Below are 57,671 nucleotides of genomic sequence, written 5' to 3' on the forward strand. Positions count from 1 at the left end.
TTCAGGAAGTCCTTTTTCTTTCAAAATATCATGATTATAAGAAGAAAATGACTCTTTATACATTACAGCTGGATATCCTGCTCTAATAATTTTGTCATCATCTATACCGACTTGTTCTTTAAAGTGCTTCTCCATTAACGGAGAAGTTACCAAGAATAGTTGATTATTTTTAAAAATAGAATTATATTTAATATATTTTTTGTATATTCTTTCTTTTAATTGGACTGAATTAACTTTTCGCTCTATAGATTTACATCCAACACCATGCCATAAATTGAGAATGACAACTTCATCTTTAAATAATACGGGTATATGTTCTTTTACCTGATGTACAACAAAAACTCCAGCTTGTTGTTTAATTTTATCTGCTTTTTTAGAAGAGTATAATTCTGCATTGTATCCTAAACTTCTAATTCTATTAATTACTTCTTCGTCGTCACACATCCAATATGCTGTAATATCTGGACGATATTTATTCACATAAATAAATAACCATTTAGGATTTCCAACAAATGAATTAGTAGCATTAAAAATCCATATTTTTTTGTCCCTGATGTTGTTCAATTTAAAAAACTCCTTTGAATTATTTCTCACCTATATAAACTTCCTACAAAGTAATCTCACAAAATTTTAAAATTGAAAGACAAATATCATCATGAGGGACTAAATTCCCCCGACTGACATCCTAAACATTATAATTCAAAACCTCAAAAATGAATAGTTGTTATAAATTGTTTTCTAAGTATTTTCTTAGATCTTTTCATTCGTTTGATGGGTATTTTGTGAATCTTTATAAAAAGAAAACTTGTAGATGTATCATATCATCTACAAGTTTTCTTTTTATTTTATCAGGCTAGATTGTATCACAGCCGCGATATTCCGAGCTGTTCTTTCTACATGAAGATTCGCATCTTGTATCGCCTCAGAAAGAGAGGTAATACCTGGAACGATACTAAACAGTGCATCAATTCCATGATCGTGTACGACTGCACTATCTTTTGCTAGAGAGCCTGCGATGCCAATCACAGGCAAATGATACTTCTTCGCTGCTTTGGCTACGCCTATTGGCGTTTTTCCATAAATGGTCTGCCGGTCAATTCGGCCTTCTCCCGTAATGACAAGGTCTGCCTCCTTGATGACGTCATCAAAATGAACAGCCTTCAGCACAATATCGATTCCTCTTTGCAAATCGGCTTGTAAAAAGCCTAATAAACTCGCACCAAGTCCTCCTGCCGCTCCTGCCCCTGCTGCCTTTCCAAAGGATACATTGAATTGCTCTTCAGCTACTTGTGCAAAATGAGCCAGGTTCTTGTCTAACACTTGAACCATTTCTTCATCTGCTCCCTTTTGAGGGCCGAAAACAGCAGACGCTCCTCTCTCACCTGTTAAAGGATTATCCACATCACAAGCCACCTCCAGACGGACGGATTGTAGTCTTGGATCGAGTCCAGATAAATCAATTGAAGCTAATTGATGAAGTGCCCCGCCGCCTGGCGTCAGGGAATGTCCTGTTTTATCAAGGAAAGCTGCACCTAATCCTTGCATCATCCCAACACCGCCATCATTTGTTGCACTTCCGCCAAGCCCAATCATCACATGCTTCGCTCCTTTATCCAGCGCTGCAAGTATTAATTCTCCAGTTCCTCTTGATGTGGTCCATAACGGATTACGTTTTTCTGGCGGAACAAGATGTAACCCAGAGGCTGCGGCCATCTCTATGACAGCAGTCTGACCATCTCCTAAAATGCCAAAAAAGGCATTCACAGGCTCACCAAGCGGGCCCGTGACCACTTGATTAACAATATGCCCGCCCGTCGCATCAACCAACGATTGAACAGTGCCTTCTCCTCCATCTGCCATGGGCAGTTTGATATACTCCGCGTTTGGCAAAATAGAACGAAATCCTCGTTCAATGGCACATGCTGTCTCATAAGCAGACAAACTTTCTTTAAATGAATCTGGTGCGATCACAATTTTCATCCTAAAGCCCCTCTTTCTTATCATGTTCTTAGCCAAACAGCTGGAAAACGCCAAAAATAATGGTCGATACAACGGTTAACGTCAAACCGATTAACGATTCAAAAGGCATGAGCTTCAAACGCTCTTTGATATCCATTTGAACACTTCCTGCTGTTGCATGGAAAAAGCTCCCGTGCGGCATATGGTCAAGCACTGTTGCGCCAGCATGAATCATGGCTGCCCCTGAAAGAGCAGATACACCAAGCCCAATCAGCGTTCCGCTAAACACACCACTCGCGACCGCCGTTCCAGCTGTTGTCGAAGCGGTCGCAGCTGACATAAATATCCCTGAAGTTGGCGCAAGTAAATATGGAGGTAAACCCGATGCATCCAGTGCTTGAATAAACACATCTTTTAAGGAAGAATTCGATACGATTCCTGCTAATGTACCTGTCCCTAATAACATGATCGCTACACCTGACATTTTATGAAGCCCCGACATCGCATAATCATTGAGAAATTTCCCTTTTTTCATGAAAAGAGCACCTACAATCCCTCCAATCGGTAAAGCGATCATTGGGTCTATATTGATTTGAAAAAGCGGTCTTAAAGCCAACAATAAAATGGTAACCAGCGGACCAGCCAGTGCTTGAAAAAAAGAAGGTATTTGAACTTTACTTTGCCCAGTTTCTTCTTCAAGAACGGGCGTCCCTTTGTTTGCAAGCTTTTTAGCTAATACATATGTAACAGCCAACCCGAACACAGCTGGAATGATTCCTGCAGCCATCATTGAAGTCAGAGGTACACCAAAAGCGTCTGAAGCGGCAATAGCATTCGGATTCGGTGACATGATATTTCCTGCCTTCCCGCCTCCAATCATAGCAAGGAGAATCCCCGTTTTTGAGAGCTTTGCGCGTTTGGCAATGGCAAGTGCGATTGGCGCTACCGTAATAACCGCAACATCTACAAAAACGCCTACTGTTGTTAAAATCATCGTTGCAAGAGCGAGTGCTAATAGTGCCCTCGCCTCACCAAGCCTTCTCACAATGGCCTCAGCGATAGATAACGCTGCACCTGATTCAATGAGAACACCAGCCAGTACACCTGCGGCCATAATTCTAAGGACAGCCGGAATCATGTCCTTAGCACCTTCCATCATAACGTTGACGGTCTGAACAATGTCTACACCGCCAACCAATCCGCCTATAAATGCACCTGCCAGCATGCCATAAGCAGGTGATACTTTTTTTAGAATGAGAACAATCGCGATCACAAGCGCCGCCAAGGCTCCCAGAGTACTTACCGTTACATCTGCATCCATTCTCAATCCCCCTAAAAATATCTTTCTCCAATTGTAAGCGTTTACCCAAAGGGATTGTGTTGTGAATCTGGATGAACTTTTTTAACTGACCACTCTACCGAATTGTGCATTTGCACAATCAAGATAGTTGAGTCATTAGCTGCGCCATATAAAGCTCGATTAACTGTTTTACATGACGAGGGTCTTTTCCGGTCAATCCTTGAATTTTGTCTAAACGATAACGCAATGTATTTCGATGAATAAATAAACGATCAACAATTCTTTGCAAATCACCGCCCTCTTCAATGTAAACCCTTAATGTATGGGCGAGCTCTGCTTCTTGTGTCAAAGGCTTGTAAAAGTCAGTCCATCGACTGTTCTTTTCAGCAATTCCCGCCATCATGAATAAGCTTTCCAGTTGATAAGACTCAAAGAAATACATACTTTCCTCCGGATCAAGAGCCTTCCCTAACCTCAGGGCTTCTCTCGCATGCTGAAAAGAAATTGGCAGCTGGCTGATGTCTTCAGCGACAGTCCCTATCCCCACTAACACTTGGCTTCCTACTGCTCTTTGCATTGTTTTTTGCAGATGACCTGCCGCCTGCTTTACTTGATGTTCAGGTATGGGCTGACTTAAAAGAATCAATTCATGACAAAAGGTCATGCCAAGTAAATCATCTGCCTTCTTATCATATTGAATCGCATGCATCAATTTATGAACAGCATCCTCTGAGGAGGGAACTGGCTGAAAAACAATAGCCATTCGGCGCTTGTCTAAATCCATCCCCAGCCAAGCAGCTCGATTTTTCAGCTGATGATCCCCAGCATCAGAATATGAAATCAACTGATTGACAATTTCACTTTCTATTCGATGACGCCATTGAACCCGCTCAAGCAGAAAAGATTGCTCTAACACCAGTTCAGCTGCCATCTTCACCAGCTCGGCATGATGCCGAATGTCCTCTGGCTCACCAGTAATCCCAATCACACCAACTACTTGTTCATGGAAGCAAATAGGCAAGTTAATCCCGGGTCTCACTCCTTCTAAGCGCAAAGAGGTCTCCTGGTCAATTTCCACACTGTTCCCGCTTGTCAGCACAAGTCGTGCACCATCATGTTTCTGGCCAATCCTGTTTCGTTCACCAGAACCAATAATGACACCATCTGCATTCATCACATTGATGTTTTTATGTAAAATATGCATCGTACGTTCAACCATTTCTTGAGCCAATTCACTGGTCAAAAATTGCATTTTCCATCTCCCCTGAAGGTTTTTTCATTCAATGTATCATAGTGTCTTTGAACAATAAATGCAAAGTGTTTAAAAACCAGCCATTGACAAAGACACCCTGAAAAGTGTTTAATCAATTCAAGGACCGACCGACAGTCTAGTTAAAAGAAAGGATGGCTTTATGAGAACCGTTAAACATCCTGAGGAACGTAAAAATGACATAATAAACGCAGCAGAAGCGCTTTTTTCAACCAAAGGCTATCAGAAAACAACAATTATTGACATATTAAAAGCCGTTGGCATTGCAAAAGGCACCTTTTACTATTACTTTGCATCCAAAGAAGAAGTAATGGATGCCATTATTGACAGGATCATCAAAGAAGATATCATCGTGGCAAAGCGGATTGCAGCTGACCCAGACCTTCCAGTCGTTGACAAACTATTTCGTATCATCATGGCGCAATCACCTCAGCAAGGAAGCCATAAACAGGGCATGATCGATCAGTTCCATCAGCCTTCTAATGCAGAAATGCATCAAAAAAGCTTAATCAAAGCCATTAAAGAACTATCACCAGTGTTGGCAGATGTTATTCAGCAAGGTGTAGAGGAAGGGACATTCAAAACGAAGTATCCGCAAGAGACGGTTGAATTCCTTCTTGCTTCTGCGCAGGTCATATTTGATGAAGGCCTTTTTCAATGGACAGCCGAAGAAAGTCTACAACGCGCTTTAGCTTTTATCGAAATACTCGAATCCTCATTGCATGCAAAAAAGGGAAGTTTTTCCTTCCTGCTCAAGCGATTATCTGGAGAGCTGGATGAAAATAATCAGTGATTGGTCACTTCAATACCAATCCTGCATACATTATAGACTGACGGTCGGTCTAAAAGGAGAGTGATATTTATGTCTTTGTTATCCAAAAGAGGCTCATCCCACTTTATATACCTCGTTCTCGGACAGATTATTTCCGTTTTCGGATCTTCTCTCATTCGGTTTGTTCTATCTTTACACGTACTGGATATGACGCATCGAGTTGATTTATATGCCTTACTTTTCGCTTTATCCAATATCCCGCTCCTTCTCTCCCCGTTAGCTGGTGCAATCGCTGACCGGTTTAACAGAAGGAACTTAATGATTTTATTTGATGTCCTCACCGGCATGATGATTCTTGCCTTTTATTTTTGGTTATTTTCGGGAAATGATTCACTCTATATGATCGGAGCTGTCATGATACTGCTTGGCGTGATGAGTACGTTCTATGCTCCCGCTGTCATGTCCAGCATTCCACAGCTAGTGAAACAAGAGCAATTAGAACAAGCAAACGGCATTGTCAATGGCGTTCAGGCACTTTCAGGTGTTCTCGCACCTATTATCGGAGGAGTTCTATACGGAATGATTGGAAGCCAATCCATCATCGGTGCAAGTGCCATCGTATTTTTTCTATCAGCCTGCATGCTTTTAAGGTTAAACATTTCCTTCTCCCCTAGTCCGCTGACAGAGTCTATGGGCAAAGTGCTCATAAAAGATATGAAACAAGGATTTTCTTATATTGGCAGTCAGCCATTTTTAAAAAGGGCCATGCTGCTTGCCGCAATGTTAAATTTCATCCTTACACCATTTTTTATTGTTGGGGGACCAATCATTTTAAGGGTCACAATGAAGAGCAGTGACATCATGTATGGAATAGGCATGGGCTTGATTGAGTTCGCTGTCATCGCAGGGGCTCTGCTAGTTGGACTTGTAGCGAAGCGATGGCGCATTCCTACTTTATATCGCTGGCTTCTTGTCATCGCAGTCATCTTGCTGCCTGTGGCGTTCTCAACATCCAAAACAGCTCTTCAATTTGGCACTTATCCAGCTTATTTTCTCTTTTTAGCAGGATGCCTTCCAATTGCTATGCTGCTGACTATGATCTCAATCGTTGTGATTTCACATGTTCAAAAGAAAACACCAAATCATCAGTTGGGAAAAGTGATGGCCAATCTGACAATGGTTTCTCAATGTGCTGCTCCGCTTGGCCAAATGATGTATGGATTTTTGTTCAATACGTTTTCAGCCACCATGTATGTGACGGTGCTCATCGTCAGTTCTTTCATGTTTGCACTAGCCTGCTTAACAAAAAATATGCTTCAGCATGAAGGAGAATCAGCCTCATGAGATTAGCGTTTATAAAGAAAGACTTAACCCGTCACCGTCTTATTTCAATCGGCTTAACCATTTGCATCATGATGACTTCATTTCTCGCAGCAAGTGCAGCTCAAATGATCGTACAGCTGAATGGTTCCATTTCTAACCTGCTCCATTCTGCCAAAGCGCCAGACTTTGTCCAAATGCATGACGGCGGCATAAATGAAAAAGACATTGAAGCATTTTCAAGCAAACAGTCCATGGTAAAAGCCCATCAAATCGTCCCAATGATACCAATTGAACATGCAAACATCAGGTTCGGACATGAGCCTGCCAAAGCAGGTGTGATGGATCATTTATTTGTGAAGCAAAATCGTGATTTCGATTTCCTGTTAAACGAACAAAATGAAAAGCTCACGGTCAATAAAGGCGAAGTGGCTGTCCCAATTTATTTTCAACAAAAGTATCAGCTCAACATAGGTGAAACGTTACTGATTGAGAAAGGAGCTAATCAATTCACCTTTCGCATCAAAGCGTTCTTGCGAGATGCACAAATGAACCCCAGTCTTGTCAGTTCAAAAAGATTTCTTCTTCATAACGAGGATTGGGATGCAATAAATCAAGTGTTTCATCACAAAGAGTACTTAATCGAATTTTTACTACATGATGCCGCTCAGACAGATACCTTTCAAGCCATCTATCAATCATCACAACTGCCACAACAAGGCCCATCTGTCACACTACCTTTACTGCGTATGCTGAATGCATTGACAGATGGAATGGTCATTGCCATTCTCCTGCTTGTTTGCCTGCTGCTCATCAGTATAGCCCTTCTCTCACTCCATCTTGCTATGACGGCTTCAATAGAAGAGGATGAACGTGAAATTGGCATACTGAAGGTGCTTGGGATCCCTTTAACAAGAATCAAGCAATTATACGTTGGTAAGTATGCCGCGCTTGCTTGTGCAGGGTGTATAGCAGGATATGTGTTAACGCTTATATTTGGTGATATGTTTACAACCAATATCCACCGTTACATGGGGAATCAGCCTTCTTTTGCTCATTGGTTAATCCCGCTTTTTGTTTCTATTGCGACGGCAATGATCATCATCTCTTGCAGCTATGCTGTCTTAAGAAAGTTTGGTCAAATATCAGCTGCTCAAGCACTTCAAGGCGTTATCAACCCACTGGGTCAAAAGAAAAGAATACCTATGCACCTCAAGAAAAGCAGGTTCTTACCCGTCAATATTTGGCTTGGTTTAAAAGATCTGATATCACGAAAGAAGCTGTACACAACGATTTCTTGTATTATTGCACTCTGTACATTTTTAATGCTCATGCCTATTCAGCTATGGCATACCTTACAATCACCGGATTTCATCACATACCTTGGCTCTGGTAAAAGTGACCTTCGAATGGATATACGCCAAGGGAATCATCTAGCGAAAAATACAAACGAAATAGAATCAATGATTCGTGAAGATCAGAGCATACAAACAGCAGCCATCTATAAAACTACTTCTCTTCAGGTGAAATCAAAGGAGAACACATTAGAAACGCTCTACTTAGAAACAGGTGAGCTCTCAGCATTTCCCCTCAACTATTTACAAGGACGACAGCCTTTAAAGAATGAAGAAATTGCCTTATCCGTATTAAATGCAGATTCACTTCAGAAAAAGATAGGAGAAAGAATCACTCTCGTAACTAATGGGCATGAAATCCAAAGAACGGTAACAGGTATTTATCAGGACGTGACCAATGGAGGCAAAACAGCAAAAGCAATATCACAGCCATTTCCTCAAACAGCTCTTTGGCAAACCGTTCAAATTCAACTAAAACCAGGAGTAAATATCGCAGAGAAAAAGACAGTATTTGAAAAGAAGGTATCTCCTGCAAAAGTGACAGATATGAAAGAATACGTTCATCAAACGATCGGCAGCACAGCAGCTATTGTAAAAGTCATTGCATTTTTTGCTGCATTAGCTGCCTTTGGAACCGCCAGCTTAATGCTATTCATGTTTCTGCACATGTTAAAGGCGAAAGATTCAAGCCGAAACCACATGCTAAGAACAATTGGATTTTCTATAACAGATATAACAGTACAATATATAACGAGTTTTATCGCTGTTCTCTCTTTTGGCGCCTTTATTGGAACAATCGCGGTCAATACCATTGGTCCTGCTTTGATGAGTATAGGAGGAGCAACATTAGGGGCGTCGAGCCTCCAGTGGCTGTCACCACAATGGGTGTCAGTTGTGTACCCGTTTACACTATTTATTGTCAATTTAGCTTTGACCACCTGGTTATTGAAGACGTTTTTTTCTAGTCAAACGGCAAGGCAAACACTTTTATAAGGAGATGTTTCACATGGAACACTTGATTGAAACGAAGCGATTGTCTTTGCATATCAATTCATTAAAAGGACAAAAACAAACCATTCTTAAGGATATTCATTTATCGATAAAGCATGGGGAATTCGTGACCATTATGGGACCTTCTGGATGCGGGAAAACATCATTACTTTATCAGCTTAGCGGCATAGAAACAGCTTCAACAGGAGAGATCGAATATAAAGGCCGATCACTATCAGAAATGACAGACAAACAGTTAACTGCTCTGCGCTTAACAGAGATGGGGTTTGTCTTTCAGCACAGCCACTTATTAAAAAATCTTAATTTATTTGACAACATCATAGCTGCAGCTTATTTAGCAAAGAAAAAGCCAAGACAAGAATTGAATGAACGAGCTCAATATTTAATGAAAAAACTCGATATTGATCATTTGGCAAATAGATATTTGACAGAAGTATCGGGAGGACAGCTTCAAAGAGCCGCTATCTGCCGAGCGCTCATGAATGAACCAGACATACTTTTCGCTGATGAACCAACAGGTGCTCTTAATTCCAGTACAACAAAAGAAGTGATGAATATTTTTTCAAGAATCCACGCTGAAGGAGCAACACTGCTGCTTGTCACACATGACCCCAAGGTGGCTCTTCGTTCTGAAAGAATTATGTTTATGAATGACGGGGAAATTGTAGCCAGTTTACAACTAGGAAGATATGATCACTCAACTGCCGAGAACCGAGAAATGAGATTAAATCAATGGCTGCAAGATTTAGGTTTTTAATTTGAGAACAAATTTGAACAAACAGGCAGGAAACTGCCTGTTCTATTTTTTTTGGCACTCAAACGAGTAATCCATAGAAAAACTATTTGTTTCTAAGATGATTTTGCCGCCAGCTTGTTGACAAGATTCTGTCAGCAGCTCAATTTCTTTGCTATAAAAGTATCTCTTTGACATATAAACAGTCACTAAAACAAGTAACAGAGTCGCGATAATGACTGTGATTTGTCTATTTAAACTTGGAAATCTTTTTTTCATTTCAACATCCTTTCTAAAGGTCTAAGTTTGTGTTTAATACTTACTTTTGGCTGCATCTATCAGTTTCTTATCTCATGATCTAGCAACATCATACATGATTTTCTTTCCTAGATCGACCTTCCATTTTCCCTCTGAAATAGCTAAAACTTCTTTATTCCAAATATACCAGTGATATTTTCGTTCATTATCATAAAATCCTTTGTATATATTCCTTTTTTAGACTTCCAAAAAGAGATTTTATTCATTTGTGCTAACAAGCAATTACCCTTACAATATCGTACATCACATGACCTTAGGTCCCTTTTATTACCTCTTGTCAATCACTTCACAGAAACGATTATATTTTTCCAAAAATTGTGATATCGTTTTTTATGAAACAGGTGAAAGGATCTTAAAGAGGTGAAATTTCCATGGCTATCATTTCTGCTGAACAGGTGGGGAATCGTTTAAATGATTGGAGAATTGCAATTCGCAAGCATGATGTACACAGTGCAAAAGCAATGTATACAGAATTAAAAGAATTACTTCAAAAAATGGAAGAGAATCAGGAGGTCTTGACCTATTACTCATTGCTAGAAGGCAAGTATAAGCTCATGTTATATGAACGAAGAGGTACAAAACTGAAGGAACAGACAGAACCAGATTGCCCCTCTAAAACAAACGACTTAATTGAATACTATTTTTACCTATACAAAGCCCTTTACGCTTCATATAAAAGAGACTATGCATCAGCCATTGGACTGTTCAAAATTGCCGAGAAAAAACTACAACACATTCCTGATGAAATAGAAGTAGCAGAATTCCATACGAAAATCGCCAACTTATATATGCTGCTTCGTCAAAGCCTGATTTCTCTACACTACATTCAGAATGCTATTGATATTTTCAAAAGTCATGAAGGATATGAGAGAAGACTAGCTGCAGCCTTTGTCATCGCCGCTGCTAATTATATGGACATTGGTCACTTTATAAGAGCAGAAGACTACTACAAAAAAGCATTACACATCGCAGACAGTCTCAACGATCATTTTCTAACATCACAGCTTTATCATAATATCAGCATTTTGTACGCCGAAGCTGGCGAATCAAAAAAATGTATCGATGCCCTAGAAAAGGCTCTTAGTGATGAAGACTATCTCTCTTCGTGTTACTTTCATCACTCCATGTACATGTTAATGAAAGAGCTGCTTTCTATCGATGAAAGGACACAAGCTCTCTATTACTTCGAATTGGTGAATCAAAAACATGAATCAGAGAAGTGTCCCATCTATACAGCAAAAATGAATTTGCTTTACCATCTATATTTCACTGAAGATATGGCTCAAAAAGCTCAAGCCTGTTTCGATGAAATCAGCATTCTTAAAAAATTAAAGGATGCTGAAGGAGCCTGTGAATTAAGTGCATTAGCTGCAAAACACTTTGAAGAGCTGGGAGCAATTCATCAAGCCTATCTCTTCTTAAAGGAAGCTGATCGCATGAAACATCCTATCATTGACTGGGGGAATTCATATGAAAAAAATGAGTTTATTGATTATCGCTTTAACCATCGTTGTTTTAGGACAAACAGGGGCTTTCAATTCATTAAATGATGAAAATCCTGGTACAACAGAACGTCCTATCGGAACTTAATAAAAATATTTGTCATACAAAGAACCACTCGCCTCATCAAGGCAAGTGGTTCAACATTTATTTTAGTTGCTGATAAGATATGAGGCGGTGTATATGTACCGCAAGATAAGTAAGCTCATCATTAGGAATGACGATACTATGCACCTGTTTAATATAGTCTTTGATCTTAAAAGCAACATCCATCGCTTGAGGATATAAGTGTGCAATTTGTTCAAACAACTCATTTTCTTGATCTGATAATAATTTATCAGCATAAAATCTTTCTACAAAGAATTTCACATGTGTAATGAACCGGCTGTAATGAATATTCTCTTGATCCATTTTCATATTCAATGTATAGCGCACAAGATTGACAATACTCCCGATCATCTTGGCATATTTCATACCATCTTTCGAATCGGATTTTTCACCTAATGCATTAATTAAGTGAAAGGCGATATTAGCAGCTTCTTCTTTTGGTAATTGTATGCCCAATGTGTCATTGACTAACTCAAGTGCGTAATTCCCTACTTCAAATTCTTCCGTATAGTAGTTTTTGATTTCCCAATACACGCGATTCGTAATATTAATATTCTTTTTATGACGTTCCACTGCAAAATTCAAATGATCCATTAAGGTAAAATAAACACCTGAATTTAAAGTTGAGTTTAAACGTTTTTCTGCGTATTGGACGATGTGCTGAGTTAAATCGATAAACTCCTGAGGCATTGAATCTAACAGTTGAAGAAATTCTTTTGCTCTCATGTTATCAACTGACATAAAGACTTGGTCTGCTTTTTTCTCTTCTATCATTTGACCTGGTTTCTGTCCATAGCCAATTCCTCGGCCGAACAATACCATCTCCTGTTGGTTCTGATCTTCAGCCAGGACCACACTCGAGTTTAAAACTTTTTTGATTTTAAACATCGTCATCACCTGTTTTCATGATTGTGGTGTTCAATCAAGCGATTCACCATTTGTCTCAATGACTTTTTGGTACCAATAAAATGAATCTTTTCGAGATCGTTTTAATGTCCCGTTCCCGTCATCATCTTGATCGACGTGAATGAAGCCATAGCGTTTTGACATTTGTGATGTACCTGCACTAATAATATCAATCGAGCCCCAGCTCGTATATCCAAAGAGATCGACACCTTCATCAATCGCTTCTCTCATTTGACGGAAATGCTCTTTAAAATAGTTAATACGATAGTCGTCATGGATAGAGCCATCACTTTCAACTACATCCTTTGCACCCATGCCGTTCTCGACAATGATAAGAGGTTTTTGATAACGATCATACAATTCGATCAAAGAAATTTTCAGACCAACCGGATCAATTTGCCAGCCCCAGTCAGTTGAAGGAAGGTAAGGGTTTTTAACCCCGCGAATTGTGTTCCCTTCTGTCTCTTCTAATCCTTCTTGGGCTGACTCCGTTAAAGACATATAGTAGCTAAATGAGATAAAATCTACTGTGTTTTCTTTTAAAATGGTAAGGTCATCTGCTTCCATTTGAATATGAATATCTTTTCTCTCAAGCATGCGCTTGATCAGTGGCGGATACTCGCCAAATACCTGAACATCTGCATAGAAATAGTTTTCTAAGTTTTGTTTCAAAGCTTGTTCCACATCATTCGGGTGGCACGTATGCGGATACGTTGTCAATTTTGTCAGCATACATCCTACCTGGCTGCCTGGGATGATGCGATGGCAATCTGCTGTTACGATAGCAGATGCGACAAATTGATGATGAAGTGCTTGGTACACCGTTTCTTCCACTTTTCCTTCTGGGCAGCGATCAGGAATAATTCCTGCTGTAATGAAAGAGTGGCGGTGAATACTATCAATTTCATTAAAGGTGAGCCAATATTTCACATCATGTTTATATCGTTCAAAACATACATTGGCGAACTTAACAAAGAGATCAACGACTTTTCTTTCAACCCAGCCATTATATTTCACACTAAGCGCTAAAGGCATTTCATAATGAGAGAGAGTCACGATCGGTTCTATGTTGTGTTTTTTCATTTCTGCAAAGACACGATCATAAAATTGAAGCCCTTTTTCATTCGGTTCCGCTTCTTCTCCAGTAGGGAAGATACGACTCCATGCAATAGAAATCCGAAGTGTTTGAAATCCCATTTCTGCAAAGAGAGCCAAATCCTCTTTATAGTGATGATAGAAATCGATACCTCTGCGTTTTGGATATTTTTTATCGTCTGGATCTTTCATTGCACGATCTATATTTTCAGTGGTAACAGCAAGATGACCTTCATAATCTTCTACACTCAAGTTGGAACGGTACATTGCAATATCTGCAACAGACGGTCCCTTTCCATCTATATTCCAGGCGCCTTCTGCCTGGTTAGCCGCAATGGCACCGCCCCATAAAAATCCTTTTGGAAAACCTTTGATTTTTGTCATATGATTAGCCTCCTAATTGTGTAACAACCATCAATGTATCTTGACGATTGACCTCTTGTAATGGCTGTACCTTAATATCATATTGATCTGTATTTGTGATTACAGCAAGTGTTACTGGATCATATCCTGCTTCCATGATTTTTTCTAGATCAAATTCAATCAATAAATCTCCTGCTTGAACACGATCTCCTGCCTGCACTTTTGGATAGAAATACTGTCCTTCCAACTGAACAGTGTCAATGCCGATGTGGAATAATACTTCAACCCCTTGGTCCGTTTTCATACCAAGCGCATGGTTTGTTTCGAACAGCAAGGTCACCTCACCATCTACTGGTGCATAAAGTGCTCCTTTTGAAGGTACAATGGCAATTCCGTCTCCCATGACCTTTGAAGAAAAAATATCATCTTTTACTTCAGATAGAGAGATCATTTGACCAATCACAGGGCTTTTGAAAGTTTCTCCTGCTCCAATTTGTTCAGCCAATGCAGCTTGGTCCTTTGTCTTTTCTTCTACTGTTCGATCTTTACCTAATACAAAAGCAGCGATAAATGCGACAATAAATGAAATGACTGCTCCAATGATAGCAAACATCAGATTTCGCGGAAGTTCATCTGATATAAACATCGACATGCTTGCTAATCCTGGGCCAACAAGCACAAAGGCTTGTATACCAACTAAACCAATGAAAATTCCGCCAACAAACGAACCAATCATAACACTTCCAAGGACTCGCTTATTTTGAAGTGTCACACCATATAACGCCGGCTCTGTGATACCAAAAAAGGCTGAAATCCCTGCCGAAATGGCTGTTGATCTGAGTACCTTGTCTTTTGTGCGTAGTGCCACAGCAAAACACGCTCCACTTTCCGCAATATTATGCGCAAGTGATGCCGGTAAATAAAGCGCTTCTTTCCCAAGGGTTCCCATCGTTGTGACTGCATAAGGGACCATTGCTTTGTGCATGCCTGAAGCAACCATGAATGGGAGGACCGCTGCTAAAATTGCGACAGCTACCCAGCCTACCGTATTAAACATCGCAAGAATAATAGATGAAAAGCCTTGCCCCGCTGTAAAACCAATCGGTCCTAACAGAAGTAACGTAACTGGTACAGTAATGACCAATGACATCATCGGAACGAAGAAAATTCGAATTGGTTTTGGTGAAAACCGCGTAAAGAATTTTTCCATTTGCGCGTAAAGCAATACAGAAAGGATTGCCGGAAACACTTGATACGCATAAGCTATATTTTTTACATCGAATGACAGTAATTGCGCACCTTCTGTAAGCATTGCTGTCATGTTCGGCAGAAGGAGCGCACCGACTGCTGATAATGCGACCAGTGGGTTTACTTTTAGTTTATTCGCCGTCGTTACAGCAACTAATAAAGGCAGAAAGTAAAGTGGTGCATCACCTACCATGTTCAGTATTTGATAGGTTTGTCCCTTTGCATCCATCCAGCCTAATAAAGAGAAAAGGAGAAGAAATGATTTTAAAATTCCTCCGCCTGCGATAGCTGGTACAAGAGGCTGGAAGACACCGACAATAAAATCTAACAGGACTGTGCCTGCTTTTCTCTTTTCTTTTGGCTGATTGGATGGCACGTCTTGGCTTGATGAGCTGCTGCCTATTAAACTTGTTACCTTTTGATACACTTCAATGACGTCATTCCCAATCACCACTTGGCATTGTCCTGACATTCTGACAGCTATGACACCTGGTGTTTTTTCTAGTGCTGGTACATCTGCTTTTTTCTGATCAATTAGCGTGAAGCGAAGTCTTGTTGAACAGTGCTCAAGGTGCGCAATGTTTTCTTTGCCGCCTATATGCTGTAAAACGTCTTTGGCAACTTGTGTGTAATCCATTTTTTCTCCCCCTTTTCTCATACACGAGACCTATATTTTGGCAATAAAAAAAGGACCTAAAACGACAAATAAAAGAAATTCATCGTTTTTAGATCCTGCCTGCATGACCAGTCACATGTCTAATTTATTCATATTGGATTTGTTTTTAGTATATATTGATTATATGAAAGCGTCAACATTTATTTTTCTAAAAATTATTAAGGTCTATAGACCCAAATTCATTTTCCTTAATTAGTTGAAGCGTTTGCCTTCCTCTCTTTTTTTCACCAATAACTATCTTCATTATAAAAAACCAGATAAATTTATTCATTCATCTGGTTATCATCATCTATTTTTTCTTTTCTTCTGCCTGCTTTTTAAATGCTTCAGATTGTTTTTGATATTCCTGCTTTGAGACTGGTTTAAATTCTACGATGCCGCCTGCTATTTTCAGAGGAAGTTTTATTGATTTTGCACCTCGATTCGTTGAGCCTACGATAATACCAGTTTTGTGCTCTTCGATTTGAGGATAGGTACTGATATCAAACATGATTCCATCAGAAACACCACCCGCTTTATGTTTCGTCTCTTTATAAGGTTCACCACCATCCCCTGGAACTGTTCTCATTAGAAAGGCCCCTGACCATTCAGACTCAATATGCATGTGCTTTACTTGTAGAAATAGTTGGTATGTACCATCCTCCGCAGTATACAGATAACCATAAGCACCTGTTACTTTCTTGATGTAGTCTCTTAAATAATCATAAAATCTAGTTTCTGAGTCATCAATTAACTCATCATATCGATCTTGAATGGCTTTTTGATACGCATTTAATTTTTTTTGATCAACTGCTTTGTATGTGATGCTTTTGTTTTCACCTTGTTTTTTCACAGAGAGATCTTTTCCAGCAACATGTACTTCATACATCACCGAATCTTTTCCTCGCTTCACTTCAAATTCATAACCGTTTTCAATTGCTTTTCCAGTTAATTGATATTTATGTTTAAATAAATTCGGATCAAAATGCATTTCCGGACTTTCTTCTAAAATGGTTTCATTCAAGTGACCGGTTACTTTCCCTTTTCTCTCCGTTACCTTAAACCAATTCACGCCCTCTTTTGTTTTCTGCGCAAAGGCGTAGGATTGATTCAATGCACTCTTTTTTCCGATTGCTTGATAGGCTGACCAGCTGACTGCACCAAGGACTAATACCGTCAGGACAGCCACAAACCAGATTTTCGATTTACTCATACGTACCCCTCCAATATATAATCTGATGAAAGATCATCCATATATATGAGTGATTCACCTCTCTGATTAGCAAAATCAGGTAAATATCCACTCCCTTTATCGAATTTATTTTTCAACAACCCCTTGTATCTGCCACTTCACATCATTTATTATATATCTAAAAGATATATCATTTAGATAGGTGTGCTGATATGAAAAAATACAATGATACGACGTATGCGATTTTAGGTATTTTAACGACTGATTGTAAGTCAGGGTATGAAGTGAAGCAATTAATTGATAGAAGCCTGCATCATTTTTGGAAAATCAGTTATGGACAAATTTATCCAGCTTTAAAGTTAATAGTCGAGGAAGGCCTTGCGGAAGTTTCACCTGCTGCTGCTTCTGGCCGCTCAGACAAGCGGGAATATCATTTGACTGAAAAAGGACTGAATACGTTAAGAGAGTGGCTGGCGCAGCCGCTCGATCAGTTACCAACAGAGCGTAATGAGGTGTTATTAAAGTTATTCTTTGGTCAATATCTTTCGTTTGAGAAGAAACTAGTGCTTTTACAGGATTATGAGCGGCAGCTTCGTATTCGTTATGAAACTTATGTTTCAATTGAACAAAACATTCAAGAGCTTTATCCAGATGAAGCGGATGCGAAGTATTGGCTGTTTACTTTAGATTATGGAAAAAGAGTGGCTCAAGCAGGAATTGATTGGTGCGTGGACACATTCCATTCGATGAAGAAGGAAGGGTAAATGAATGAAAAAAGACATACGTGCGGGTAGATTTACAACGGACAATTCTGATTCGATTGTTGTGTTCATCATCGGAATGAGGATCAACAAACGCTGGGCCATTCATCAATGGCTGCCTGTGTTCATGGCGATGCCTGGCATGATCAAGGAGCTGTATACCCATCAAGATGAGCTTGGCTTTCTTGGGACAGAGAATTACTTTGGATTACGCACGACAGCGATGATTCAATATTGGAAATCAACAGATGACCTCCTTGCCTATGCCAAGATGGAGAAGCATTTGGCTGCTTGGAAAGAATTTAACCAAAGAACACGAAATAATGACGCCGTCGGAATTTATCATGAAACGTACCAAATTCAAGCCGGCTCGTATGAATCCATCTACGTGAACATGCCTTCCTACGGACTGAGCCAAGCAAAATCCCCTATTTCAATAAGTAAAGGTCAACAAACAGCGAAGGACCGTCTGAATACAACAAATTCCTAGAGAGCGATTCTCTAGGAATTTCTTTTTGTAACGGTCACAAAATGCTTTAATATGCGGGCTGTTAATCCCCATATGGTGTAGTTTTCGTAATCATAAAACCATTCCTCAATCGAACGGCTTCCCCAGCTGTATTTTTCACCATTCATGATTTTTTCATAAGGGAAGTCCTCTCCTGGTGTTGGCTGAACGGATACATGATGTAAGTATGGCTCATATTGGCTGAGCCATGATAGAGGCACGGTAAAAGTCTCCTCTACTTCTTCTTGATTAAAGGAGTGTTTCACTTTTTGCTCATCAATGATACCGACATATGGGTATACCACAAAAGATGGAGAAGCGATATAAGGACTGAGCTGTCCAAGGATCTCGACCGATTCTGGCGGAATGCCCAGCTCTTCATGTGTTTCTCGCAGTGCAGCTTCCTGTGCAGTTTCGCTGCCGTCAAGCTTGCCCCCAGGAAAGCTAATATCCCCCGGCTGTTTTCTCATGGTCAACGATCGGACCTCAAATAATATATGCCAATCTCCATTTACTTGCACCAAAGGGATAAGGACTGCTGCTTTGAACGCTGTCTCTTCTCCAATGAACAACGGTTGTGATTGATGTAAGTCATTTTTTAATTGATCAATGAACACGGACATCACCTGTTTTCTGTTTCTCTTTCCTTTAGCGTATCATGGTTCACCTTTTCAATAAAGATGATCTTTCTGACAATTATTTTTATCATTTTGACAACTTTACTTGTCAAAATGAATATAATGCTTTACAATCAAGGAAAGATTTCAACCAAAATTGAGGTGACAGAATGAAAAATCGGTTAAAAGAGCTTCGTGCGCGAGATGGTTTAAACCAAACTGAACTTGCAAAGCGTGCAAAGGTCTCTCGTCAAACCATCAGCTTAATGGAACGAGATGAGTTAATGCCGTCTCTATTGCTCGCTGTTAAGCTTTCACGAATTTTTCAGGAACCCATTGAACGTATTTTTCTATTCGAGGAGGATGAACTCTCATGAAAACTGTATACAAAATGCTCTTAGGTGCTCTCCTTGGCTTTCTCGGCGCTTACTGTCTGCTGGCAGCCGAATTTGAAATGACACTTCTTGATGTTGCATTTGAAGCCACTCTTGTCATCAGTGGATTGACGATTTTATTGATTATTTATTGTTTTTCAGGGATTTCACGTATGAAAAAAAGAGTATCTCTTTCGGTTTCTGGAGATGAAGAGGATGAACTGGAGGCAAAACAATATCGGACCTTTACTGATTTGACTTTAGCCAATACGGTAAGTACCATTTTTTCCATTGTTGCCATCGGTATCGCGATCGTCACCGAGCAGCCCATTTGGTTGATTCTCGTCAATGCTGCTTTATTTATTGTCTCCATTATCAGTTCATATATAGCGATATCTGTTCTAAAGCTTGTCTACCCTAATCGCAACCTGCCAAGTCCATCTGACAAAGATTATAGTAAAAAGCTGCTCGCTATTTCAGACGAAGGCGAAAAGCATGTGATGCTTGGCGGACTGTTTCACACGTATCAAATGATGAATGTTCTATTGACCGGCGCCATGTTTATTTTGATTGTGTATTCCCTTGGAGCCAATCACTCTCAGCTTTTCTCAATCATGGTCATTGGTGTTGTTTTGATCATTTTGAATGCAAATTATGTGCTAAAGATTAGAAATCGTTAAATGAACAAAAGCACAGCCTAATGCAAAGGCTGTGCTTTTTCCGTTCATTATGACGCGCGGCGTTTCTTTCGTGCATAAATCAATAGTAAGAAACCAAACCAGACCGGCGTTAATAAGAGCGCGGGGCGTGTTGCATCTGCAAACAGCATGATCACTAGAATCGCAGCGAAGAGAACCAAAACACATATATTCACAAAAGGTGTGAAAGGTGCTTTAAAGGTAGATGCTTCATGCAATTCAGGCCGTGTTTTTTTATATTTCAAATGGCTAATTAAAATAATACTCCATACCCAAATGAAACAAATGGCACTGATCGTTGTCACAATACCAAAGGCTTGTTCGGGAATCAGCTTGCTTAAAAGAGCTCCAACCGATACCACAATCGTCGAAACAAACAGGGCATTGCTTGGGACAGCATGCTTGTTCAGACGTCCGAAGGAAGCTGGACCCTGCTTTTGATGACTAAGATTATACAGAATACGGCTCGTCGAGAACATGCCGCTATTACAAGCTGATGCCGCAGACGTCAACACAACAAAATTAATGAGCCCTGCTGCTACTGGTATCCCAATGAGTCCAAAGGTTTTCACAAAAGGACTTTCTGATGCGCTGAGTTCAGTCCATGGGTTGATACATAGTAAGACAAAAATCGCTCCCACATAGAAAAATAGAATTCTTAATGGAATCTTATTAATCGCAGAAGGGATGTTTTTTTGCGGATTGGCTGTTTCTGCTGCGGACACACCGACCAGTTCAACTCCCACATACGCAAAAATCACCATCTGGAATGACAATAAGAAACCTGTGACACCATTCGGGAATAACCCGCCATGAGACCATAAATTCGTTACTGTCACCGGTCCGGCATCTGTTTGAAAACCAATGATTAAAAGAACCATTCCAACCCCGATCAATAATAGAATCGTAATTACTTTAATGAGTGCAAACCAAAATTCCATTTCTCCGAAAAGCTTCACCGTTAATAGATTCAATCCTAGTAAAATCAATAAACAAATGATGGCAGGAATCCACTGCGGGATGTCAAACCAATACTGCACGTACACACCGACCGCAATGACATCCGCCATCGCTGTCATAATCCAGCAAAACCAATAGGTCCATCCTGTCACAAAGGAAGCCCACGGGCCGAGATAGTCCTCTGCAATATCGGTTAATGACTGATAGCCTGCCTTCGATAAAAGCAATTCTCCGAGTGCCCTCATGACAAAAAAGATGGCCATCCCGACAATTAAATAAGCAAAAATGATTGAAGGGCCTGCCAATTGAATAGCCTTTCCGGATCCTAAAAACAGCCCGGTTCCAATGGTTCCGCCAATGGCAATCAATTGTACATGACGGTTTGATAAATCTCGTTTTAATTCTTGTTGTGCCAATGCTAACACCCTCCTACGACACGATCTTATCCTGAAATAATGAACCCTTTAAAAAAGTCCATAAAAAAAGAGATTGGATGCGCTCCAATCTCACGGTCATAAAAGAATAGCAAAATAGAGAAAAGTCATACACGGCATCATCCATGCACCACAAATACAATATTTCGTACTCTTCTGTCCTTTTGCCTGAGATTGTGAACCCTTCGGCGCCGCACATACATGCGGTCTCTCCAGAAGCTGCTCCTGCTATAGTGTGACCCACAGCATTCATAGCCTTCGTTATTTAATTAAAATGTTGCTATTTCTGAATAATTTCATATTTTACGCCTCAATCTGAAAGCTGTCAATGGTAATCTTTTATGATTTACGGCGTTACTCATATGTCTTCACTTCATCAATCCCCCCTGATTCATGTATAATAAATCAAAAGATGTTCGGCTCGTCTGATAGAGAAATCCCTCTTGATGATGAACAAAGTTAGGCAATCCATTGAAGTTGGTGAAGATAAATGAAAAAAATGAACAAGCAGCGTGTCACATTACAGGAAGTCGCCAAGCATGCCGGTGTCTCGACTTCAACGGCATCACTCGTTGTTCGAAATAATCCTAGAATCTCTGAAGCCACTCGAAACAAAGTACTGCAATCCATGGAGGAATTAGGATACGTATACGACCGCGTTGCTGCCAACATGCGGTCAAAAAGCTCAAATATCGTGGGTGTGATTGTGACGGATATTTCTAACACCTTTATTTCGGAGTTTTTAATTGGCGTACAAACCACGCTTGAGTCACTGGGCTATACTGTTTTACTTGGTACGACCTTTGACAGTGTCGATAAACAGGAGCGGCTCATTTCCACCATGGTAGAGCACCGAGTGGGCGGGATTATTTTAAACCCAGCTTCGAAAAGCTCTGCTCGAACGGTCAAACAATTAAATCAAATTCGCACCCCAAAAGTACTGGCAAATCGTGAATTATCAGATGTGCAATGTGACTATGTCGGTGTTGATTATGAACAAGGTACTTGGATGGCGGTTCATCATCTTCTTCAAAAAGGGCATCGCCGCATCGCTTTTTTAGGCGGCATCAAGACTTCTTCGACTTGGATTGAGCGGATGAAAGGTTTCAAAAGAGCTCATGACGAAGAAAATGTGACGATTGATGATTCTCTTATTATTGATATAGAACCTACTCGTGAAGGCGGGAAAGAAGCACTTGCCCAAGTGATGGATCAGCCTGAGCCCCCTACTGCTATTTTTTGTTTTAGTGACTTATTCGCTTTTGGGGTCATTCAAGCCCTGTCAGCACGGGGCATCAAGCCTGGTGAAGATATCGATGTCGTTGGATTCGATAATGTTCCTGAAGCAGAAATGTATCATCCGCCGCTCACCACTGTTTCCTCCTTCCCACGATCCATCGGGGTAAAAGCAGCGAACCTTTTATATCATAAAATGAACGAACAGGATGAAGAGCTGCAGCGATTGATTTTAAAGCCTCAACTTCATATTAGAGAAACCTCTCCATCATGATGAAAAAGAGAATTGTGTGCAGCAATTCTCTTTTTTTATTGATCAAGTCAACTATTTCTTTGTTTCATTTTTCTTTTTTTAAATCACAAAGTCATAAACTTGACACATTTAAAATGCAGGAGTATATTTATCTCGTTGCTTCTTTTAGTATATCGTTATACCTATTTCGTCATATCATCATTTCTATCAAAAACAGTTAAAAGTGGTTTTTTATGATTCTGATCAAATCATGAAGTTTCACTTCCTAATCAAGGCTTTTATTATTTTTTCATTTTTAGTAGAACGATGTACTTGATTGAAGAACAGATGAATATTCATTATTTTTTCATCAATCACATAAGGGGTGTTGTGATGGGCTTCATATTATTTATTTTGAAGGAAACAATAACAAAGGGTATACAAAGAATTTGACCTTAAATGGGGTTTCAAATATAGGAGTGGGAACATGAAAAATCCTTATATAAAATCGTCACTTGGCATGTATTTAAACTACTTCATGCTTGGCATGATCAATATTATTGTAGCTTCCAACATGGACAGCTTATCTGAACGCTACCATGTGGATATTCCGAAAATCAGCTTGCTTGTATCGGCGATCGGAATTGGTAAACTCATTGCGCTCTTTTTCTCAGGCCGGTTAGCCGACAGCTGGGGACGTAAGCCTGTCATTATTACAGGAAATTTTCTTTACTTATTATTCTTAATCGGTATTCCAACGACAACAAGTTATACACTGGCATTTATCTTTGCGATATCAGCAGGTATTGCCAACTCACTGCTTGATTCAGGAACCTATCCTGCTTTGTCAGAGTCATTTCCGAAAAAAGCAAGTTCGGCTTCTGTTTTAGTAAAAGCGTCTGTATCCATTGGGGCGACTGTTCTTCCATTTATCTTGGCATTCCTAGTGGCACATGACATCTTCTGGGGCTGGGCGTTCTTTGGACTAGGGCTTCTTTATTTACTTGTAGGGATTTACTTAATCTTTATGCCATTCCCGAACCATAAGCAAGTTTCTTCACAAGACGCTCTTCCAGTACAGGACCAGCTGAAAGAAGAACCAAAAATGCTTGGCGAAGGTTTAGCTGTTGTACTGATGGGATTCACATCGACTGCATTGTTTGTCGTATGGCAGACATGGCTTCCGCAGCTCGGGTTAAAATTAATCGGACTTGGCACAGAACAAGCTACACAGCTTCTATCTTATTTTAGTATTGGTGCACTGGTATCTGTTCTATTGCTTTCGATCGTCTTAGATAAATTCATTTCACCGATTATGGTGGCGATCATTTATCCAATTGGGGCGTTCCTTGCGATGCTTGCACTATTCCAAGTTGAAACTTACAGCATTGTCATTGTCAGCACCTTCTTCTTAGGACTATTTACAGCGGGAATCTTCCAACTGGCGATGAGTATTATGATGAAATTGTTCCCGACAAACAAAGCAACGGCTTCATCCTATGTTAACATTGCGGCAAGCTCAGCGTTTATACTCGTGCCGCTCATTACAAGTGGATTGGTCAGCACGTACGATATTAAAATGACGTTATTTTTCGATATGATCATCGCAGTTATTAGCATATTACTAGCGGTCTTTGTTCTTGGACGCATGAAAAAATTATTTAGATAATTAAAGGAGATGTCAATCATGACAAACATACATGAACGTAATATTGATGGGAAAACAAAATTAGTTGGTCTTCTTGCTACACCAATCGGGCACAGCCTTTCACCACGTATGCATAACCTTGGCTATACACTAACAGGTCTCAACTATGCTTACCTTGCATTTGAAGTAGGGAATGATGAACTAGAAGCAGCCGTAAATGGTATGAAAGCAATGGGTGCAGCTGGATTTAACGTCTCTATGCCGAACAAAATGAAAGTACTAGATTACTTAGACGAACTAGATGATTCTGCAAGATATACACGTGCAAGTAACACTGTAGTGAACAAGAATGGTAAGCTCATCGGCTACAACACAGATGGTCTTGGATATGTAAGAAACTTGATTGAACATGGTGTTGAATTAGCTGGTAAGAAGGTCACTCTCGTTGGCTCTGGCGGTGCTGCGACTCCGATTGCGATTCAGCTTGCACAGTCCGGCATTCGTGAAATTAGTATTTTTGCTCGTAATGATCAATACTTTGTTCAAGCAGAAGAAAATGTAAATTACATCAACAACGAAATGAAATCATTCGGTGTCAAAGCAAACATTTTCCCACTTGAAGACAAAGACGCGTTCCGCCGTGAAGTAGCAGAAAGTGCAATCCTGGCAAATGGGACAAGCCTTGGCATGAAACCACTGGATCAACTCAGCATTATCGATGATACACTTGATGTACTTCGTGAAGATTTGATCGTGACAGATGTCGTATACAACCCGCAAAAAACAAAGCTTCTTGCGCAAGCACAGGAAGCTGGCGCCAAAACCATTAACGGTCTTGGAATGATGCTGTGGCAAGGTGCACTTGCTTACAAACTCTTTACTGGTGAAGATATGCCAGTTGATCAAGTAAAACAAATTCTTTTTGAAAATGACCGTTTCTAAAATAAAAAAGACAAAGGGCTAAAATGATCATCATTTTAGTCCTTTGTTTTCAGCTCTACACGCTGAGACGACTTCCTGCGGAGGTCGTCTTTTTTTAATCATGTATCATGATTTGACGGTATCGATACAGGATATACAGTGCGCCGATAATGGCCGCAACAGCCACCACTGCATCGAACATAAAGATTTGTAAAATGGACGCGTGACTCTGAATTAAACCTGTTACGACTGGGATGACGATAGCCGACACGCCGCCCGCTGTAGAGATAATCCCTGTCATCGTCCCTTTGTTTTTCCAGAAGAATTCAGCCATCACAGTTAACGTCAGCTGAAAAACTCCTGCGGTTGAAAATCCCAATACAAACGCATTGACGGTTCCTATGACTGGGGATTTCACGACCAAGAGCACACAAATGGAAACAAGTGTAATGATGGGGTAGATCAGCAGTACAGTGACCGGACGGACAAAGCGGCGAAGCAGAAACGCGAGCATCACGACAGACAGCAGCCCGCCCATGCTATAGTAACTGAGCAGTTTTACAGCACTGCCCGATGCCATCCCCAAGATGGCCTCACCGTACGTAGGAAGCCAAATTTGCGGCAGCGCATACAGTCCATTTGACGTAAAGCTGATCAAAATGAGTGCGATCCCTTCCCTCCAAAATGTAGGCTCTGTCGAGAAGCGCGGAAGTCCGTCATACTCCGTTACCTGGACTTGCTCCACCTTACGATGATTCGGAAATGGCAAGGTCCACAGCATCAAGACATTCACAAGATAGATCAGAGCAGGGACAAAAAATGAAATTCCATAAAACAAATCATGCTCTGCTAAAAAGAAAATCGCCAGTGGCAAAATGGTTGCCCCAATGGAGATAAAGGCCTTCACCATCACATTCGCAGATCCCGAGTTTTGCGGAAAAGCCTCCATTAACGCAGGATATGTTCCTGCATCCATTGCCGAATTCGCGACGCCTGCCAAAATCGCAAATGCAAACGCGATTTGATAATTCGGAGACAATGGGATTCCAATGAGGAACACCGCCATCAGCACACCAGAAACCAAAATGACCGGCTTACGCCCAAAACGATCTGACAGTACACCTGATAAACCATACGTGAGCACCCTGCCAATGCCAAGCGCCGAAATCATATAACTAATTCCCGCACTATTGGTATCTAACTGTTTGATTAAAAATGGCATATTTGAAGCCAAAATAATATTGACCATACCTAATAAAAAATAATTAATATACAGACTAGAAGCCGTTCTCACATACGGATTCCTCATCCTGACACACCCCTCAACACCATCGCAATGAAGTGACAAATAATGGTTACGCTTACAAGATCTCATATGTGAGGAAGAACAGCTTTTCAGCCTTCACGTTCATACATCTCATCATGTCATGCAGCTCACAGCTTACACGCCCTTCATGTATCAAGCATTTCTTCAATTTTTCACTGCTCTTATTTTATACGAATGCGAAAGGTAAAGATAGTGAATTGCTTAAATTTGAAGGGAATTCATCGATCAAGCGTATGACACCATCGATAGAAAAAAGGAGTGGTTCATTCCACTCCTTAAATGATGTCTCAATTCTGTTCATCGCAGCCCCCAAATACTTAGCTCATAAAAATATCCCGTTCTCTCGATGCGTAATCCAAAACGGAAATATTCTTCCAAAAATAAAATCCCCATACCCACTTGAAAATTTTGTTTGCTCAAGAAGGTGATTTAAAAGAATAAAAGCTTTTTTCACATTCAATTAAAGTGCTGCAATTTCATGCTCTCGATAGTGTTCTCCATGTATTTGGATTTTATGTTCTCTCGATTGAAGGAAAGCAAATACCTTCTGACAAAACAATTGATTTTTCTTCAATATCTAAAAAGGGGTGTTCTGGAAGTGTCATATAGCTTAATTTGTTCATTAAATGCTGTCTTCTGCTTTTTCTTTTTAAGGTTTCGATTTTTGAATTTCTGTTGTTATTTATATTACCCAGTTCAACATCCACTTTCCATTTTGTACTTTATCATTACGATAAATACCTCATTAGGTCTTCATTCATAGATGCGAACAACTAAATACAGACTTGACGAGAACCTTCCATGAATTAAGAATTGTACACATGTGAAATTGTACCCTTATGGGGGACATCATCGCTTTCATCCACAAGTTAGAAGACGGTAAAGACCTGAATATCAAGATAAACATGAGAAATTAAAACCAGAAGGTTTCTTTCATCTCTACCACCTGACAAACACTACTCAGCGATTTTATAAAATCCATATACCACTATTCGAATTCTATAGAAATGAAACAACCAGTCATCGAAAGAGTTTCGACAACTGGCTGTTTCATACAGTGTTTTGATCCCAGTCTCTCAAAAACGGGGGATCAGTCCCGAATATAGTGATTGTTTAAAATATACGGGATCATTTTGAAGATACTATGAATGACTTTGTATTCGCTCCCGTATTTTCTGGGTATGATCTTGATTTAAAATCATTGCCAATTCGGCCTCATTTAGACCAGATCCCCATCTAAAGATAATTTCACTATTCAAACCATACTTCAAAAAAAGCGCTTGATAATCTACTTCATGACTATTCTTATCCAATCCTGAGTAAAACAAATCCTTTATAGATTCCTCTGAGAGCATAGAATCCCTTCTACTGGCAATCATGAAACTAGATTGATACTGATCCATTATTCGCAATGCTTTATCTAAATCATGTTGAGGAACCTTGGCCACACTGACATAAAAATGTTTTTCATGTTCATCTAAAAGTAATTCTGGCCCCTTTTCAAAACCTGAAGTATTTATGTCTGAATCAATAGATTTCCATACTTTTCGGAATCTCTCTATTCGCGAATGTGCATCACTTACTTTCTTACTCAGAAAGATATAAAAATGGTAATTAGTCAATTGATCGCTAAAAATTTCTATTAGTTCATTTTGACAATAACTTTGAAAAGTCTTAATTCCACCATTATCTAAAAAGTAATAACCATTAATACTATATACACTTAACTGTTTAAGTTCATTTATTTTTTGATCTAACCACTTATAGTAGTTTGTCACTTCTTGTTCGAATTCAAGTTCTAATTTCATTAGGCATCTTTTGATCAGTAATTAAAATTGCTCGAATTGAACAACTTCTTTTTCTTTTTGTAAAAACTCCTCAAAAAGAGAGACTAACCTATTTATATTCTCTTCTTTTGAATACAGTAACGGATTATAACCATCTGAAGAAGGCATATAATGAATAAACGGTTCCATATCCTCAGGATAGCCAAAATCTGCGTATACTTCAGAAAGCCCATCCAACAACTCTTCAGGTGAATTCTTATTTTTTTCTTTTAAGTGAGACGTTATACCATATCTCCATTTCCTTTTTTCAACGTCCCATTGACTGGATTCTTCTTCTACCAAATCATTATATAATTCTACCAAAACCATTTGAAGTTTTCTATAATCCTCATCTGGGTCGCCATCTCCCCAAGCTAATTCTAGGATTAAAGAATTTTCACATTCAGTATGATTAGATAAATATTCCACAGCATACTTGCTTATTTCTTTGTATGAAATCAAATCTAGCCTAATTCCTACATATATAGTTTTCCAATTAACTTTTATTTTGTGATGTTTTAAATGCTCTAATGAAAAATTCATAATTTAATACACCTTTTGTGATTTGACAAACTCTATTGTCTCCTCCAAGCTTTACCCATTAACATTACACATTATGATTTTATTAATTGACTTTAAAGGTTTTCATCTCTCCCCCTCAACTTCCTGTGTTTCTGGTAAATGTCAAGGGTTTCATATACTTTATCTTATATACTCATCTACTTCTTCTATTGTTGAAATATCTTGCATAAAAAATACTTATTTCTTCTGGTAGTATTATTGCTAAATCATCAATTTGATCTTCCTTAAATTCAATGAATACCTCATATAAGTAATCACCTTCGTATTAAAGGTTTACTCAGTTAGGTTTAATTTTCACAAATTTAAAGTAGTCTTTACCTTGTCCAAAAGTAAATAAACTTGTGCCTTCTGTTCTGGAGTTTCAGCAACATACTCCATACAAATCTCTTCTAAGCAACTATAGAAATCTAGATTATCCATCACAATTTCATGATAAGATGCTGTGTCCATAAATATCATTACTCCATTATTAAATTCAACATCCTCTGAATGCTCTGGAAGTTCATATCCCATCATATGATCTTGCCAAGGTTCTCTGTGGGACAAACACTCTAACACCTCAACTAAATCATTCTTCAAAAAAGAAAAAAAGTCTTGAACAATCGGCTGCATTTTTTTTAACATCAAGATCCTCCTAATTACTATATTTCTTCCATTCTAATACTGGGTACAAGCTTTCAATTTCCCCTGTTTTTGGATTTTTCCACCCTTCAAATTTTATACCATTTGATGTACCTTGTATTACATGTTGACCGCCTCTAGTTACATACTCAGTACCATTTTCCATTGCCTCTTGGCCATATTTATAAATTTGCTCATCAGTAAATACATTATCATCATAAACAGTCTTCTTATGAGTAGATGCTTTAAATTCTTTTGTATACATACCACGTTCTTGTTTTGCTATTTTATAGTACACATCTTTTATTCCATGTACCGAAGGATGGCTTTCTTTTCTCTCCAATTTATAGGGAATTTCCTTTTCATTTAAATAATTAAAAAATTCCTTTTCATTATGACCACCACTTACACCTGTCTTACTAACACCTTCTGGCCGTATTAGATGATTTTTGCTATTGTCAGAATACTTATGTTTAAATCCACCTTTACCAGCACTATCCTTCACCCCCATCTTCCCATGAAACCCTTTCACCCCGATCGGCAAAAGCATCCCCAGTGCCGCGTTCATACTTGCTTCCTGCTGTTCTTTCGAGATCTTATTTCCAAACATGTCTCGGCCTGTGATCGCTTCGCTGAAGCCGTTGGTGGCGGTGAGGCCATATAGTCCTTTTTGCGATGTTTTTAAGGCGTCAAAGGATTTTTGTGATGTCTTGTAAATGTCGACTGCCCTGACTGCAACTGATGTGGCTTGGGTCGTTTTATAGACGGCTTTTCCGCCTTTGAAAATGCGGCCTGCCCAGCCGACGATTGGGATGTAGCCGGCCGCTGCCATGCCGCCTGCCGCGACTCGCTGTCCTGCGGTGAGTTCCTCGCCTGTGATTGGATCAACGCCTGTTGCGGCACGTTTTGCATCGTTCACGCCGGTCAGTTCATTCACGATGTTTCCACCATAATCGAGGGCTTTTTCATACCAAGGGCGGTTGGCGAGGGCTTCTTGTTCCTTCGCAATCTTTCGGGCTTCTTCTTGTTCTTTTTTGATTTTCAGATATTCAGAAGTTTGCTTCTCAATATCGCTTTTTGCCTTGTAGATGTCGCTATTTTGATACGCTTTCTTATCAAAATTCATAGGTGAAATCGCTGTTCCGTCATTTGTCGCATTCATCATTTCAGCATACAATGCCATTGTAGCTTGCTGTTCCGTCTCTGACAAAGCATATTCATCTTTTAAATTTTGATCAAGTTCTCTCAGATCTTTGACCGTCTTTTTTCGTTCATCTTCCGCATCTTCTATTTTTTCATCAAAGGTTTGGCTATCAAATACCTCTAGGGAAATGAGGTCATCAATGTCTTGAAAAATGGTTTTGAGTGCCTTTTTTTGATCCTTCACAATGCTTTTGGCATTCTTGATACCCATATGTACCGCATTGTCTAAAAAGTGTTCTTCTACAAAGGTATCGCCGCCAAAGTTTGTATCATCCAGTGTCCCAGAAACACCTTCATGAAAGGCTTTTTGCTTATCAATGAAGCTGATAAACATGTCTACATTTCCAGACAGCTCTTTATAGAAACTTTTAATGTTATCGGCACCTTTCCCAGTGAAGTCATCTCCGAGGTTGGCAACACCTTGTAATGCCTTTTTTAAATCTATCATTTGTTCGCGGAGTTCCTGATAGTGTTTTGCCCTTGTGTCCATGGCACTGGTTAGTGCTTTTGCATCAAGTATCTTGCCCAGAAGAAGTCACTCCCTCCATTATTGATCATAAAGTCTATTTTACCGTGACCTTCAAAACGGAAAAATAGGCTAAATGATTTAAAAAATGGAATAGACTCTCTATTTAAAGGTCAAATAAAATAAGCTAGACAATGCACTTTGCTTTGTCCAGCCATACATTTATTTTATTTATAATCATTGATCGGTCCTTTATCCATCAAAACATCAATTTCATTAGATGACTTCATTTTTAATTTAGGTCTGCGCTCGGAATTGGGTTTGCTGTAAAGCTCTAGCGGACGGATGATCACACCATCATTTGTATTTTGAAGCATCCCCGGCACACAAGAATAAATCCGATCATTATCATTCGCATGTTTGGCATGAATTGTCACAGACGTTCCTTGGTGATTATCGATACTCATAGATACCCTATATCTATAAAAGGAACCTGTTCCGTTTGATTGAGCAGAATAAACAACCGGAACAATAGCAAGGATATCGTCATTTAACCGTAATTTAATGACTTCTGTTTTCAGCGAATCACGGTCTCTACCGACATCTCCCATATGCTCTACAGCTCCGTTACCGTAACTTTTGAGAGCTGGAACACCTTTTGCGCCAAACATGGCCACATCTATTTGTTTTCCTGCCTTCGTATAGACCAATGCATAAATATCATAATCCGTTCCAGACTTCCAGGATACTGTAGCTGTAATCTCAGGCGTTTTTTCAATGATGATCGGTTTATGACCTTTGTCTAGACTAATTTTACCTTGAACTTTCTCTAAGCTAATAGGTGCAGCCACTTTCTCTTTAGCGGCTGTCTTCATTGGAGCAGGCTCATCAATTTGTTTTTCAGAAGCCATTTGAGGAGGTGAAGAAACATCTTGTACAACAGGTTCAACCTCCACCCCATAAAGCTTGCATAGCCCTTCCAATCCAGAATTGAAGCCACGCCAGATGGATCGTGCTTTCGTTTCACTATTTCTGATATACAGCTCTACTACGACAATCCCTTTTTCATTTGTAAATTTTACTGGTGTTAGGTATAGCACCTCATCACCTGTTCGAATTTCTGCTTGCAGATTCTTCACTTGAGAAAAGCCAATTCCTTGATCCTCTGTTAGTGTAATCGCCATCTTTGTGATTCCAACAGGCACTTTACTCATATCAAAATTCAATTGATGCCTTTTCAACTGATCTGATATCTCTGCTGGTAAAAGTGTCGCGACACCCGTGGCACTCTCCGGCTGATTGTAAAAAATAATGCCATTATCTCCTTGAACTAGATCTGAATCTGTTAAAAGAAACGCAGTTAAAGAAATATCAATTGCAGATGACACTTCATAACTGATGGATACTTGCCCCTTTGGAGAATTTAGTACGGTATTGGCACCCATTTGCAGAGTTTGATTCATTTCAACAACTCCTATTCCTCATCTACCATTTATCGTTTTTATAGATCAATTATACCAAATTGTGTAATAGAACCTATGAATATCTTTATCTCTTTTCAATTTCTGCAATGATATGAGAAAATGCCAACTAAAACAAACTACTCTCGAAAGGAGAATCAATATGTATAAAAAAATCATTCCTGCTGTTATGGTGATATTCGGCTTTTGGATTCTTCTTCAAATATACTTGAACATCAAGATCTTTCACAATCCAATGAACTATTTTGTCCCTATTACCCTCTTCTTCCTTTGTGTTCAGGCTCTATTAAAACATAAACGATGAAAAACCCGAACAAGCATATACCACGCTCATCCGGGCTTCTATTTTCCTTTATTACACTTCTTCACCGTTCGTTGCGATGACGTTTTGATACCAAGTAAACGAATCTTTTTTAAGGCGCTTCATCGAGCCGTTACCTTCGTTGTCGCGGTCAACGTAGATCATGCCGTAGCGTTTTTTCATTTCACCTGTTGTGAATGACACGATATCAATGATGCCCCAAGGTGTGTAGCCAATAAGGTCCACACCGTCGTATTCAATCGCTTTTTTCAGTGCTTCGATATGAGAAGCGAGATATTGAATTCTTTCTGGATCGTGAATAGAACCGTCTTCTTCTACTTGATCTATTGCACCAAATCCATTCTCTACGATGAACAGCGGGATTTGATAGCGATCGTAAAAACGATTCAATGTATATCTTAAGCCTGTCGGGTCAATGGACCAGCCCCAGTCACTTGATTTGATATAAGGGTTATCTACACCATGCGGCAGGGCTCCGTTGACAATGTCTCCGTTGTGATCAGACACAGTATCACTTTTAACCGTTGTCGACATGTAGTAGCTAAAGCCTAGATAATCCACTTTCCCTTTTCTTAAGCTTTCTTCATCGCCTTCTTCAAATGGAATATGATACCCTTCGCGTTCGAATTCTTTTAATGCATAGCTCGGATAGTAGCCGCGAACCTGTACATCTGGGAAGAAATAGCGCTGTCTCATATACTCCTCTGCAAGCATGACATCCTCTGGATTTGAGGAATACGGATAGATTGGCACGTGAGACACCATCGCTCCAATTTGGAAAGCAGGATTGATCTCTTTTCCTTTGGCTACTGCCCATGCACTTGCAAGTAATTCATGGTGTCCTGCTTGATACATGACTTCTTTGGCATTTTCGCCTTCTTTGACTGATACGCCTGAATTTGTCCAAAGGAATAGTGGGTTGTTGACATCCATTTTGTTATTGATTTCATTAAATGTCATCCAGTATGTGACCTTGTCTTTGTATCGATTGAAGCATACTTCTGCGAATTTCGCGAAATACTCAGCGACTTTTCGGCTGCGGAACCCGCCGTACTCTCTTGCCAAATGAAGCGGCATCTCAAAGTGAGATAGCGTAATCACAGGCTCGATGCCATGCTTGAGCAGTTCATCAAATACATCATCATAGAATTGTAAGCCTGCTTCATTCGGTTCCGCTTCATCTCCCTTAGGGAAAATCCGGCTCCAGCCAATTGATGTACGTAAACATTTTAGACCCATTTCGGCAAACATTGCGATATCTTCCTTATAACGATGATAGAAATCAATCGCTTCATGGTTCGGATAAAATTTATCTTCTTCTATCGTTTCAGTTATTTGTCTCGGTATTCCATGAGCACCTGCTGTCATCACATCTACAACACTTGGGCCTTTTCCAGCTTCATTCCATCCACCTTCAAATTGATGTGCAGCTAATGCTCCGCCCCATAGAAAATCTTTTGGTAATGTCATTATTCATTCCTCCTATTTCACAATTGTGATCATGACGTCTGTTGACTGGCATGTCGATTGTTCTTCTATAATCACATCTTCGTACGCTTGTGTATTGGTGATGATGACAGGTGTGATTGTGTTTAATCCCTTGCTTTCAATGGCTTCTTGATCAAATGTCATCAACAAGTCACCCTTCTTCACCTTGCTGCCTTCTTTGATATGAAGAGTAAATGCTGAGCCATCTAGGGAAACCGTATCAATTCCTACATGAACAAGTAACTCCACACCAAATTCTGAACGCAGTCCAATTGCATGCTTTGTCGGCGCAAGCATGACGACACTGCCATCAAACGGTGCATACAGCTTATTGTCTGTCGGTTCAATCGCAAATCCTTTGCCCATTGCCCCAGAGCTAAATACGGCATCCGGCACTTCAGATAACGGGAGTACTTTCCCTGCAAGCGGTGCAGGAATGGTTTCTTCATTGTTCATCGAAGCATTCATTTTTTCTCCAACTTGATCTTTATCAGACGTTGCACCGGCTGTCTGTTCCACTGTATCTTCCCCATAACCAAACATTTGAATGAGCACAACTGGTAAGATCAGCGCAATTGCGACACCAATCAATATGCCGATGATCGATGTTGGAAAGTCTGAACTAATTCCGTTTACAATCGTCAGTGGACCAGGCAACCCTGCATACGCAAAGTAATAAGGCGTAAAGAAGCTGGCAGCAATGGCACCGACCGCTCCAGATATACATCCGAAAATAAATGGTTTCTTAAAACGAAGGGTGACCCCATAGATCGCAGGCTCGGTAATTCCAAAGAGACCCGTGATTCCCGCTGACACCCCGACTTTTCGTGTTTCGCGGTTTCTTGCTTTTAAAATAACCCCTAACACTGCGCCGACCTGAGCGATAACAGCGATGGTTTGATATGCCTGGAAGGAGTCACGTCCATATTGTTCAAAGTTGGCGAGCACCATTGGTGTGATGCCCCAGTGAACACCGAAAATGACAAGCACTTGCCAGAAACCTCCGATAATGGCGCCTGCTAAAGCTGGGACATTTTCTGCTAAGACATTGTATCCGTTTGCAATTCCATTTGCGCCTGCTGTCGAAAGTGGACCAATTAATAGAATGGTTAACGGAACCATGACAACCATACAGATAAATGGGACAAATAACGGTTTGACCACCTCGTGAATGCGTTTGTTTAAAAATCTCTCTACATATGAAAGGATCCATACCAAGAATAGCGGCGGCAAAACAGATGACGTATAAACCGTTTCAGATAGCGCTATGCCTAAAAAGGTAACGCCTTCCCCTGATGCCACGCGTCCAGCAATCTCCGTCCAAGCCGGACTGACAAGCGCTGCTGTACACGCTACTGCGATATACATATTCGTTTTAAAATGCTTGGCAGCTGTAATGGCAATAAAGATAGGCAAGAACGTAAACGGCGCCCAAGAAATAAAGCTAAAGACTTCATACGTTCCCGTTTTCGAGAAGCTTGGAAATAATAAATTAATGAGGATAAGTGCACCTTGTAAAATACCAGCTGCCGCCAAAATATACACAAATGGTGCAAACACAGCAGACATGGTCGCGATGACACGATTCAGCACCGTTCCCTTGTTTTCATTTACCTGGTCATCTTCAGACGGCTGCAGCTGAACAAGGCTGGAAAAATGCTCATAGACCTCACCAACATGCTGACCGATGACGACCTGAAATTGACCGCCGTTTTCCACCACGGTAATGACGCCAGGCATCGCATTGACTGCTTCCTTTGCCTTTGGATTCGAACGTTTCAAGACCAAACGCAGCCGCGTGGCGCATCTTGCGGCACTCACCACATTTTCTTCTCCGCCAACTGCCTCTAAGATGTCTTCTGCAAGCTTTTGATAATTCCTCACTTTTGACATATAAAACCCCCCTTTATCACTACTAGTATATGTACATTATAATTATACCGGTACAATTTATCAATACATATATAATTTCAATTAGCATATCAAAGGAAATTTGGTATGTGCTATAATACAAGAACAATAAATCGTGAAAACAAAGAGGAATGGCCATGTTAAAGTATCAACAAATTGCGAGCGATATTGAAAAATATATTGTCACCCATGAGCTGCAGCAAGGGGATAAGCTCCCTGTACTCGAAACACTCATGAGCCAATTTGCTGTGAGCAAAAGTACCATTATCAAATCATTAGACTTACTCGAAAGAAAAGGAATTATCTATCAAGTGAGGGGCAGCGGCATCTTTGTTCGAAGACACCGCCGTAAGGGCTACATCAGCCTTTTGTCCAACCAAGGGTTTAAAAAAGATTTAGAGGAATTTCAACTGACATCAGAGGTTTTAATGCTAGACACCATCAAGCCGTCCGAAGAAGCTGCACTTAATTTGAATATTGAACAAGAAGAGGATGTTTTTTACCTTAAACGCATTCGTTACATCAATGGACAAACGTTATGTTTAGAAGAATCCTATTACCGAAAAACCATCATTCCCTATCTCAACACAGAAATTGTTGCCGACTCTGTTTTTAAATTCATCAGTGAAGGGCTTGGACTCAAAGTCGGCTTCTCCGATATGTACTTACAAGTAGGCAAACTGAATGAAACCGAAGCAAAGCACCTCGGACTTAAGCAAGACGATCCCGCTCTCCGCGTCGAGACGGTCTTTCATCTCACAAACGGCCAGCCCTTCGACTTCTCGAAAATCACGTATAACTACATGCAATCCCAATTTTTTATTCAAGCGAATAATTATTATGGGTGATGGATGGAAAAAGCCCCCTGGTGTCAGGAGGCTTTCTTACTATTATCTTTTAACCTTTAAACATTCCATCCTTCTTTCTTGAGAAGATAGGCCATCAATCCCAACATCACCATAATAAATGTCTATGTGATTTCCTTTGCCAATTAGTGCAACTGGAAAAGCATGCTGGTCTTGCAGACACTTTTCAAACTCATCTGGATGAATTTCGACTTCAATTTCATGTCCAATGAACGCATATTCAAACGTCATCGTATGTTAAAGATCCACAAGACAGCGTATGATCTTCTGCTGAAGATGAATGACATCATGAGAAACAACCTCTGTCCAATTTAAACTGAGAACGAATCCTACGAAACCCGTTTCTTTTTGTATGTTGATTGTCATTCCTTTTCGATCTGAACTTCTGCCTGACAATTCAAACTCTGTATAATAACCAGAAAAATCATCGTCTTTGATGATGTTCTCTTTAACACTGTGTTCAATCCATGTTTCTCCGTCAGGGTCCAGACTAAACTTTACTTTCTTAATAGACATGTTTTTTGAACTAGATAATCAATCAATTGGCGAAAAGTATTTGGTATATGAATGGCCTCGTAAAAAACGAGTCCGATTTTGATGTATCCACCTAGAGCTATGTCACATCCCTCTCTTCATTTTTTCTTTCATTATACTTTATTCAAAATATTATTCTGCGAAAACTCACTCTCTTACATGAACACTTCCGATTTAAACCATCAAAAAGATTCATTTTACGAATGTATCAAACAAACTTATGATTAACGTAACAAGAGTGTATAGGAGGGTTCGTCAGATGACAGACATTAGAGTGTATCATGTCGATGCGTTTACAACTGAGAAATTTGGAGGAAATGCCGCTGGGGTGGTGTTGGATGGTGAGTTTTTAACAGAAGATGACATGCAGAGCATCGCCAAGGAGTTGAATTTACCGGAATCCGTCTTCCTGCCCATGATAAAAAAGCCGATTATCGCGTCAAATACTTCACCCCGACGGAAGAGGTCAATTTTTGCGGGCATGCGACTGTTGGATTGACTTGGCTTTTGGCGACGGAGCTAGGACTGGCTAAAGAGAGATCAGGGGTCGTGTTAGAAACAAAGATCGGCAATGTGCCTGTTGTATGGCACGAAGAAAATGGAAAGGTCGTTGATGTGGAAATGACGCAGGTGCCACCGCGGACGCGAGATTTTGTCATCGATTTAGAAGAGCTTAGTGACATGCTTGGTGTGAGCAGTGACCGCCTTGATTCTTCCTATCCTATCAAATTAGCAAACACCGGAAACTGGCATCTTCTTGTTCCAATGAAGCACCAACAGGACATTGATCAAGCGGCACCGAACTTAGCGGCTTTAGCTAAAATGAATAAAGAGCATGGCATCTCGACAACCCACCTTTATACGTTCCACACTTCAAAAGAATGCGATCTTTATACGAGGGATTTTGCACCTGGGATTGGTATACCGGAAGATCCTGTGACGGGGGCAGCAAACGGGGCGTTGGCTGGATATCTTTATTTGGAGGGTATCATTTCTCAGCAAGAAATCACTCGCCTGAACATTGCCCAAGGGGATGCCATCGGCAGACCTGGTATGCTTCGTATCACAGTCATTCCGAATGAATCAGAGCCGGTGATCAAAGTGGCAGGCGCAGCTGTCATCACGATCCGCGGCATGTTAACTTTATAACACATCAGCTTGAATGGGAGTCATCCTGTTCAAGCTGATTCTATTTAAAATGATTTTTGACCGTTTCGATCCATCTTTTGGCCGATGGGGAAGCTGCTTTGAATGATTTGAGCGCCAGATTGACCTCACGAAAGACGCTCGTCTCCAGTGGAATGACTTTCGTATGAGGTATGTGCGGCGGTAAAACCAATTTTGGAATGATCGTGACCCCAAGTCCTTCTTGAACCATAGAAATAAGCGTATTGTTGTCTTCAATTTCAAACAAAACATGAGGCTTCACGCCGCCTCTTTCTTTTAACAGCTTCTTGACGAGTATGTCACAGCCCGCTTTCGGCATGATAAAGGCTTCATCATGTAATGAATCAACTTCGATCACTTTCTTCGTATGAAAGCGATGATTCTCTTGTATGAGCACCACCAATTCATCCTGAAAAAGTGGAACGGTCTCAAATTCCCTCGATGACTGCGTAAAAAAACCAACATCAACCGTGCCAGAAGTGATCCATTCCTCAATCTCCTCATAACCTCCTTCATATAACTCCAGCTTGATATGCGGATAGATTTGCGTAAAACGATGAATAAGGCGTGGAAGGACATTTGAAGAAAAACTAGGGAATGTCCCTATCTTGATACTCCCCACTTCCATCCCTTGAATGAGCGCCGCCTCCTGCTCAAGCAATGCTGCATGATGCATGATTTGCCGGATATGCGGCATTACCCGCTCACCTGCGTCCGTTAACGAAAGCCCGTTTCGATTCCGCCGAAGCAGCACAATCCCGAGTTCCGACTCAAGCTTCGCAATATTATGACTCACCCCAGATTGCGTCAGCCCAAGCTTCTCCCCTGCTTTTGTAAAACTGCCGCACTCGACGACTGTTAGAAATACTTTGTATTGGAATGTGATCAGTGTGCTCACCTCGTATGTTCATATGTTAAATCGAAAAATATACTGCTAGTTATAAAGTTCATTTGGGTTTAGTGCCTTCCCGCCATTACCAGTAAATCAAAGACACCTATCTCTCTATGAAAAATAACTCAACATGTCTAATTTGTCGAGAAATTCAATATCCACCTATAAGCACTGAGATATTTTGCTAAATTTATGATACGATAATAGGCAAAAAGACTACAGGGGCTAGCTAAATGAGTGAACTTTTTATTGAAAAACGCGATTTTATTACAGATCGAATTCTTTCTTTACGAACAACCGTATTCCATAATCAACCTATTGTCTACATTCTTTATGATGAAAAGAAGAAACCATCTGCTTATATCGGTCAGTCAGTCCAAGCTAGCAGACGTTTGAAGGATCATTTGAAAGACCCAAAAAAGAACAAATTAACTAAAACAATTCTGATCGGACATGAACGCTTTCATCAATCCGCCTCTTACAATATTGAGACAAATCTCATAAACTACTTTATTGCAGAAAATCGTTTCCAATTAAAAAATGTTAGCCAGACACGATCGAGGGAAATGCATCATTATTATCAAAAAGATTTTTACAATGAAACTGTTTTCAAAGAGATATGGGAGCAACTGCAAAAAGAAAAGATCGTTAGTAATTCAATTGAAACCTTAAAAAATAGAGATATTTATAAACTTTCTCCCTATAAAGAATTATCACCTCAACAAGTAGAAATTAAGCATGAAATCTTATCTTTTTGCAAAGAGCATATCAAACAGTCAGGTCACCATGTGATTTCGATAGAAGGTGATGCAGGAACTGGGAAGAGCGTTTTACTGAGTTCTCTTTTTAATACGATTCAAGATTTATCAAATGATATGGACTCTGTCTTAAACAATAAGAACAATTATTTACTTGTAAATCACGCGGAAATGCTTAAAACATATCAAAACATCGCAAAGAGTCTGCCAAATCTGAAAAAGAAACAAATTATGAGACCAACCTCGTTTATCAATCAGATGACAAAGTCAGGTGAAATGGCTGACATCGTGTTAATTGATGAAGCCCATCTTTTATTAACAAAAGATGATAAGTACAATAACTTCCATTACCAAAACCAACTAGAAGAAATTATCAAACGAAGTAAAATAACCATTGTCATTTTTGATCCAAAGCAGGTACTCAAAATTAAAAGCTACTGGAATGAAAAATTACTCGAGGAAATTACAAATAGATATCATGCCAAGACTGTAAAACTCACAGAACAGATGCGTATGCATGCTGATACTGATACGTTGAAATGGATTGACCAATTTGTGTCAAAACAATTATTACCTCTGCCTATAAAACAGGATTCTTTCGAACTTAAAATTTTTGAGGAGCCTGACAAATTTAAAACTGCCATTCAGCAGAAAGATGATGAGGTAGGCCTATCCCGCATTGTATCTACCTTTGACTTTTTACATAAAAAAGATGGAGCTGCCTATATCGTAGATGAAGCTGGCATCAATATGCCATGGAATTTTACAAATGATAAATGGACATGGGCTGAACATGCAGATTCAGTTAGAGAAGTGGGCTCAATCTATACAGTTCAAGGATTTGATTTAAATTATGTCGGCGTCATACTTGGCCCTTCTATCAGCTATGATGAAGAAAAGGATGAACTTCTCATAGACACATCAAATTATAAAGACACAGGTGCATTCACATCAAGAAGTGACATGTCTTTAGAGGAAATCAATCAGGCAAAAGAAAAGATTATACTAAACTCGATTAACGTTTTGATGAAGCGAGGCATTCACGGGCTTTATATTTATGCAACAGATGAAAAATTGAGAAGGAAATTACAAGAGATAAAAGAGGGAGGAAAATATGACTGAGATCAAAGAATTAATACATTCAATTAACCAATTTAGAGATGATCGGAACTGGAGACAATATCATAACCCAAAAGACTTGGCCATCTCAATCTCGATAGAAGCAGCTGAACTGCTTGAAGACTTCCAATGGAAAAGTAATGAAGAAGCTCTTGAGGCGAACGAAGAAAACATCCGAGAGGAAATAGCCGATATCTTAATATATTCACTAATGCTTTGCTCAGATCTTCATCTAAACGTGAAAGAAATAATTGAAGAAAAATTAATAAAAAATGGAGAGAAATATCCCATGGATAAGTAATGAAACATGGTTCGTTTTTTTAATGAAGAAGAGTAATGTCCTAACACTCTTCTTCATTCATTATACTTTAATAATATATTTGTCTAATTTGTCGTTGCCGACGACGAAGACCTAGACGTTGCTTCATCAGCTTTCACACAATCAATCGCAACAACGAGGGCAATCATCACAGGCTCCATCTCTTCTTTCAAAATATCAACCTTATAGCTGTCACCCCAAGTAAACCATTCCTTCTTCACCTGGCCGATCACTTCGCCGTTCTGGAGCACCTGGAAATTCATATCCCACCAGTTACCTTGCACTTCTATACCCGCGGCATCAATTGAATATTTTGCTTTAAAGAACGTAAACTCTTTTTTGATCGTCAATACCTCTTGACCACCAACTTCTACTAAGAACTTCGGTAAAAAGCTAAACATTTTCTTCGTAATCACAGCAATTTCTTCTCGTTCTGTATTCAGAATGGTAAACGTCTTCGGTACCTTCAAAAAACTGCCTTCGACCAAATACACATCGTTCTCCTGCTGATCCTTTACTGTAAACCTGCCGCTCAGACTAAATACTTTCTGCTTCATGTAAAGCTGTTTCATATGGACCTCCGATTCAGTTCAAAAATTTATTCGTTCTTACATTACCTCTGATTATACCAAAAAATAGAATGTACAAAAAACCACCTGCTATCAGGTGGTTTTCGATTACTGATTCATTTTCAGAGATTCTTTTTCATATGTTTGAAAAGCATTTTCCATTCCCATGATGACCTCTTTAATTTTGACATAACCACTTGTGTAAGGAATAGAATCTCTAATCTCTTCCCACATAAAATGATAGAATTTCAGGTCATCCGTTTCACACATCACAAAATCTGTGTAATCTTTATCTGGAAGAGCTTCTGCATCAAAAAAACGCACCGTCACATGTTCCTCATACTTCGGCATCAACTCTTGCAGCGAAGCCGCATGGGTTCTTCGCTCCTCTCGTGGCAAAGCAAGCCAAGATGGATAGAACTCTAATAAAACAACCATCATATATTTAATCATCATACCCCCGATTCTTCTATGATGTGATGATTGTACGTCAGATCTAGAGAATGTGCATTAACATAGGTTAATGTTCATCTGTATGGAGCAGCCTGCTCAGCGAAACCGGAGAAATACCGATATATGAGGCAATATGATATTGAGCGATACGTTGATGTAACCCGGGATATTTCAATAAAAACGCCTGATATCGCTCAATGGCTGGCAAATATAGCAGTTCCCTCTCACGCTCTTCCTTTCTCGTATACAGCCTTTCTACACTAACCCGAACAAACCGTTCCCACATATGACTTCTATCCATCAACATTTGAAGCAGATCATACGGAATTTCAATCACGATCGAATCCTCCATCGCTTCAATCGAATAAGGAGAAGGCTGCCCGTTGATCATACTTGCATAAGAAGTAGCAAAATCATCTTCCAACGTAAAAGCCACGTTGTACTCCCTTCCATCCGGTAACAAATAAAAGAGACGGAAGAGCCCCGTTATGCAGAAATAAGCATGCTTCACCGGATCGCCAGCCTTGATCATGCATGTACCTGCTTTTAATTGTTTAATCGTTGTTCCATCTTTGAAGGCTTGCCAATGATTTTGTTCGATTGGATACTTGGATATTTTGGTTTTGAAAGTGTCGTATGGGTCAGTTATTTTGTCCATCTGTTTTTTACCTCCTAATAAGGAAAACTCAAGCCTACTTGGGGATTGTTTTTATGAACAATGCTAAAAATAAGTCTGTCACAATACGTGATGCAAAAAAAGTCTCGTTTGAGGGAAATCACTCAAATGAGACTTTTTTTAGTGTTTATTTAATACCCATTTACAAAGTAAGCAATGGTTTCTAATTCATCTTCTTTCAGTTCTCTGTTCACGTACTTTTGATACTCATTCGTGATTTTCTGCTGATCTCCACCAAATAGATCAGTGAATTTCGCTATCATCCGAAGTTTGTCTGTTTCCTGACGAAACTCCTCTTTTGTCCATGGTCTTTGGTGTGAAGGAATATACGTATCGGCATCAAAAGCATCTAACTCATCTAAAAGACGCAACGTTTCCTTCACTGTATAATGAACTTTTTCGGCATACATTTTCGGATAAATACAATCACCAAGAAACAGGATTTTCTCTTCTTTCACATACACGATGACTGAATCTGCGGCATGATCGCCTCCAACATGTTGCACGACACACGTAACCCCGCCAAGATCAATTTCTATCCAACGGTCAAACGTCACATCAGGTAAAACTACCTGAATATCTCGATGTTCCTTATATTCCTCTTTTATCGCCTTCGCACAAAACTGAATCTCCGTTCCTTCCCTCACCCGCTGATCAATCGCCTCATCAGACCACGAAAATGGACGAAGATTCTCCATTTCCTTTCTTGTCTTTGCAGAAGCAATGGAAACCGTATCAGGCAGCGCTGGCAGACCAAAAATATGATCCCAATGCCAATGAGTGAGGACAACCATATCGGGCGAAGCGTTCTCGTGCTTCAAAGTTCTTTGGACGAAATAGTTCGCATGATCTTTTGAATTGCCTGCATCAATCATTAATGTTCTGTCATTGCCTACAACCATGCCTAGAATGGGGCGGTCGGTGAGTGATACTGGTGTGATGTAGGAGAAGGTTTGGCCAATTTTTTTGATTGTGTGCATGGTGTTCCTGCTTTCTATAACCATATCTTTTGTAGAATTATAATCAAGATAAAACATCTTCTAATATGTTGCATTTTAAATTGTTAATAAAAAAAGAAGATTAACGATTCTTCAAGTAATTTAATTTATCGAAGCTAATATATCCATCATGTTGTAATCTTGCAACAACTATACCAGGAAGGACATCTTGTTCTTTAGCGAAATTATAAATACTTGTTTCATTAAAATTGCCTTTTTTGATGAATTCTTTATAATCGCCCCGACTTATGAAGAAATCTCTAGCAAATTCATTAGCTTCTTCTTCCTTTTTGTCAATATTGATTTTTTGTTCTAAGTCATTTTCAAGTGTTACGATGGGGTCATGAGGTTTATAATGTTTTATAAGATGACCTACTTCGTGCATTAACGCGAACCACACATGGTCATGTGTTTTAAACCGACCTGTCAAATAAATAGCTGGGTTATTTTTATAAGTTGTAAGCGCACCTCTTACTTTACTGTTCTCTAATGCGTCATGAAACACTAAATAAACTCCAAGACTATTTAATAACTTCCTTGTACTTTTTAATGAACTTTCATAATTGTTATTTAGAGCAAGTAACTTGAATTTATGCAAAGATTCGAGTAGCTTCTGCTTATTAAAGTTTTTTTCTGACAAGTCTCTATTTTGCAGTTCAACTTCTTCTTTGGACAGGTTTAACCAGATTGCTATAGCTTCAACTTCTCCTCCATCTTCCATGAAATCGACGTTCAGGTTTGAGTAAAAATCATCAAATTGTTCAAAACTACTGATTCCTAAAAGTTTCAACATTTCATTTGCCTGCTTAACTAAATCCCAACCTAGTCCATTAAATACTGTATTGAACTTAAATTTTCTCGATAATTGCAACAATTGTTCCTGACTATAGGAAGTTGATAATAATTCTTCCTTTTTTAAAAGTTCACGGTACTTTTCTTCATAATTGATCCAGTATGAGGCAGGAACCTCAGGAATTAAGCTTTCTAATTTTATTGCCACATCTTTTGTTAGACCTATTTTTCCATTTAACAAATTAGAACAATATTTTTCGCTAATTCCTAATCGATTCGCAAATTCCACCTGACTAATACCTATTTCATCTAAATAATCTTTTATAATAGATCCAGTATGTACAATAAATGCTTCTCCCATGATTATACCTCCCTTCTAATGATAATCTTCAATGGTTAAGATTTGAATTCGATTAATTGTTTTCAAATCATTTTCGGTCCAATCACCAATAGGCTTTAAAATGATTCGGAAATTTTTTGATACATCAATTCCCCAACAATCATTATACTCCCCATCTAGTTTATGCCGGCGAGGTGGCGGGATGTGAGGAATTTCTTCCAAATAGTTAGCAGCCCTTATCTCAGACATTCTATTAATTATTTTTTTATAAAATGCTGTATATTTTTTTTTGATCATTCGTTCATTCGTTAATATTTTTTCCAGACTACTACTGGCATAAGAGATTTCCACTTTATATCATCCTTATACATTAAATTTAAGTTTACAGCAGTTTTATTTGTAACATCCCTTTCATTTGAGAGAAGTGGCTATCATCGATTTTATGTATTATAATAAAATGAGATAGGAGTATAGAATATGATTAAGAAAAATTATTTTGAATATGCACAATTATTGTCTAGCGAATATTCTACACTTCTCAGTAACGAAAGTGTTAGAAATATTCTCTTAAAAACCTTTGAAGATCAAATACCTATTTTTGATAAAGATTTATCATATAGAGAGTTCACTAATCAATTTCTGGTACATTATTATCCAAATGAAATTTCAGTGAAATCTACATTTATTAACAATATTCTTTCTAAAACAAGTAATCATGTCTCAATCTTTGAATTAAACGTAGGAAACAGTAGATTAGACTTGTGTAAAATAAACCGTTTTAGTACAGCCTTTGAAATAAAAACTGAATTAGACACTCCTAAGCGTCTCAACAAGCAAATGGAAGATTATTTCAAAGTTTTTGAAAGAGTATATGTAATTTGCTCAATTCACAATCTAGAGAATATAAAGCCTTATATACCGGATGATTGTGGCATCTATACCTATTACATTACAAAAACAGGCAGATATGTTTTTAAGAAGGCTCGAACTGCTGTTAAATCGAATTTTATTTCAGCTTTTGCACAACTTTCAGTTTTAACAAAAAAAGATTTAAATACTTACTTTGAGTGTCCTCATTTACAATCTAAAGAGGCAATGATTGAATTAATAATCAACAAAAAATCCCATAATGAAATTAATAAGATCTTTAAATTTTGTTTGAGAAATAAATATTATCGAAAATGGAATTTTTTGCTTGAAAATAGGGCTGATATTTTAGAAATAGACTACCAATGGTTTTTTAAAAATACGGTTTCACCAGAAGTAGTATACCTATAAGGTATACTACTATTTAGTTTGTTGTTGAATATACCTCGTTAAAGTAATATTACTCCAAGTACCCCAATTTCCATATTTCGCGTTCATTTTTTTAATTTTATTTATTGCTACACAATCATTATTGCTGTCGAGGAAAGTTAGTCTTTTAAGTACTTCGTCTCTTACATTTTTAAACCCCTTCATTCCCTCACTTGTATCATAATTTACTATTGAGTAAAATGCATTTTCTTCTTTTAAGTATAATAAACCAAGAGCCGCACCTGTTCCATTACCTTGTGAGTTTTTAGGCAAATCATCTTTGAGCCCACCAAAGTCTCCAAAACCGTCAAACTCATAATCTTTATATAAGATAGCAACTTTATTACTAATTTTTTTTGTAAATTCTAGATTTTCATAATCACCATTTTTATATTCTACTGATCTAGGGGAATTAATTAATATTTTAAATGCTCTGGTGTTCATATCACGGAATTCATCTAGCTCTATAAATTTAGAATCTACATTCTGATTCCTTATATCTAACATTATAAAATCGTTCTCTGTTAAATTGTTTTCTAAAAAATCTATATAATCATCTAAATAAGTATCCATAATTCTAATCGCTATTGAAGAATTTTTTTCCTTAAGGTTTTTTATTAAATTTAGTAAATCATGTTCACTAATAATAAATCCTTTTTTGATAGATATAACAGGTGTTAGGTTACTATAATCGCCTATTTGTAAAATTCTGTTTCGATAATAATTAAAATCTCGACTCAATCTAACTGATAATTCTATACCTTTAAAACTTTTGTTATCATACTCTTCCTCAGTAAATCTAAAAAAATCTATAAAGGCTTTTTTTCCATTTAGCCTCTTTTCTATTTTATCCAAAGTAATTATATCTTCTTCTGTTGACGGAAGTTTTATTCTATTTCTTTTCTTTTTTCCAGACTGTTGTTCATAAATAAACTCTCCTGTATTATCATCTTTTTGATATTCAATTTTATATTCGTCTCTAATTATCTCAATTAGAGGTATTATTGAATCACTAAAAAAACGATTCATATTATCTATAACTCTTAATTCCTCAGACCGATTTTTCATTATTGGAAAATACATATTAAACCTCCTTATGGACATTTATGCTTGTTTGTAATTAATTACCTTAATATTAACATAAAAGTTATAATGAGACTATTTCTATTCAAATTTTTTTAATTCACTCCTCATCTACTTATGATAAGGCTCCCCCCGCACAATCCGAAACGCACGATAAACCTGCTCCACCAACACCAGCCTCATCAACTGATGCGGGAACGTCATTTTCGAAAATGACAGTTTCTCATTTGCGCGCTGCATGACGGCGTCGCTTAAGCCAAGGGATCCGCCTATGACGAAACATACTTTGCTTTTTCCGTATGTTGCCAGCTTATCTATTGTATCGGCTAATTCTTCGGAAGTTTTCATTTTTCCTTCGATGGCGAGGGCGATGACGTGGGCGTCTGGGTTGATTTTGCTTAGGATGCGTTCGCCTTCTTTGTCTTTGATGATTTTCATGTCTTGATCGCTGAGATTCTCGGGTGCTTTTTCGTCCGCGAGCTCAATGATCTCGATTTTTGCGTAAGCTTGTAATCGTTTTGTGTATTCGGCTATGCCTTGCTTTAAATATTTCTCTTTTAATTTTCCTACTGTGATAATTGATATATTCACAGGTCATCCCCACCTTAAGAACAAGTTATTCATATAAGTTATCAACAATTGTGGATAAAATTTGTGTATTTTGTGTCCGATCATTCGTTCCCCACTATATATATTGCAGGTTCATCGCACAATTCACAGGTTGTGGATAAACTGTGTGTATGTTCGATTTTTCTGAATTCCGGCGGCGTTTCATGATCATCTATGTACATGTCTAATACGGTTTCTATGTGTTCTGCACACGCATAAAATGTTTTGTTCATAAGTTTCTGATTCCTCCAATAGGTTCTCTGGTTATTCACAAGTGTTTCGCTCATTGTCCAATATAACCGATTTATTCACATGTTAATAGTCTTTTACCATTTCCCACACCTTTTATCCACAAACCAAATAAAAAAGCCTCCACTCCTGTGAAGGCTTCCTTCTATCAAAACGGATTATAAAATCTCGTTCCTCTAACAAATGTAATCACTAACGACACGATCAGCACCACACCAACAAACAATAACGCAGCATAATCTGCTTTTTGAAAGTCTTTTGCCGTAAACCATGTACGCTTTTTATGTTTCCCAAACCCCCGCAGCTCCATCGCATTGCTGATCGTTTCGATCCGCTCCAAGCTGGAGAAAATCAGCGGCATGACAATCGACAGTGCATTTTTGATTCGTTTCCCCAATTTTTCATTCTTCGATAAATCAATGCCTCTTGCTTGCTGAGAAATCGCAATCGTGCGAAAATCCCGCTGAATATCTGGTATATAGCGAAGAGCAATCGCTACAGCATACGAAATCCGGTAGCTGACCCCAATTCGGCTGAGGGATGAGGCAAATTCACTTGGATTTGTTGTCACAATAAATAAAAGCGCTGCTGGCATCACGGTCACATATTTTAGCGTAATGTTCAATTGATAGAAAAGCTGTTCAAGTGTGACATTGTACCAGCCTGCAATATGAAACAGCTCGTGCTTTGCTCCGTAGATGGCGACACCTTGCTGGGGCGCAAAGATGTAAATGGCGATGTTATTGATCACTAGGAAAATCGCCAGGACGATCACCACGAAGGAAATATCACGAAATCGCACGTTAGACAATTGAAAGAACACGATACTAGCAACTAGCATAAACACTAAAACGCCTGTATCATACGTGAGCATCGCTGCGGATGACCAGAGGATAAAGCAAATGAGTTTGGTTGCACCTGTCAATCGGTGAATCGGTGACGGGCGATCGATATAGGACAGCATGTCTACAGCCATGTCATTCGTTCCTTTCTGTCAACCTCAATGAAGCGATCTACGAGTTCATTTGGATTCGGCCAATCAGCTTTCAGCGCCAGTTCATACAGCGATGTTTCCTTTAAGCTCGCCTTTTGGACAAGCAGCTGATCTGTCAGCACTTTGGCTGGTGTATCATCTGCGATTTTTTCTCCATCTGAAATGACAATGGTTCTTGTTGTGTATTCGAGCATCAAGTGCATATCATGGGTGATCATGAAAATCGTGACACCCTGCTGGTTTAATTGCTCTAAAAACGTCATCATCTCTGTGTAATGTTTAAAATCCTGTCCTGCTGTTGGTTCATCTAAGATGAGGATTTCTGGTTCTAATACAAGAATTGACGCGATGGTGACGCGTTTTTTCTGTCCAAAGCTGAGGGCTGAGACCGGCCACTTCCGAAATGGGTACAGCCCGCACACTTTCAGGACCCGCTCCACCCGTTCTTTGATCTCTTCTTCCTTTACGCCTCTTAAAACGAGCCCGAGTGCCACCTCATCAAAGATCATTTGTTTTGAAATCATTTGATTGGGGTTTTGCATAACAACACCGATTCGTTCGGAGCGCTGTTTGATCGTATCTCCTGTGATGTCATCACCATTTAAAAGAATTGACCCTTTCGTTGGCTTTTCAAATGCACAAAGCACCTTAGACAATGTTGTCTTGCCTGCTCCATTGGCTCCTGCGATGCTGATCATTTCTCCTTTTTTGACGGTAAAAGAGATGTTGCTCAGCGTGTTTGGTCTTGTTGGATAGTCAAAGCACAGCTCGCGCACTTCTAGTAAATCCTGTGCTGCAATCTGCTCTACTGATGGCTCAGATGCTTCCATCCATTGCTCGATTTTCTCTTTTGCCTCGTCGTCTAAGGTGAGACGCTGTAAATCAGCGATTTGATCTCCTGGCGCGACCGGTATGCCTGCATATTTCATCGCCTTTACATATAAAGGCTCACGTAAATACGCCGCTTCTAATACGTTTGAGGCGAGCAATTCATCTGGTGTCATATCCGCTACAATCGTTCCTTCATTGACAACGATAATGCGGTCCACATGACGGAAGAGGACGTCCTCTAATCGGTGCTCAACCATCACGATGGTTTTTTTCGTTTGTTTTTGCAGCCGATCAATGAGGTCGATGACTTCTTTACCTGTTGCGGGGTCTAGGCTTGCAAGTGGTTCATCAAACAGCAGAATGTCGACATCATTGACAAGTACGCCCGCAATGGCGACACGTTGTTTTTGTCCGCCTGACAGCTCATGCACGGACGATGCCAGCTTGCCGTCTACCTCTGTTAATCTGGCAGCTTCCTCGACACGTGTGTTCATTTCTTCGCGTGTGACTTGATCATTTTCAAGCGTGAACGCGATATCTTCTCCAACGGTCAGCCCGATGAATTGTCCATCAGGGTCCTGAAGCACCGTTCCGACAAGCTGTGAGAGGGAGAAAATGTTCTCTTTCTCTGCATTTTTCCCGCCGATGTGAAGACTTCCTTCCATAGAACCTTTATAAGACGCAGGAACTAGCCCATTGATACAATGGGCTAGTGTGCTTTTTCCCGATCCAGACGGGCCTGCGATGAGAACTTTTTCTCCTTCATAGATGGTCAGGTTGATATCCTTTAATGTTGGTTCTGCCTGACTGCGATACTTGAATCCGAAATGTTCGAATTGAATCATCGGTTTCTTCATTTATGTGTTCCACCTTGCTTCATGATGTTTCTTTCGATAGGCTGCCGCTTTTGCTTCTCGTTTTCGCATAAGCTGCAATGATGATGGTTCCTAGTACACCAACTGTGATGATGTTTGAAATTCCTGCCACAATGCCTTGAACAAACACTTTGTTCGCAGGTTCTGCATAGATCACAATGTCGAGTACAGGAGCAATGATAAACCAGCCTAATGCCTGTGCACCTGCTTGTACGGCGTTAAAGAGCGTGATTTTCTTCCAGCCGAAGTCTCCCTCTTCTACTTTTAAACGGTTAGAAATAAAGCCGATCAATAAACCAACCACACCCGATACAATAATCCAGCTCCACCAAGGGCCAAATGTGGTCGCATCTTTAATGAGATGGCCAATAAAACCAATCAGTGCGCCTGCAACAGGACCAAATAGCACGGCCATTAATGCAAGGAATGCGTATGAGGTTTCAATTTGTGTATTCGGAATACCAGTTGGAATGGAGACGAATCGTCCTAGAATCACAAAGACGGCTGCGCCAATTCCAATGGCAACGACAGTTTTCGTTGAAAGTTGTTTTCCTGCCATGATGTATCCTCCTCTTATTCGTATATAATGCGCGGAGCTTTGCGAATCGAAAGGCGCCAGCCTGTGCCTGTACCGATGTTATAAGCCTTTGCAAATGACCCTTGATTGATCGCCACGCCTAAATGGTCGAGTGAATTGACATATACGAGTGGTTCGCCTACCTTTAAGTCGGCAAAAGATCGTCCATAGGTCATGATATTTTTATACACATTTTTCGGCCCGTTGGCAATGGTAACTTCTATTGCATCCCCATAATTAATTGAAAGCTGTTCAAATAGCGTGTGATGAATGTTTGTCCATAGGTTTCCGAATCTCACATCTAAAATATCAATCGTCCCTGTGATCACATCTTCTTCCGCATAAGCCTGTACGACTGGAAGATGGATAATATCATCAATATTCGCCTTTGGCCCAACCTCTTCAAAAGAAATCACACCTGATGCAATCCTCGCCCCTGTATAAGCGTAAATATCTCTCCCATGGAAAGTATGTGATTTTCCCGACTTTGGCAGCCGGTTAATGGTTTCATCTAAATAACGGGCTTCCACAATGCCAATATCCTGGGCAACGTGCGTGAGTGTCCCGTTATCTGGGGTAATAATATAGTGTGAACTTGTCGTTTTGACGACAAGACTTTTTCTCTCTGATCCAACGCCCGGGTCAACGACGGAAACGAATACCGTCTCTTCCGGCCAGTATGTGACGGTTTGAAGCAGGCGATAAGATGCCTCCCAAATGTCATACTGCGGAATATTGTGTGTTAAATCGAAAATGCGGATGCTGCTGCTGACCGTATTTGCCACTCCATACATTGCACTGACAGCTCCATCATCAATGCCGAAATCTGATTGTAAAACCAATGCATGTTCACTCATGTCAATCTCCCTTTCATTTGAAAAAATGGATGTGGTGTTTCACGTGGAACATTTGAACAATTGTATGAAAAAAGTGGACAATAAAAAATACCCCATCCTTATCTTTGAATCATAAGGACGAGGTATTTGTCTCGTGGTACCACCTTTATTTACTGTTTGCTCGCGCTAAACAGCCTCTACAAGTACAAAGCTCCAATCTGGCTCATATACTGTGGTTTTGATAACGAGTACCAACTCTCGTCGTCACCTACTAATATCATAGATATGTTCAGCACGAGGCTCAGAGACCATTTTTCGAATCATTATTTTTGCTTCTTTTCAGCTGCCGAAGCTCTCTGTGGAAAAATTGATGATTGTACTTTCTCTCGTCATTGCCTGTATAGTTATCTTGAATTAAAGCTATCATACATGATGTTTTTTGATAAATCAAGATATTTTTCTGAACATTTTTAAAAATGAGTCAACTGGTGCTGGAAGAGTCTTCTTTTTATGAAATTTAAACAAATGTTAAAGAGCGAGATATGGTGTCTTTCTTTTCTAGGGGTATAATAAAGGTGAAGGGAGGTACAGCGTGTGTGGACCATCTGTATGAATGAGTTTAAGCAGCTCTTCAAAAGCACAAAATCTATTTTAACAATTGTTATTATTTTCATTTTATCTACTTTTGTTTCAAGTCTTCCGTTTATCGCTGCTCATCAGGAAAAATGGGAACTGGCAAAGGATCCTTATTCTATTGGGAATGAACTGGTGATGTCTTTATTTGGTTTCTTCCTTATTTTTTTGTTGTCTCATGATATTTTAAGCCGCGAAATTCATTTGAAAACCATTCGTTTTCTCGTCAGTAAAACAACCCGTTTGAACATTATCATCGGGAAATATCTTGGACTGATGCTGTTTTGGCTTAGCTGTATTATGACGACATATGTGCTGAATATGGTGATTTCACACCGTTTTCTGTTCTCAGATGCCTTAAAAATCTTAACCTTTATCAGTGTCGGTATCTCATGTGCTTTATTTTTGTCCATGCTCTTTCCAACACCGCAGAAATCAATGTTTGTCGGTATGTTATTTTCCTTTCTTTTCCCAATCGTCAGTATGATTTCTGTTCTTTCTTCAGAACGAATGATTCATTGGTTCCAATATATGACTCCTTATTATTATGCGCGCTGGAGTGAACCGCTGACCTACGTCCTAATGAACACGGCATTGACCGTTATCTTACTCATTGGAACTGCACTGCTGTTTCAAAGGAGGGATGTGTAGATGCTTCATACAAAAGGGCTCACAAAAAAATATCGTACAAAAGTCGCAATAGATCATATTAATCTTGATGTCAATCAGGGCGATATCTTCGGTCTCATTGGACCAAAGGGATCTGGTAAGACGACGTTTTTCAATATCATTACCGGGATCTCCCGCCCTACCTCTGGTACGTTTACAGTGATGAATATGCCTTCGCTAAAAAAAGTGAGACAGCATATCGGTGTTCTGCCAGAATATACGGATTTATATGAAGGTCTTACGGCTCTTGAGCATATTGCCTATTTATCAAAAATCACTGGAACACGCCAGAGAACGAGTGATTATGAAGAACTGCTCGAATTTGTCGGTTTACATCATGATCATCAGGAGAAGGTCGGTGCCTTCACACCTGGTATGAAGAAACGGCTTGGAATGGCGCAGGCCATCGCCCATCAGCCGGAATTTATTTTACTTGACGAACCTTTTGCCGATATTGATGCAGATTCGATCTTGCACATTCAGCGGGTCATTGAAACATTAAAGGATGAAGGGAAAACCGTCTTTTTAACAGCTGACCGCCCAAGGTTCACCAATAGTATTTGTACCAAAACGGCGTTCATTTCTGAAGGAAAATTAGTGTCCCCACATACTCATCCTCAAGAGAAAACCATCACATCCTCAAACATACGTGCAACCTTCAAGCATGCATGGATTGATGATGAGGTGAAACCTGTTCTCACGCAGTACCTACAAACTGTCGGAACAGATCTTGTGATCAGTGATGACGAGACCTCATTGTTAATTCGTTCAGAAGCTCAAGTTCCAGCGATCATTCGCGCTTTCGTGAAGTGTAAAGTCGATTTATACAGAGTCACGGCTCAGGATGCCATGACGTCCTCATAAAAAAGTACCGTACGCTTTCTGCACGGTACTTCTTCTTTTTTATAAAGGTTTACTCATATAGATACCGGTTTCTGCAAATCCCGTTTTCTCGTACAGCGAACGGGCGATTTGATTGTGAGCAAAGACATGGAGCGAGAGTTTTTGCACACCTAATGACTTTGCCTGCTCCTCTAATGCAGCAATGGCCTGCTTTGCAAAGCCTTTTCCTCGATAAGCTTCAAACAAAATAAAGTTATAAATAAATCCTTCGTGTTGCGGGTGATTCGGGTCATAACAAAGCCAAACCCAGCCAATCGCTTCATCTTCGTTTAAGAAATTCCACAGCTCATGATGCTCTGTCTGAAGTCCTTCTGGAAGAAGCCTGTCAAATTGTTCTTCTGCGTTCGCAAGTGATTCTTCCTTCTTCCATGTTCCTGCGAGTACCTTTTCTTCCGCGTACCGCTGAATGGCCTTCTCTATCAATACATCGTAATCAGTTTGTGACATCCGTTGTAGTGTAACCAATCGTACCGCCCCCTTTCCTTCATCATATGTCAGTCATGCCAAAAAAACCAGTCCCTTACTGGAACTGGTTAGCCGCCATATCGGTCGGTTTGAGAAAGTTTGATCTCTGCTGACTTTTTCTTCCCGCTTCGGTAAAATTGCACCTTTACCTTGTCGCCGACCTTCCTTTGATATAAATACTTACGAAGATCTACGATATTTTGAACACTCTTACCATCGAAGGAGGTCACGACATCCAGCTCTTTTAGTCTCGCTTTTCCTGCTGGAGATAACGGCTCAACACTCATAACAACGACCCCAGATGTAACCTTAGATGGCAGTTTCAACGTTTCCTGCCAGTGGTAGCTCGCAATATCCGCTAATGATTTCATGCCGACGCCAAGATACGGACGCTTTACCTCTCCATAACGCTCTAAATCCTCTATGACAGGGATGACCAGATTCGCTGGAATAGACAGCCCGATTCCTTCTACCTCTGATTCAGCAATCTTCATTGAGTTGATGCCGATCACCTTTCCATCCATATTGATCAAGGCACCACCGCTGTTTCCAGGATTGATGGCGGCATCTGTTTGCAGTACCTCTGCATTCCAATCCGTCTGTCCGTCTCCATTTGAGTCAACAGGGATCGCACGCTCTGTGCCTGATATGACTCCTTGTGTGACAGAGCCTGCGAATTCAAGCCCTAATGGATTTCCAATGGCAATGACTGGCTCACCCGGTTTCACATGATCTGAGTTACCGAAGGCTGCCGTTTTCTTAATTTTATTACTTTTGACAGTGAGAACTGCTAAATCCATGAGCTGATCGCTGCCGACAAGATTGGCACTAATTCTTGTCCCGTCATGGAGGCTCACTTCAAGCTGGTTGGCGCCTTTGATGACGTGATGGTTTGTGACAATATAAAACGTGTCACCCTTTTTTTTATAAATCACACCTGACCCGCTGCCTGCTTCTCCGCCTTCCTCCCAAAAGCTCGACTTTTGGATATTAATGACGCCGACCACCGTATCTGACATATTAGACACCACTTTCGTGACTGCATCATTGACGTTTACATTCACAGTTTTTAAAGGGCCCTGAGATGCTTGTCCATCACCGTTCTGCTGCCATCCAAAGGGACTGCCGCTCTGTCCAGATACATAGGGGAAAAAGAACCCCATTAAAAAAGCTCCTACCAATACACCGATCAAACCAGAAAGAAAATATCCTTTTCTGCTTCGTCTCGGCTTCCACTCTACATCGCGATAATCCACTATGTTTCCTTCCTTTCAGTGAATAGATGATGTATATAGTGTTGGTAAGAAGCTCTTATCTTAATCATACGATTATAAAAATCATACGGCGCAAAGCGGGGTTGCTTTTTTCGGGTCCGTATCAAATAAATCAAAGCCGTCCCCCACAACAAAGCCCTTCATTTCAAGCGTCTGCTGGACCGCCATACGGG

Annotated in this window: 56 protein-coding genes, 1 pseudogene, 1 riboswitch and 1 other annotated feature (2 of these 59 cut by a window edge); of the genes and pseudogenes, 19 read left to right on the forward strand and 38 right to left on the reverse strand. The window is 39.7% G+C overall.

Going from position 1 to position 57,671, the window contains the following annotated elements:
- The 4 genes from AAYR28_RS18325 to AAYR28_RS18340 form a co-directional block, all read right to left on the reverse strand.
- On the reverse strand, window positions 1–564 hold the beginning of the coding sequence (locus tag AAYR28_RS18325; protein ID WP_259455920.1) for a CDP-glycerol glycerophosphotransferase family protein. 2,547 nt of this gene lie to the left of the window's left edge; 564 of the gene's 3,111 nt are visible here — the first part of the coding sequence; its start codon is at window positions 562–564; its stop codon lies off the left edge, out of view.
- A gap of 276 nt (window positions 565–840) precedes the next feature.
- Window positions 841–1,980: a glycerate kinase gene (locus AAYR28_RS18330; RefSeq protein ID WP_120207998.1), complete on the reverse strand. Its 1,140-nt coding sequence runs from the start codon at window positions 1,978–1,980 to the stop codon at window positions 841–843.
- A gap of 28 nt (window positions 1,981–2,008) precedes the next feature.
- Complete coding sequence (locus tag AAYR28_RS18335) at window positions 2,009–3,280, reverse strand: GntP family permease (protein WP_065214994.1); 1,272 nt, start codon at window positions 3,278–3,280, stop codon at window positions 2,009–2,011.
- A gap of 118 nt (window positions 3,281–3,398) precedes the next feature.
- A complete protein-coding gene (locus AAYR28_RS18340) occupies window positions 3,399–4,511 on the reverse strand; it encodes a CdaR family transcriptional regulator (RefSeq protein ID WP_034281413.1) in 1,113 nt (370 codons plus the stop codon).
- Between the two features lie 160 nt (window positions 4,512–4,671).
- Here AAYR28_RS18340 and AAYR28_RS18345 point away from each other — a divergent pair, with 160 nt between their 5' ends.
- From AAYR28_RS18345 to AAYR28_RS18360, 4 genes are all read left to right on the forward strand, one after another.
- Window positions 4,672–5,322: a TetR/AcrR family transcriptional regulator gene (locus tag AAYR28_RS18345; protein ID WP_120208000.1), complete on the forward strand. Its 651-nt coding sequence runs from the start codon at window positions 4,672–4,674 to the stop codon at window positions 5,320–5,322.
- 69 nt (window positions 5,323–5,391) lie between these two features.
- A complete protein-coding gene (locus AAYR28_RS18350; RefSeq protein WP_120208002.1) occupies window positions 5,392–6,645 on the forward strand; it encodes an MFS transporter in 1,254 nt (417 codons plus the stop codon).
- The gene (locus AAYR28_RS18355; protein ID WP_034281416.1) at window positions 6,642–8,969 is read left to right on the forward strand and encodes an FtsX-like permease family protein; all 2,328 of its coding nucleotides are present in this window, start codon (window positions 6,642–6,644) and stop codon (window positions 8,967–8,969) included. Before AAYR28_RS18350 ends, AAYR28_RS18355 begins: the two co-directional genes overlap by 4 nt.
- A 13-nt stretch (window positions 8,970–8,982) precedes the next feature.
- Entirely contained in the window at window positions 8,983–9,744 is a 762-nt protein-coding gene (locus tag AAYR28_RS18360) for an ABC transporter ATP-binding protein (protein WP_034281417.1), read from the forward strand.
- 42 nt (window positions 9,745–9,786) lie between these two features.
- Here AAYR28_RS18360 and AAYR28_RS18365 read toward each other — a convergent pair whose 3' ends face one another.
- Window positions 9,787–9,999 (reverse strand): hypothetical protein, encoded by a 213-nt coding sequence (locus tag AAYR28_RS18365; protein ID WP_034281418.1) that lies wholly within the window; start codon window positions 9,997–9,999, stop codon window positions 9,787–9,789.
- Between the two features lie 410 nt (window positions 10,000–10,409).
- Here AAYR28_RS18365 and AAYR28_RS18370 point away from each other — a divergent pair, with 410 nt between their 5' ends.
- Window positions 10,410–11,588 carry a RapH N-terminal domain-containing protein gene (locus tag AAYR28_RS18370; RefSeq protein WP_061110309.1) on the forward strand — a complete coding sequence of 393 codons (1,179 nt, stop codon included), beginning with the start codon at window positions 10,410–10,412 and terminating at the stop codon, window positions 11,586–11,588.
- A gap of 97 nt (window positions 11,589–11,685) precedes the next feature.
- Here AAYR28_RS18370 and AAYR28_RS18375 read toward each other — a convergent pair whose 3' ends face one another.
- From AAYR28_RS18375 to AAYR28_RS18390, 4 genes are all read right to left on the reverse strand, one after another.
- A complete protein-coding gene (locus AAYR28_RS18375; protein WP_034281420.1) occupies window positions 11,686–12,534 on the reverse strand; it encodes a PRD domain-containing protein in 849 nt (282 codons plus the stop codon).
- Window positions 12,535–12,564: 30 nt separating this feature from the next.
- Window positions 12,565–14,031, reverse strand: coding sequence for a glycoside hydrolase family 1 protein (locus AAYR28_RS18380; protein WP_120208004.1), 1,467 nt, complete (start codon window positions 14,029–14,031; stop codon window positions 12,565–12,567).
- Between the two features lie 4 nt (window positions 14,032–14,035).
- A complete protein-coding gene (locus AAYR28_RS18385; protein ID WP_120208005.1) occupies window positions 14,036–15,895 on the reverse strand; it encodes a beta-glucoside-specific PTS transporter subunit IIABC in 1,860 nt (619 codons plus the stop codon).
- Window positions 15,896–16,223: 328 nt separating this feature from the next.
- Window positions 16,224–17,126 carry a hypothetical protein gene (locus AAYR28_RS18390; RefSeq protein WP_120208007.1) on the reverse strand — a complete coding sequence of 301 codons (903 nt, stop codon included), beginning with the start codon at window positions 17,124–17,126 and terminating at the stop codon, window positions 16,224–16,226.
- 191 nt (window positions 17,127–17,317) lie between these two features.
- On the opposite strand from AAYR28_RS18390, the gene AAYR28_RS18395 reads away from it, so the two are divergent.
- Together AAYR28_RS18395 and AAYR28_RS18400 are read left to right on the forward strand one after the other, a co-directional pair.
- On the forward strand, window positions 17,318–17,869 hold the full coding sequence (locus AAYR28_RS18395; protein WP_061110313.1) for a PadR family transcriptional regulator: 552 nt from the start codon (window positions 17,318–17,320) through the stop codon (window positions 17,867–17,869).
- 4 nt (window positions 17,870–17,873) lie between these two features.
- Entirely contained in the window at window positions 17,874–18,356 is a 483-nt protein-coding gene (locus AAYR28_RS18400) for a DUF4188 domain-containing protein (protein ID WP_061110314.1), read from the forward strand.
- An 11-nt stretch (window positions 18,357–18,367) separates the two neighbouring features.
- On the opposite strand, the gene AAYR28_RS18405 is transcribed toward AAYR28_RS18400, so the two are convergent.
- Window positions 18,368–18,991 (reverse strand): NUDIX hydrolase, encoded by a 624-nt coding sequence (locus AAYR28_RS18405; RefSeq protein ID WP_046312645.1) that lies wholly within the window; start codon window positions 18,989–18,991, stop codon window positions 18,368–18,370.
- 170 nt (window positions 18,992–19,161) lie between these two features.
- On the opposite strand from AAYR28_RS18405, the gene AAYR28_RS18410 reads away from it, so the two are divergent.
- Window positions 19,162–19,368 carry a helix-turn-helix transcriptional regulator gene (locus tag AAYR28_RS18410; protein WP_003215336.1) on the forward strand — a complete coding sequence of 69 codons (207 nt, stop codon included), beginning with the start codon at window positions 19,162–19,164 and terminating at the stop codon, window positions 19,366–19,368.
- The gene (locus tag AAYR28_RS18415; protein ID WP_041118373.1) at window positions 19,365–20,045 is read left to right on the forward strand and encodes a DUF3169 family protein; all 681 of its coding nucleotides are present in this window, start codon (window positions 19,365–19,367) and stop codon (window positions 20,043–20,045) included. Before AAYR28_RS18410 ends, AAYR28_RS18415 begins: the two co-directional genes overlap by 4 nt.
- A gap of 47 nt (window positions 20,046–20,092) precedes the next feature.
- Here the strand turns inward: AAYR28_RS18415 and AAYR28_RS18420 are convergent, their stop codons facing one another.
- Window positions 20,093–21,439, reverse strand: a complete 1,347-nt coding sequence (locus AAYR28_RS18420; RefSeq protein ID WP_061110315.1) for an amino acid permease — start codon at window positions 21,437–21,439, stop codon at window positions 20,093–20,095.
- A 164-nt stretch (window positions 21,440–21,603) separates the two neighbouring features.
- A riboswitch (glycine riboswitch) is annotated at window positions 21,604–21,683 on the reverse strand.
- Between the two features lie 264 nt (window positions 21,684–21,947).
- Here AAYR28_RS18420 and AAYR28_RS18425 point away from each other — a divergent pair.
- From AAYR28_RS18425 to AAYR28_RS18435, 3 genes are all read left to right on the forward strand, one after another.
- Entirely contained in the window at window positions 21,948–22,967 is a 1,020-nt protein-coding gene (locus AAYR28_RS18425; RefSeq protein WP_034281429.1) for a LacI family DNA-binding transcriptional regulator, read from the forward strand.
- A 445-nt stretch (window positions 22,968–23,412) separates the two neighbouring features.
- Entirely contained in the window at window positions 23,413–24,594 is a 1,182-nt protein-coding gene (locus tag AAYR28_RS18430; RefSeq protein ID WP_070326227.1) for an MFS transporter, read from the forward strand.
- Window positions 24,595–24,612: 18 nt separating this feature from the next.
- Window positions 24,613–25,515, forward strand: a complete 903-nt coding sequence (locus tag AAYR28_RS18435) for a shikimate dehydrogenase (protein WP_024427593.1) — start codon at window positions 24,613–24,615, stop codon at window positions 25,513–25,515.
- Window positions 25,516–25,609: 94 nt separating this feature from the next.
- Here AAYR28_RS18435 and AAYR28_RS18440 read toward each other — a convergent pair whose 3' ends face one another.
- The 8 genes from AAYR28_RS18440 to AAYR28_RS18480 form a co-directional block, all read right to left on the reverse strand.
- Window positions 25,610–26,803: an MFS transporter gene (locus tag AAYR28_RS18440; RefSeq protein WP_034281432.1), complete on the reverse strand. Its 1,194-nt coding sequence runs from the start codon at window positions 26,801–26,803 to the stop codon at window positions 25,610–25,612.
- 1,160 nt (window positions 26,804–27,963) lie between these two features.
- Window positions 27,964–28,629 carry a hypothetical protein gene (locus tag AAYR28_RS18445; RefSeq protein ID WP_120208024.1) on the reverse strand — a complete coding sequence of 222 codons (666 nt, stop codon included), beginning with the start codon at window positions 28,627–28,629 and terminating at the stop codon, window positions 27,964–27,966.
- A gap of 21 nt (window positions 28,630–28,650) precedes the next feature.
- Complete coding sequence (locus AAYR28_RS18450; protein WP_120208026.1) at window positions 28,651–29,190, reverse strand: DUF2247 family protein; 540 nt, start codon at window positions 29,188–29,190, stop codon at window positions 28,651–28,653.
- A 333-nt stretch (window positions 29,191–29,523) separates the two neighbouring features.
- Window positions 29,524–29,853 carry a hypothetical protein gene (locus tag AAYR28_RS18455; protein ID WP_120208028.1) on the reverse strand — a complete coding sequence of 110 codons (330 nt, stop codon included), beginning with the start codon at window positions 29,851–29,853 and terminating at the stop codon, window positions 29,524–29,526.
- Window positions 29,854–29,863: 10 nt separating this feature from the next.
- A complete protein-coding gene (locus AAYR28_RS18460) occupies window positions 29,864–31,543 on the reverse strand; it encodes a T7SS effector LXG polymorphic toxin (RefSeq protein ID WP_144496484.1) in 1,680 nt (559 codons plus the stop codon).
- 203 nt (window positions 31,544–31,746) lie between these two features.
- A complete protein-coding gene (locus AAYR28_RS18465) occupies window positions 31,747–32,982 on the reverse strand; it encodes a TerD family protein (protein WP_345808897.1) in 1,236 nt (411 codons plus the stop codon).
- A 373-nt stretch (window positions 32,983–33,355) separates the two neighbouring features.
- Window positions 33,356–34,795 carry a 6-phospho-beta-glucosidase BglA gene (bglA, locus tag AAYR28_RS18475; protein WP_139142196.1) on the reverse strand — a complete coding sequence of 480 codons (1,440 nt, stop codon included), beginning with the start codon at window positions 34,793–34,795 and terminating at the stop codon, window positions 33,356–33,358.
- A 9-nt stretch (window positions 34,796–34,804) separates the two neighbouring features.
- Window positions 34,805–36,703 carry a beta-glucoside-specific PTS transporter subunit IIABC gene (locus tag AAYR28_RS18480; RefSeq protein ID WP_345808898.1) on the reverse strand — a complete coding sequence of 633 codons (1,899 nt, stop codon included), beginning with the start codon at window positions 36,701–36,703 and terminating at the stop codon, window positions 34,805–34,807.
- Between the two features lie 155 nt (window positions 36,704–36,858).
- Between AAYR28_RS18480 and AAYR28_RS18485 the strand changes: the two genes are divergently transcribed.
- The gene (locus tag AAYR28_RS18485) at window positions 36,859–37,569 is read left to right on the forward strand and encodes a GntR family transcriptional regulator (RefSeq protein ID WP_340891083.1); all 711 of its coding nucleotides are present in this window, start codon (window positions 36,859–36,861) and stop codon (window positions 37,567–37,569) included.
- A gap of 42 nt (window positions 37,570–37,611) precedes the next feature.
- Here AAYR28_RS18485 and AAYR28_RS18490 read toward each other — a convergent pair whose 3' ends face one another.
- Window positions 37,612–37,818 carry a hypothetical protein gene (locus tag AAYR28_RS18490; RefSeq protein ID WP_340891085.1) on the reverse strand — a complete coding sequence of 69 codons (207 nt, stop codon included), beginning with the start codon at window positions 37,816–37,818 and terminating at the stop codon, window positions 37,612–37,614.
- Window positions 37,819–37,824: 6 nt separating this feature from the next.
- Entirely contained in the window at window positions 37,825–38,103 is a 279-nt protein-coding gene (locus tag AAYR28_RS18495; protein WP_345808899.1) for an Imm64 family immunity protein, read from the reverse strand.
- 277 nt (window positions 38,104–38,380) lie between these two features.
- Here AAYR28_RS18495 and AAYR28_RS18500 point away from each other — a divergent pair.
- A pseudogene (locus tag AAYR28_RS18500) lies at window positions 38,381–39,270 on the forward strand (PhzF family phenazine biosynthesis protein).
- Window positions 39,271–39,310: 40 nt separating this feature from the next.
- On the opposite strand, the gene AAYR28_RS18505 reads toward AAYR28_RS18500, so the two are convergent.
- The gene (locus AAYR28_RS18505; RefSeq protein WP_345808900.1) at window positions 39,311–40,186 is read right to left on the reverse strand and encodes a LysR family transcriptional regulator; all 876 of its coding nucleotides are present in this window, start codon (window positions 40,184–40,186) and stop codon (window positions 39,311–39,313) included.
- Window positions 40,187–40,413: 227 nt separating this feature from the next.
- On the opposite strand from AAYR28_RS18505, the gene AAYR28_RS18510 reads away from it, so the two are divergent.
- Together AAYR28_RS18510 and AAYR28_RS18515 are read left to right on the forward strand one after the other, a co-directional pair.
- A complete protein-coding gene (locus AAYR28_RS18510) occupies window positions 40,414–42,060 on the forward strand; it encodes a DUF2075 domain-containing protein (RefSeq protein ID WP_345808901.1) in 1,647 nt (548 codons plus the stop codon).
- On the forward strand, window positions 42,053–42,358 hold the full coding sequence (locus tag AAYR28_RS18515; protein ID WP_070326237.1) for a nucleotide pyrophosphohydrolase: 306 nt from the start codon (window positions 42,053–42,055) through the stop codon (window positions 42,356–42,358). Before AAYR28_RS18510 ends, AAYR28_RS18515 begins: the two co-directional genes overlap by 8 nt.
- 83 nt (window positions 42,359–42,441) lie before the next feature.
- On the opposite strand, the gene AAYR28_RS18520 is transcribed toward AAYR28_RS18515, so the two are convergent.
- The 6 genes from AAYR28_RS18520 to AAYR28_RS18545 form a co-directional block, all read right to left on the reverse strand.
- Window positions 42,442–42,948, reverse strand: a complete 507-nt coding sequence (locus AAYR28_RS18520) for an LURP-one-related/scramblase family protein (RefSeq protein WP_345808902.1) — start codon at window positions 42,946–42,948, stop codon at window positions 42,442–42,444.
- Between the two features lie 105 nt (window positions 42,949–43,053).
- Complete coding sequence (locus AAYR28_RS18525) at window positions 43,054–43,395, reverse strand: darcynin family protein (RefSeq protein WP_345808989.1); 342 nt, start codon at window positions 43,393–43,395, stop codon at window positions 43,054–43,056.
- Window positions 43,396–43,465: 70 nt separating this feature from the next.
- On the reverse strand, window positions 43,466–44,056 hold the full coding sequence (locus AAYR28_RS18530) for a Crp/Fnr family transcriptional regulator (protein ID WP_345808903.1): 591 nt from the start codon (window positions 44,054–44,056) through the stop codon (window positions 43,466–43,468).
- A 149-nt stretch (window positions 44,057–44,205) separates the two neighbouring features.
- Window positions 44,206–45,054, reverse strand: a complete 849-nt coding sequence (locus AAYR28_RS18535) for an MBL fold metallo-hydrolase (protein WP_345808904.1) — start codon at window positions 45,052–45,054, stop codon at window positions 44,206–44,208.
- A gap of 100 nt (window positions 45,055–45,154) precedes the next feature.
- The gene (locus tag AAYR28_RS18540; RefSeq protein WP_057078812.1) at window positions 45,155–46,225 is read right to left on the reverse strand and encodes a helix-turn-helix domain-containing protein; all 1,071 of its coding nucleotides are present in this window, start codon (window positions 46,223–46,225) and stop codon (window positions 45,155–45,157) included.
- A gap of 15 nt (window positions 46,226–46,240) precedes the next feature.
- Window positions 46,241–46,555, reverse strand: coding sequence for a type II toxin-antitoxin system RelE/ParE family toxin (locus AAYR28_RS18545; protein WP_057078810.1), 315 nt, complete (start codon window positions 46,553–46,555; stop codon window positions 46,241–46,243).
- A gap of 126 nt (window positions 46,556–46,681) precedes the next feature.
- Between AAYR28_RS18545 and AAYR28_RS18550 the strand changes: the two genes are divergently transcribed.
- The gene (locus AAYR28_RS18550) at window positions 46,682–47,482 is read left to right on the forward strand and encodes a sce7726 family protein (RefSeq protein WP_345808905.1); all 801 of its coding nucleotides are present in this window, start codon (window positions 46,682–46,684) and stop codon (window positions 47,480–47,482) included.
- Between the two features lie 9 nt (window positions 47,483–47,491).
- Here the strand turns inward: AAYR28_RS18550 and AAYR28_RS18555 are convergent, their stop codons facing one another.
- From AAYR28_RS18555 to AAYR28_RS18585, 7 genes are all read right to left on the reverse strand, one after another.
- On the reverse strand, window positions 47,492–48,583 hold the full coding sequence (locus AAYR28_RS18555) for a beta family protein (protein ID WP_345808906.1): 1,092 nt from the start codon (window positions 48,581–48,583) through the stop codon (window positions 47,492–47,494).
- A 111-nt stretch (window positions 48,584–48,694) separates the two neighbouring features.
- Entirely contained in the window at window positions 48,695–49,174 is a 480-nt protein-coding gene (gene rlmH, locus AAYR28_RS18560; protein ID WP_111927717.1) for a 23S rRNA (pseudouridine(1915)-N(3))-methyltransferase RlmH, read from the reverse strand.
- A gap of 80 nt (window positions 49,175–49,254) precedes the next feature.
- Window positions 49,255–49,425: a CxxH/CxxC protein gene (locus AAYR28_RS18565; protein WP_065215011.1), complete on the reverse strand. Its 171-nt coding sequence runs from the start codon at window positions 49,423–49,425 to the stop codon at window positions 49,255–49,257.
- Window positions 49,426–49,589: 164 nt separating this feature from the next.
- Window positions 49,590–50,417 carry an energy-coupling factor transporter transmembrane component T family protein gene (locus tag AAYR28_RS18570; RefSeq protein WP_007497370.1) on the reverse strand — a complete coding sequence of 276 codons (828 nt, stop codon included), beginning with the start codon at window positions 50,415–50,417 and terminating at the stop codon, window positions 49,590–49,592.
- Complete coding sequence (locus AAYR28_RS18575; RefSeq protein WP_340899611.1) at window positions 50,408–52,123, reverse strand: ABC transporter ATP-binding protein; 1,716 nt, start codon at window positions 52,121–52,123, stop codon at window positions 50,408–50,410. The genes AAYR28_RS18570 and AAYR28_RS18575 overlap by 10 nt, the downstream gene beginning before the upstream one ends.
- Before the next feature lie 19 nt (window positions 52,124–52,142).
- Complete coding sequence (locus tag AAYR28_RS18580) at window positions 52,143–52,700, reverse strand: ECF-type riboflavin transporter substrate-binding protein (RefSeq protein WP_024424020.1); 558 nt, start codon at window positions 52,698–52,700, stop codon at window positions 52,143–52,145.
- A gap of 14 nt (window positions 52,701–52,714) precedes the next feature.
- Complete coding sequence (locus AAYR28_RS18585; RefSeq protein ID WP_024427616.1) at window positions 52,715–53,575, reverse strand: SAM hydrolase/SAM-dependent halogenase family protein; 861 nt, start codon at window positions 53,573–53,575, stop codon at window positions 52,715–52,717.
- Between the two features lie 110 nt (window positions 53,576–53,685).
- Window positions 53,686–53,956, reverse strand: a binding site (T-box leader).
- Between the two features lie 192 nt (window positions 53,957–54,148).
- Between AAYR28_RS18585 and AAYR28_RS18590 the strand changes: the two genes are divergently transcribed.
- Both AAYR28_RS18590 and AAYR28_RS18595 read left to right on the forward strand, forming a co-directional pair.
- The gene (locus AAYR28_RS18590) at window positions 54,149–54,838 is read left to right on the forward strand and encodes an ABC transporter permease subunit (protein WP_025093692.1); all 690 of its coding nucleotides are present in this window, start codon (window positions 54,149–54,151) and stop codon (window positions 54,836–54,838) included.
- Window positions 54,839–55,720: an ABC transporter ATP-binding protein gene (locus AAYR28_RS18595; protein ID WP_101677481.1), complete on the forward strand. Its 882-nt coding sequence runs from the start codon at window positions 54,839–54,841 to the stop codon at window positions 55,718–55,720.
- 39 nt (window positions 55,721–55,759) lie between these two features.
- Here AAYR28_RS18595 and AAYR28_RS18600 read toward each other — a convergent pair whose 3' ends face one another.
- The 3 genes from AAYR28_RS18600 to AAYR28_RS18610 form a co-directional block, all read right to left on the reverse strand.
- Window positions 55,760–56,224, reverse strand: coding sequence for a GNAT family N-acetyltransferase (locus AAYR28_RS18600; protein WP_197173051.1), 465 nt, complete (start codon window positions 56,222–56,224; stop codon window positions 55,760–55,762).
- A gap of 68 nt (window positions 56,225–56,292) precedes the next feature.
- The gene (locus AAYR28_RS18605) at window positions 56,293–57,483 is read right to left on the reverse strand and encodes a S1C family serine protease (protein ID WP_412056392.1); all 1,191 of its coding nucleotides are present in this window, start codon (window positions 57,481–57,483) and stop codon (window positions 56,293–56,295) included.
- A 78-nt stretch (window positions 57,484–57,561) separates the two neighbouring features.
- Window positions 57,562–57,671, reverse strand: the 3' end of a protein-coding gene (locus tag AAYR28_RS18610) for an MBL fold metallo-hydrolase (RefSeq protein ID WP_034283589.1). Its footprint extends 685 nt past the window's final position; 110 of the gene's 795 nt are visible here — the last part of the coding sequence; its start codon lies beyond the right edge, outside the window; the stop codon is at window positions 57,562–57,564.

This window comes from Bacillus safensis (assembly GCF_039619585.1).
Classification (GTDB): domain Bacteria; phylum Bacillota; class Bacilli; order Bacillales; family Bacillaceae; genus Bacillus; species Bacillus safensis.

Coding starts and splice junctions, on each gene's coding strand:
- AAYR28_RS18330 (WP_120207998.1), bottom strand. CDS start 1,980: ATGAAAATTGTGATCGCACCAGATTCATTTAAAGAAAGTTTGTCTGCT.
- AAYR28_RS18335 (WP_065214994.1), bottom strand. CDS start 3,280: ATGGATGCAGATGTAACGGTAAGTACTCTGGGAGCCTTGGCGGCGCTT.
- AAYR28_RS18340 (WP_034281413.1), bottom strand. CDS start 4,511: ATGCAATTTTTGACCAGTGAATTGGCTCAAGAAATGGTTGAACGTACG.
- AAYR28_RS18345 (WP_120208000.1), top strand. CDS start 4,672: ATGAGAACCGTTAAACATCCTGAGGAACGTAAAAATGACATAATAAAC.
- AAYR28_RS18350 (WP_120208002.1), top strand. CDS start 5,392: ATGTCTTTGTTATCCAAAAGAGGCTCATCCCACTTTATATACCTCGTT.
- AAYR28_RS18355 (WP_034281416.1), top strand. CDS start 6,642: ATGAGATTAGCGTTTATAAAGAAAGACTTAACCCGTCACCGTCTTATT.
- AAYR28_RS18360 (WP_034281417.1), top strand. CDS start 8,983: ATGGAACACTTGATTGAAACGAAGCGATTGTCTTTGCATATCAATTCA.
- AAYR28_RS18365 (WP_034281418.1), bottom strand. CDS start 9,999: ATGAAAAAAAGATTTCCAAGTTTAAATAGACAAATCACAGTCATTATC.
- AAYR28_RS18370 (WP_061110309.1), top strand. CDS start 10,410: ATGGCTATCATTTCTGCTGAACAGGTGGGGAATCGTTTAAATGATTGG.
- AAYR28_RS18375 (WP_034281420.1), bottom strand. CDS start 12,534: ATGTTTAAAATCAAAAAAGTTTTAAACTCGAGTGTGGTCCTGGCTGAA.
- AAYR28_RS18380 (WP_120208004.1), bottom strand. CDS start 14,031: ATGACAAAAATCAAAGGTTTTCCAAAAGGATTTTTATGGGGCGGTGCC.
- AAYR28_RS18385 (WP_120208005.1), bottom strand. CDS start 15,895: ATGGATTACACACAAGTTGCCAAAGACGTTTTACAGCATATAGGCGGC.
- AAYR28_RS18390 (WP_120208007.1), bottom strand. CDS start 17,126: ATGAGTAAATCGAAAATCTGGTTTGTGGCTGTCCTGACGGTATTAGTC.
- AAYR28_RS18395 (WP_061110313.1), top strand. CDS start 17,318: ATGAAAAAATACAATGATACGACGTATGCGATTTTAGGTATTTTAACG.
- AAYR28_RS18400 (WP_061110314.1), top strand. CDS start 17,874: ATGAAAAAAGACATACGTGCGGGTAGATTTACAACGGACAATTCTGAT.
- AAYR28_RS18410 (WP_003215336.1), top strand. CDS start 19,162: ATGAAAAATCGGTTAAAAGAGCTTCGTGCGCGAGATGGTTTAAACCAA.
- AAYR28_RS18415 (WP_041118373.1), top strand. CDS start 19,365: ATGAAAACTGTATACAAAATGCTCTTAGGTGCTCTCCTTGGCTTTCTC.
- AAYR28_RS18425 (WP_034281429.1), top strand. CDS start 21,948: ATGAAAAAAATGAACAAGCAGCGTGTCACATTACAGGAAGTCGCCAAG.
- AAYR28_RS18430 (WP_070326227.1), top strand. CDS start 23,413: ATGAAAAATCCTTATATAAAATCGTCACTTGGCATGTATTTAAACTAC.
- AAYR28_RS18435 (WP_024427593.1), top strand. CDS start 24,613: ATGACAAACATACATGAACGTAATATTGATGGGAAAACAAAATTAGTT.
- AAYR28_RS18440 (WP_034281432.1), bottom strand. CDS start 26,803: ATGAGGAATCCGTATGTGAGAACGGCTTCTAGTCTGTATATTAATTAT.
- AAYR28_RS18445 (WP_120208024.1), bottom strand. CDS start 28,629: ATGAAATTAGAACTTGAATTCGAACAAGAAGTGACAAACTACTATAAG.
- AAYR28_RS18450 (WP_120208026.1), bottom strand. CDS start 29,190: ATGAATTTTTCATTAGAGCATTTAAAACATCACAAAATAAAAGTTAAT.
- AAYR28_RS18455 (WP_120208028.1), bottom strand. CDS start 29,853: ATGTTAAAAAAAATGCAGCCGATTGTTCAAGACTTTTTTTCTTTTTTG.
- AAYR28_RS18460 (WP_144496484.1), bottom strand. CDS start 31,543: ATGGACACAAGGGCAAAACACTATCAGGAACTCCGCGAACAAATGATA.
- AAYR28_RS18465 (WP_345808897.1), bottom strand. CDS start 32,982: ATGAATCAAACTCTGCAAATGGGTGCCAATACCGTACTAAATTCTCCA.
- AAYR28_RS18480 (WP_345808898.1), bottom strand. CDS start 36,703: ATGTCAAAAGTGAGGAATTATCAAAAGCTTGCAGAAGACATCTTAGAG.
- AAYR28_RS18485 (WP_340891083.1), top strand. CDS start 36,859: ATGTTAAAGTATCAACAAATTGCGAGCGATATTGAAAAATATATTGTC.
- AAYR28_RS18490 (WP_340891085.1), bottom strand. CDS start 37,818: ATGACGTTTGAATATGCGTTCATTGGACATGAAATTGAAGTCGAAATT.
- AAYR28_RS18495 (WP_345808899.1), bottom strand. CDS start 38,103: ATGTCTATTAAGAAAGTAAAGTTTAGTCTGGACCCTGACGGAGAAACA.
- AAYR28_RS18510 (WP_345808901.1), top strand. CDS start 40,414: ATGAGTGAACTTTTTATTGAAAAACGCGATTTTATTACAGATCGAATT.
- AAYR28_RS18515 (WP_070326237.1), top strand. CDS start 42,053: ATGACTGAGATCAAAGAATTAATACATTCAATTAACCAATTTAGAGAT.
- AAYR28_RS18520 (WP_345808902.1), bottom strand. CDS start 42,948: ATGAAACAGCTTTACATGAAGCAGAAAGTATTTAGTCTGAGCGGCAGG.
- AAYR28_RS18530 (WP_345808903.1), bottom strand. CDS start 44,056: ATGGACAAAATAACTGACCCATACGACACTTTCAAAACCAAAATATCC.
- AAYR28_RS18535 (WP_345808904.1), bottom strand. CDS start 45,054: ATGCACACAATCAAAAAAATTGGCCAAACCTTCTCCTACATCACACCA.
- AAYR28_RS18540 (WP_057078812.1), bottom strand. CDS start 46,225: ATGGGAGAAGCATTTATTGTACATACTGGATCTATTATAAAAGATTAT.
- AAYR28_RS18550 (WP_345808905.1), top strand. CDS start 46,682: ATGATTAAGAAAAATTATTTTGAATATGCACAATTATTGTCTAGCGAA.
- AAYR28_RS18555 (WP_345808906.1), bottom strand. CDS start 48,583: ATGTATTTTCCAATAATGAAAAATCGGTCTGAGGAATTAAGAGTTATA.
- AAYR28_RS18565 (WP_065215011.1), bottom strand. CDS start 49,425: ATGAACAAAACATTTTATGCGTGTGCAGAACACATAGAAACCGTATTA.
- AAYR28_RS18570 (WP_007497370.1), bottom strand. CDS start 50,417: ATGGCTGTAGACATGCTGTCCTATATCGATCGCCCGTCACCGATTCAC.
- AAYR28_RS18575 (WP_340899611.1), bottom strand. CDS start 52,123: ATGAAGAAACCGATGATTCAATTCGAACATTTCGGATTCAAGTATCGC.
- AAYR28_RS18580 (WP_024424020.1), bottom strand. CDS start 52,700: ATGGCAGGAAAACAACTTTCAACGAAAACTGTCGTTGCCATTGGAATT.
- AAYR28_RS18585 (WP_024427616.1), bottom strand. CDS start 53,575: ATGAGTGAACATGCATTGGTTTTACAATCAGATTTCGGCATTGATGAT.
- AAYR28_RS18595 (WP_101677481.1), top strand. CDS start 54,839: ATGCTTCATACAAAAGGGCTCACAAAAAAATATCGTACAAAAGTCGCA.